Here is a 42,115-nt window from a genome sequence, read left to right as displayed (position 1 = left end):
AGGCAGAGAAAATCCAAGCAAAACAACACGTTAGACGGTATTATTAATTCGCTTGCCGCTTAAGGTTCTGTACATGAGTGCTGATTGGCATCATGAGCATGCTGCTGGGGCGCAGCATCGACCGCCCCATCTCGCGGGTGAACGACACCGTCAACCGCATCCGGCAGGACAACGACCTGCGCCTCAAGATAGAGCTGCAGGGGGCGGACGAGATGGCCCAGCTGGCAGGCAATCTGGACGTGATGCTGGGGGGCTTTCGCCACCTCATCGGCGACGTTAAGCAGAGCGTGCACACCCTGACCGAGGCGGCGGATCACCTCTCCGGCAACGTCCGCCGCACCAGCGAGGGGGCCGCTCGCCAGTTGCAGGAGACCGACATGGTGGCGACCGCCTCCACCGAGATGGGCTCCACCATAGAGGAGATCGCCCGCAACACCGAGCAGGCCGCCAACAATGCCCAGACCACCAACAACAAGGCGATGGAGGGACGCAGTGCTGTGGAGAACACCGTCAGCCAGATCCGCTCCCTGGCCGACAACCTGGAGAACTCCTCCCGCGAAGTGGCCCAGCTGCAGCAGGAGAGCGAAACCATCGGCTCTGTGCTGGACGTGATCCGCGGCATCGCCGAGCAGACCAACCTGCTGGCGCTCAACGCGGCCATCGAGGCGGCGCGGGCGGGGGATCAGGGGCGCGGTTTTGCGGTGGTGGCGGACGAGGTGCGCAGCCTCGCCATCCGCACCCAGAAGTCGACCCAGGAGATCGCCGGCATCATCAGTTCGCTGCAGAAGCAGACCGGCAACATAGTGGGCATGATGGCAACCTGCCGCGAGCAGGGCAACAGCAGCTCGGAGCAAGCCAGCATGGCGGGTGAACTGCTGGAGCAGATCACCCAGGACGTCACCCATATCATGGACATGAGCACCCAGATTGCGGCAGCGATCGAGCAGCAGAGCCTGGTGGCCAACGAGGTGAACCGCAACGTCAACAACATCCGCGACATCGCCCAGGAGTCGAGCCTGATGGCGGAGGAGAACGCCAAGTCGAGCCACGGCCTGACCGAGCAGGCCAAGCTGCTCAACCAGGCGGTGGCCAAATACCGGGTGTAGCGGCCGCGCCGAATGAAAAAGGGAGCCATCAAGGCTCCCTTTTTACTGCCAAGCGGATTAAAGCAGGAACAGGGTCGCCAGCCCCAGGAAGATGAAGAAGCCGCCGGTGTCGGTGATGGCGGTGATCATCACGCTGGCCCCTACCGCCGGGTCGCGCCCCAGCCGGCTCATGGTCATGGGGATGATGACCCCCATCAGGGCCGCCACCAGCAGGTTGAGGATCATGGCGAGCGTCATCACGCCTCCCAGCGCCGCATCCTGATAGAGCAGGAAGGTGGCGATGCCCATGATGCCGCCCCACACCAGGCCGTTGATCAGGGCCACCCCCAGCTCGCGCCACAGCAGGAAGGAGACGTTGCCGGTCTGGATATGCTGCAGCGCCAGCGCCCGCACTATCATGGTGATGGTCTGGTTGCCGGTGTTGCCGCCGATCCCCGCGACGATGGGCATCAGCGCCGCCAGCGCCACCAGCTGGGAGATGGTGTGCTCGAACAGGCCGATCACCCGCGATGCCACGAAGGCGGTGCAGAGATTGATGGCGAGCCAGGCCCAGCGGGTCTTGACCGCCTTGGAGACGGGGGCGAACACATCTTCTTCCTCGCTGATCCCCCCCATGCGGCGCAGGTCGGTGTCGCTCTCCTCATAGACCAGGTCCACCACCTCGGCGACGGTGAGCCGTCCCATCAGCTTGCCCCTGGCATCCACCACGGCGGCGGAGACCAGGTCGTCCCGCTCGAAGGTGCGGGCGGCGGCCTCGTCGTTGTCTTCCGGATCGAAGGTGACCGGATCCTTCTCCATCGCGTCGCTCACCAGGGTTTCGGGCTTGTGCAGCAGCACGGCGGTGAGGGGCAGCTCCCCCTGCAGCCGGTTGCGCCGATCGGTGACGAACAGCTTGTCGGTGTTCTCGGGGATCTGGCCGCGTAGGCGCAGATAGCGCTGGACGGTGGCCAGGGTCACGTCGGGCCGCACCGTGATGAGCTCGAAGTCCATCATGGCGCCGACCGTGTGCTTGCCGTAGCGGATCACCTCCCGCACCTTGTCCCTGTCCACCGGCGCCATGGAGGTGAGCAGCCGCCCCATCAGGTTGCGGGGCAGGTGCTGGCCCAGGTAGATCTGGTCGTCGATGTCGAGGGTGCTCAGGGCGTGCAGCAGCTCCTTGTCGCTCATGCCGCTGATGAGGCTGTCCCACACCGTCTCCGACGCTTCCACCAGGATCTGGCCGTGCTTGTCTGCATCCACCTGCTGCCACAACACGTGGCGCTCGTCCGGCGGCAGGGACTCCAGCGCATCGGCGATATCGGCGGCGGGCAGGCTGTTGACCAGCCGGGTCAGCTCGCTGGTCTGGTCCCGAAGCGCTGCGTCCTGCTCCCCTTGCGGGTCGAGCAGGCTCTCGGTGAGGGCGTCATCGGCCAGCAGCAGCGTGAGGATGCGGGCTCTGTCGTGTTCACGCTGTTTGGCGCTGTTCTTGGGGGGGAGGGACATGAAGCAGAATTCCTGAATTCGGTGATCCGGCGGACAGTCCTCATAGGATACCAGACTCAAAACAAGAGGTTATGACAGTAAATGCAGAAAAAGAAACGCCACCCGAGGGTGGCGTTGGAATGGATGCAGCGATCAGGCCGAGGCCAGGGCCGCGTCTGCGGCGCCTCCTTGCCCGAACCAGGCAAGCTGGTCTGCCAGCGTCACCACCGAGCCCACCATGATGAGGGCCGGACTCTCGACCCCCACCGCCAGCGCGGGCAGCTCATCGAGGGTGCCGCGAATGACCCGCTGGCAGGGCTGGGTGCCGCGCTCGATCAGCGCCACCGGGGTATCGACCCCCTTGCCGTGGGCCAGCAACTGCTCGCGGATGGTGGCACAGGAGGAGAGCCCCATATAGAACACCAGTGTCTGCTTGTCCTTGGCCAGCAGCGGCCAGTCGAGATCCCGGGCGCCCCCCTTGCCGTGGGCGGTGACGAAGCGAACGCTCTGGGCGTGATCGCGGTGGGTGAGCGGAATACCGGCGTAGGCGGCGCAGCCGCTGGCCGCAGTGATCCCCGGCACCACCTGAAAGCCGATGCCTGTGCCGACCAGCGTCTCCAGCTCCTCGCCGCCACGGCCGAAGATGAAGGGGTCGCCCCCCTTCAGCCGCACCACCCGCTGGCCCTTCTTCGCCTCCTCCAGCAAGAGCTGGTTGATCCCCTCCTGCGGTACGCAGTGGTTGCCCGCCTGCTTGCCGACGAAGATGCGCTTGGCGTCGCGGCGCACCAGTGCCATCACCTCGTCCGAGACCAGCCGGTCATAGACCACCACGTCCGCCTGCTGCATCTGGCGCAGGGCGTGCAGGGTGAGCAGACCCGGATCGCCGGGGCCTGCTCCCACCAGCACCACTTCGCCAGCGGTCTGGCTTTCGTCGGCAAACAGATTGTCGGCCAGCTGGTGGGCAGAGGCGCTATCCCCCCGCGCCAGCGCCTGACCTAGTCGGTCCGCCCCGAGCAGCCGTTCCCAGAAGCGGCGCCGCTCTCCCATGGTGGCGAAGCGCGCCTTGACCCGCTCCCGCAGGCTGCCGGCGAAGGCCGCGACGGCACCCAGATGCTGCGGCAGCAGGGCTTCGAGTTTTTCCCGCAGCAAGCGGGCCAGCACCGGGGCCTTGCCGCCGGAGGAGATGGCCACCATCAGCGGCGAGCGGTCGATGATCGACGGCATGATGAAGCTGGAGCGTTTCGGGTCATCCACCACGTTGGCAAAGATCCGCGCCTGATTGGCGCTCTGGTAGACCAGGGCATTCACCTCGCGCCGATCGGTGGCGGCCACCACCAGCCACTTGCCCGCCAGTTGCTGCGGCGCGAATTCACCGGCCAGCCACTCGATGCTCCCGTTGGCAGCCAGCTCCGCCAGCTCTGGGTCGAGATCGGGCGCGACCACGGTGAGCTGGGCACCGGCATCCAGCAGCAGGCGCGCCTTGCGCTCCGCCACCTCGCCGCCGCCGACCAGCAGCACGGGTTTGTTGTCGAGTCGGCAAAAGATGGGCAAGTAGTCCATGGGGCCTCCTGATCAGGCGGTTCGGGTCTGGCTGGCGGTGCTGGTGGTCTCGCTCACCGCGACCGGGCGCTCAGCCTTGGGAGTGGCATACCAGTAGCCGAGGCCCATGAAGAGGGCACCGGAGACGGTGTTGCCCAGGGTCACCCACAGCAGGTTGTGGCCGATGCCGCCCAGGGTGTAGGCCTCGGAATGGGCACCGAACCAGGAGAGGGCGAACAGGGTCATGTTGGCGATGGAGTGCTCGTAGCCGGAGGCGATAAAGGCCAGCAGACACCACCAGATGGCGATGAACTTGGCGGCCCCTTCGGTGCGCAGCGCCATCCAGATGGCGAGGCAGACCAGCCAGTTGCACAGCACGCCCTTCATGAACAGGGTCAAGGCAGGTGCCTGGGTCTTGGCCAGCGCCACCTTGTGGGCCAGACTGCCCGCATCCGGTAGCAGGCTGCCGCCGTAGGAGTAGATGAGCGCCACCACAATGGAGCCAATCAGGTTGCCGGCCCAGGTCTGCGGCAGGATACGCAGCAGGTCGGCCATGGTGATCTTGCCCGTCTTCACCCCGAAGGTGAGGAACATGGTGTGGCCGGTGAACAGCTCGGAGCCGGCGATGACAACTAAGGTCAGGGCGATGCCGAAGGTGGCCCCCATCACCAGCGGACGGATGGCGGGATCCACCAGGTTGCCCAGGGTGAAGATGAGGATGATGCCAAGGCCAACATAGGCCCCCGCCATGGCCGAGCTGAGCCAGAAGCCGAGCTTGTCGCTGCGCTCGAAGCGATTGATGCGGGCCGCGTTGGCGGCGCACTTGTTGATGGTTTCGGTATACATCTTTGTTTCCTTCAAGAGGGCCGCCCGCGGGCAGCCCTGACTGTTTTTTAACCCCCTCCCTGCCTCCCCCTTGTCAAGGGGGAGGGGCTTTTTGCTCCCTCCCCTGTGAAGGGGAGGGCCGGGGTGGGATCTGGTGTTAGACGGCGACCCAGACCTGCTGGTCGCGCACTTCAACGGGGTAGCTCTGCACCGACATGACGGGGTTGTCGAAACAGTGGCCGTCGCTCAGGCGAAAGCGCTGCTTCTTGAGCGGGCTGGCGACCCAGAGCTCGCCGTCGTGCTCGCAGATCAGGCCCCGCGACAGCACGTTGGCGGCGAAGAAGGGGTCCCGGTTGTCGATGGCGAACACCTCGGCCGCCGCGCTCGGGCGGAACAGGGCGATCTGGCGACCTTCGATCAGGGCGCAAACCCCGGTGCCTGGGAAAATGTCATTGAGTTGGCAGGCTAATTTCATCATTTGGTCTCCACCTCGATCTGGTAGACGGGGATGCGCTCGGCCGGGGTCGCCGGTCGGTGCTGGTCGCGTTCGCTGACGAACTGAACGTCCGGGTCGCGCTTGTCGCTGTTGATGAAGTGGCTGAAGCGCTTGAGTGCTTCCTCTTCGTTGAGGGTGCGCGACCATTCGCACTCGTAGCTGTCGATGAGGGTCTGGATATCGCGCTCCAGCGTCTCGGCCAGCCCCAGCTTGTCGTCGACGATCACCTCGCGCAGGTAGTCGACGCCCCCTTCCAGATTGCCGAGCCAGACCGAGGTGCGCTGCAGTTTGTCGGCGCTGGTGACGTAGAACATCATAAAGCGGTCGATCAGCTTGATGAGGGTCTCGCGGTCGAGGTCAGACGCCAGCAGGTCGGCGTGGCGCGGCTTCATGCCGCCGTTGCCGCCCACATAGAGGTTCCAGCCCGCGTCGGTGGCGATGATGCCGACATCCTTGCCCTGGGCTTCCGCACATTCGCGGGTACAGCCGGAGACACCGAACTTCATCTTGTGGGGGGTGCGAATGCCCTTGTAGCGGTTTTCGAGGAAGACCCCGAGGCCGACGCTGTCCTGCACGCCGAAGCGGCACCAGGTGCTGCCGACGCAGGTCTTGGCCATGCGCAGCGCCTTGGCGTAGGCCTGACCGGTCTCGAAGCCCGCCGCCAGCAGCTTGCGCCAGATGGCGGGCAGATCATCCTTCTGGGCCCCGAACAGGCCGATGCGCTGGGCGCCGGTGATCTTGGTGTAGAGCTTGTAGTCGCGAGCCACTTCGGCCACCGCCAGCAGCCCTTCCGGGGTCACCTCGCCACCGGCCATGCGCGGGATGACGGAGTAGGTACCGTCCTTTTGCATGTTGCCGAGGAAGATATCGTTGGTGTCCTGCAACGGGATGTTGCGCGGGCTCAGCACGTACTCGTTCCAGCAGGAGGCGAGGATGGAGCCGACGGTCGGTTTGCACACCTCGCAGCCATGACCCTGGCCATGCTTGGCCAGCAGCTCGTCGAAGCTCTTGATCCCCTCCACCTTGACCAGGTGGAACAGCTCCTGACGGGAGTGGGGGAAATGGGCGCAGAGGTGGTTGTTGACCTCGATGCCCTGCTTCACCAGCTCGGCGTTGAGCACCTGACTGATGAGCGGCACGCAGCCGCCGCAGCCGGTACCGGCCTTGGTGTGCTGCTTGATGGCGGCCAGGGTGGTGTGGCCCTCGGCCACCGCCTGGGCGATGTCGCCCTTGGAGACGTCGAAGCAGGAGCAGATCTGGGCACTCTCCGGCAGGGCATCCACCCCCAGGGTCGGCTTGGCACCGGCGTAGGCAGGCAGGATCAGGGTGTCCGGGTGGCTCGGTAGCGGCAGGGCATTGAGCATCATCTGCAGCAGGTTGCCGTAATCTTCCACGTCACCCACCAGCACGGCGCCGAGCAATCGGCTGTTGTCCTCGCTCACCACGATCTTCTTGTAGACGCCAGCCTGGTCGTCCTGAAACACATAGCTGTGGCTGCCCGGGGTGCGACCATGGGCATCACCGATGGAGCCGACGGAGACGCCGAGCAGCTTGAGTTTGGCGCTCATGTCTGCCCCTTCGAAACGGCTGTCGCCGCCCTGCAGATGGTCGACGGTGATCTGGGCCATCTTGTAGCCCGGCGCCACCAGCCCGAAGAAGCGGCCCTGCCAGGCGGCGCACTCGCCGATGGCATAGATGTCGGGGTCGGAGGTGAGGCAGTGATCATCGATGACGATGCCGCCGCGCTCGGCGATGGCGAGATCACCGTAACGGCCGAGGGTATCTTGCGGGCGAATGCCGGTGGAGAAGACCACCACGTCCACTTCCAGCTGGCTACCGTCGGCGAAGGCGAGGCGGTGTTTCGCCTGCTCGCCGCCATGCATCAGGATCTCGCTGGTGCTCTTGCTGGTGTGTACCTGAACGCCCATGGATTCAATCTTGCGGCGCAGCAGCTGGCCGCCCTGACCGTCGAGCTGCTCGGCCATCAGCACAGGAGCAAACTCTACCACGTGGGTCTCGAGACCCAGCGCCTTGAGGGCACCTGCCGCTTCAAGGCCAAGCAGACCGCCCCCGATCACTACCCCGCTCTTGCCGCTCTTGGCGGCGCTGCGGATGGCTTTCAGATCCTCGATGGTGCGATAGACGAAGCACTCGTGGTGCTGACTGCCCGCAATGGGCGGCACCCAGGGGTAGGAGCCGGTGGCCAGCACCAGCTTGTCGTACCCGACCACAGTGCCCTTGTTGGAGTGCACTTCGCGGTTGGCCCTGTCGATTTTTTTCACCGCTTCGCCGAGCAGCAGGCGGATGCCGTGCTTGTCGTAGAAGCCGGGTTTGACGAGGGAGAGATCTTCGCTGGTGTGATGGGAAAAATAGGAGGAGAGATGGACGCGATCGTAGGCGGGGCGGGGTTCTGCACCGAAGACGGTGATCTCGTAGCGGCCCGGATCGGCCCGCTCGATCAGCTCTTCAATGAAGCGGTGCCCCACCATGCCGTTGCCCACAACGACCAGTCTGACTTTGCTCATAGTTGCCTCAAGTTTGGAGTAATAAAACATCATTCTGGGGCTAGGCTACCCAGTCGGCAGGGGTGGGCGATTGATGCAAATCAAGTGTCTATTTATATATCTCCTCAGGGGTAATTCGAGAAAATTCAACACTATACAAAAATAGGTATACCAGTTAATTATTTCTGGGCTGGCTCGGGGTGAGGGATGGTGGAGGGAAAGCCCGGTTTACCCACGGCCGGGGAGTGAAAACTTCTGGCGGAAAAGGCTGGCCTCGCACTGGCGAGACCGGCATCAGCTGAACAAGGTGGCGCGTCAGGCGATATGGCGGCGGAACATGGCGAGCGCCAGCGACAGGGTGACCCCGGCGATGGCGAGCAGCGGCCAGAGCAGGGGCCAGGCGGCCGACCAGTCGAACCCCTTGAGGAAGACCCCCTTGAGCAGCACGATGAAGTGGGTGAGAGGGTCGATGGCCGCCAGCCACTGGAACACCTGCGGCATGTTCTCCACCGGTGAGATGTAGCCCGAGAGGATCACCGCCGGGACGGTGAAGGAGAAGACCCCGAGAAAGGCCTGTTGCTGGGTCGAGCAGAACGACGAGATGAAGAGCCCGATCCCGGCCAGTGCCAGCCCGTAGCAGACCATGCCCGCCATCAGCAGGCTGAGGCTGCCGGCAAAGGGGAGGTGAAAGACAAAACGGGCGGCCAGCGCGACTATGCACCCTTGTCCCACCGCCACCAGGATGCCGGGCACCGCCTTGCCCGCCATGATCCAGCCTGCGGTGAGGGGGGAAACCAGCAGCTGATCGAAGGTGCCCTCCTCCCGCTCCCGCGCGACCGAGAGGGCGGTGACAATCAGACAGCCGGTGGTGGTGATGATGGCCACCAGGGCCGGCAGGATATGCCAGTGGAACTCGATATTGGGGTTGTAGAGGTTGCGCACCGCGAGGATCGGCGGCGCCTTGCCTGCGTTCCCTTCTTCATTCTGCCAGCGGGCGATCACCTGGCTGATGTAGCCCGCCGCCACCTGACCGCCGTTGGAGCGGCGGCCGTCGATGATCAGCTGCACCTTGGCCGGTTCGCCCCGCGCCAGCCGGCGCGAGAAATCGCTCGGGATGACCAGACCGAGGAGCGCCTGCTGTCCGGTGATGGCCTCGGTCATGCCCGCCTCGCCTTGCACCGGGATGATGGTGGTGAAGGCGGGCATATGGGTGAGGCGCTCCAGCAGCTCGCGGCTCTGGGCACCTCCATCCTGGTTGTAGATGGCCAGCGTGTTGCCGGTCACCTCCAGAGTGGCGGCGAACGGGAAGAGGGCGGTTTGCAGCAACACCGGCATGATGAGCAGAAAGCGCCCCTGGGTGTTGCCCATCAGGGCCTGCAGCTCTTTTCGGATCAGCCACCAGAGTCGGATCAGCATGGGTTACTCCAGAGTGCGCCGCGTTTTGCGGGCGGTCAGGGCCAGCCAGAAACCGGCCAGCAGCAGCAGACAGAAACCGTTGACCAGCAGGATCGAGAAGACGCTGCCCGCCTGATAGAGGGTCTGCAGGGAGTTTGCGAAGTAACGGGCCGGAATGAGGTGGGTGATGGCCCGAAGCAGCGGTGGCATGCTGGCGATCTCGAACACGAAGCCCGACAGCATCACGGCGGGCAGAAAGGCGGCGATCAGCGCTGCCTGCGCGGCGTTGAACTGGCTGCGCATCACGGTGGAGAGGAACAGCCCGAGCCCGAGGGCGCTACCGAGGAAGACGCTGGTGACCAGAAAGAGCAGCAGCAGGGAGCCGCGCCACGGCACCGCCATCACCGCCACCGAGAAGAGCAGGCAGAGCAGCATGGCGATGATGCCGAGGCCATAGTAGGGCAGCAGCTTGGAGAGCAGCAGCTCCCCCTTGGTGACCGGGGTGGCGAGCAGTGCCTCCATGGTGCCGCGCTCCCACTCCCGCGCCACCACCAGCGAGGTGAGCAGGGCGCCTATGATGGTCATCACCACCGCAATGGAGCCCGGCACCAGAAAGTTGCGGCTCACCAGCGCCGGGTTGAACCAGGCGCGGCTCTCTATCGACACCGGCATGGCGACCCCCTCGCCAGCGAGCCACCCCTGCCAGATCCCCTGCACGTAGTTGGTGACGAAGTTGGCGGTGTTGGGCTCGGAGCCGTCGGTCAGCAGCAGCGCCTGTGGCGTGCCATTACCCTGACCGGCCAGCGCGCGGGAGAAGCCGTCGTCGATTACCAGCAGGCCGCGGATCTCGCCACGGGCCAGAGTGGCGAGCAGGGACTCCTTGCTCGGGCCGCTGTGGATCTCCAGTGCGGTAGAGCCGCGCAGGGCCTGCTCCAGCCGCACCGCCGGGGCGCCGCTGTCGGTGCGCCAGATGCCGAGGCGCAGATGGTCCACATCCAGATTGATGGCGTAACCCATTACCACCAGCAGTACCACCGGCATGATGAAGGCGATGAGGATGCTGCTCGGGTCACGGACGATTTGCAGCGTCTCCTTGCGGCAGAGGGCCAGCAGTCGCCGACGGTTGATGCTCATGCTTCCTCCTCGCTGGCCCGCTCGACCAGGGTGATAAAGGCCTCTTCCATTGTTGGCAAAGAACAGGTCGGCAAGGAGCCGGTTGGCAAAGAGGTCGCCGCCTCTTTGGCGGCCAGCCCCTTGAGATCGTCCGGGGTGCCGAGGGCCAGCAGCTTGCCGCGATAGATGAGGGCAATGCGGTCGCAATACTCCGCCTCATCCATAAAGTGGGTGGTGACCAGCACGGTGACGCCGTGGTCGGCCAGCGCGTTGATGTGCGACCAGAACTCGCGCCGGGTCACCGGATCGACCCCGGAGGTGGGCTCGTCGAGGAACAGCAGCGGCGGCTCGTGCAGCAGGGCGCAGGCCAGCGATAAGCGCTGGCGCAGGCCGAGCGGCAGGGATTCCGCCTTCTGATCGAGCCAGGGGGCGAGGGCAAAGGCAGTCACCATGGCATCGATCCGCGTCTGCTGGTGGCGGCCGAACAAGCCGTAGATACCGGCGAAGAAGGAGAGGTTCTGGGCCACGGTGAGCTGCTTGTAGAGGGAGAACTTCTGCGCCATGTAGCCGAGGCGCTGGCGCGCTGCCGAGGGGCTGTGGGCCAGATCGATGCCGGTCACCAGCGCCTGCCCCTCGCTCGGGCGCAGCAGGCCGCACTCCATCTTGAAGGTGGTGGACTTGCCCGCCCCGTTGGGGCCGAGCAGGCCGAAGATCTCGCCGCGGCGCACCGCAAAGCTGACATCATCGGTGGCGGCAAAATCGCCGAAGCGCTTGGTGAGGTGGCGCGCCTCGATCACCGCCTCGGGGGAGACCCCCTGCGGCAGTTCCGCTTCCCGCATCCCCGCCGCCAGACTCGACTCCCCGCCGGGGCCGCCGCCGAGCAGGTCGATAAAGGCATCCTCCAGCCGGGGCTGGGCCGGTTGAAAGGCGCCGTTGGCAAGATGCAGCTCCGCCAGCGGCGGGGGCGTCATGCCCGGGTGCAGCAGCAGGCGAACCCGCTCCCCCGCCACCGCGCCATCCATCACCGCCGGGTGAGCCAGTGCCCGGCGCAGCAGGGCGCGCCGCTCGCGGCCATCCAGTTGCCCCGCCTCCAGCAGCCAGCAGCGGCTGGCCATGGCTCCCATCAGATCGGCCGGGGTGCCGCTGGTGCGCACCTCGCCATCCGCCATCAGCAGCACGTGGTCGCACAGCTCCGCCTCATCGAGATAGGCGGTACTCCAGAGCACCGTCATCCCCCCTTTTGCCAGCTCGCGCACCATCTGCCAGAGGGCGCGGCGGGAGATGGGATCGACTCCGACCCCCGGTTCGTCGAGCAGCAGCACATCCGGGGTGCCGAGCAGGGCGCAGGCCAGCCCGAGTTTCTGCTTCATCCCGCCAGAGAGCTTGCCCGCCGGCCTTGCGGTGAAGCGGGCGAGATCGGTGAAAGCGAGCAGCCGCGCGAAGGTGGGCGTGCGTTCGGGCTCCAGTACGCCGCGCAAGTCAGCGTAGAGGGTGAGGTTCTCCAGCACGCTGAGATCCTCGTAGAGGCCGAACTGCTGGGGCATGTAGCCGAGGCGCTGGCGCAGCAGATCCCCCTCGCTCACCGGATCCAGCCCCAGCACCCGGATGGTGCCCGCTTCGGGGATCAGCAGACCGGCCAGCAGGCGCAGCAAAGTGCTCTTGCCCGCGCCATCGGGGCCAACCAGCCCGGTGATGCCACCGGTCGGAATGGTGGCCGAGATGGCGTTGAGGGCGACCCGCTCGCCAAAGCGTTTGGTGAGTCCCTCAAGGGAGATGGCGCAGCTCATGGCGCCAGCCTGACGGTGACCGGCATCCCCTGGCGCAGGGCCGGGTCGGGGTCCTGCACCACGATGCGCAGCCGGTAGACGAGGTGAGTGCGCAAGTCAGGCGTCTCCACCGATTTCGGGGTGAACTCGGCGGTGGGCGAGACAAATCCCACCACCCCGTGATAGGGCTTGTCCGGCCGCGAGTCGGTGGTGAGGGTGACTTTGGCGCCGCTCGGGAAGTGGCCGAGCCAGGGCTCCTCCACATAGGCGCGCACCCAGACCGGCGCGGTCAGGGAGAGGTTGAAGGCGGTCGCTCCACTCTGGACCATGCTGCCGTTCTCGATGGCGCGACTGATGATGATGCCATCGCTGGGGGCGGTCAGGCTGGCATCCGCCAGCGCCAGTTCGGCACTGGCGAGCGCCGCTTTGGCCCCTTCCAGCTGGGCATCGGACTGGGCGATTTCCTCCGGGCGGTAGCCGGTTTCGAGCTGGGCGAGCTGTTCGCGGGCCGAGCGCACCTGCGCTTGGGTCTGATCCCGCTGGGAGCGGGCAGTATCGAGCTGACCGCGGGAGATGGCGCCGGTGGCGGCCAATGCGCTCTGGCGGCGCCACTGCTGGTCGGCCTCCAGTGCAGCGGCTTCGGCGGCGGCCAGTGCGGCCCGGGCGCGGTCGGTCTCTTCGCTGCGATAGCCTTTGTGGATCAAGGCGTTGGCGGCGGTGAGTGCGGCCAGATTGGCGCGGGCGCTGTCGCGGCTGTGGGTGAGGGGAACCGGATCGAGGCGTGCCAGCAGTTGACCGGCTTTTACCCTATCCCCCTCATCGACCAGCACCTGATCGACGCGGCCGCCGACCCGAAAGGCCAGATTGACGTCGCGAATGTCGACATTGCCGTAGAGGATGGAGCCGTCGGCTGGGCGCCCCTGCCACCAGAGGTAGCCGCCGATAACGGTTAGCAGCAGGGCCACGATTGCAATGCGTTGTTTCATGCTGCTTCTCCTTGAGGATGGCTCTGCAGCCAGAGGTCACCACCGAGAACGGCCAGCAGCAGAGCTAGCATCGCGATGCGTTGTTTCATGCCGTTTCTCCTTCTTTCATGTCGGTGGGGCGCAGGCCGCGCAGTGCCCATACCAGCCGCTGTCTGGCGGCCTCGGGGTTGTCTATCTGGCTGAGAAAGGGGGCGGCCTCTTCGGGCAGCCAGCCGAGCTGACGACCGCTGCCTGCGATCACCAGCGGCAGGCCGACCGACCCCATGATGAAGATCATCAGCTGGAGCGGGTGACCCGCGACCAGCGACCCTTCCGCCTGTGCCATCCGTACCTGTTCGATCAGCAGCAGGGGGTGACGGCGCGGCAGGCTGAGCAGAAAGCGCTGGGCCGCCCCTTCCCCCGCCAGCGCATCGCCAAACAGGTGGTTGATGAAGCCGCGCTGGCGCGCCACCAGACCGATCAGCGCCTCCATGGTGGCCTCGAACATGGCGATGGCAGAGGGGTAGGAGCCTTTGGCTGCCACCGCCTTGAGCTCGTCATAGAGGGGGGCGTACCAGAGCTCCACCAGCTCGTCGATAAAGGCGTCGCGGTTGCCGAAGTGGTAGACGAAGGAGCCGAGGTTCACCTCTGCCGCTGCCGCCAGCTCGCGCACCGTCAGGCCGCGCAGCCCCTTGTCGGTGGCGATGGCGAGGCCGGTATCGAGCAGTTTCTGACGGGTGGGGTGCATCTGGCTGGTGCTCCTGGTGTATGCATTTTGTACGCAATTATACGACCGTATAAAAAATTCGGAAGCGGGCGGCAGGATCTTTTTGCCCGCAATGTGATCCGCCCCGCTCTGAGGGGCCGTGATCCCCGTCCGGCAGGGGGAAGGATCCACCACTTGTGCCCAAGCCACAGGCATGTCGGTGTGACGGGGTGGTGACAGGCGCTTCAGGTCCCGGGTGCGGGCGCCCGGGCCACAAGGGGCCTGTGATGGAGCCGGGAGCTGCCTGACCCGGATCAGGGGGTGTCGGTGGCCCCGGCGTGATAGGGGGGCCGGGCGCAGGTGTCCCGTATCAGGGCGCGCAGCCAGCGGTGGCCCGGATCGGCATCCTGACTGGGGTGCCAGAGCAGGGCGACCCGGATCCCTGGCAGAGCGAAGGGCAGGGGCAGGGTGACCAGATCGCCGAGCAGGCTGGCGCAGTGCAGGTGCGGCACCGTCGCCACCAGATTGCTCTCCCTGACCAGGGCCAGCGCCGTCGCAAACCCGGGGATCAGGGTGGTGATGGTGCGTCTCTTCCCCTGGCCTGCGAGGATCTCGTCGATGGGGCTGTGAGGCTGGCTCCGGCGGGAGACCAGTACGTGGCGCGCGGCGGCATAGCGCGCCACGGTCAGGGTGCCGTCGCAGAGGGGGTGGTCCGGGTGCACCACGGCGACGAAGTGGTCCTGGAACAGGGCCTGGGTGCGCAGCTCAGGGGCCGTGGTGGTGCCGATGACTCCGGTCTCGAAGTCCAGCTCGCCACGGCGCAGGGGGCCGCTCTCCTTGTCGGGTTTGGCCAGAAAGTGGAGCCGCACCCCGGGGGCCTCGACGGCGAGGCGCGCCAGCAGGGCGGGGCCCACCGCCTCCACGAAGCCGTCACTGGATCGCAGGCGGAAGGTGCGCTCCAGGCTCGCCGGGTCTACTTCCTGCTGGGGGCGCAGCACGGCCCGGGTCTCCTGAACCAGGCGGGCAACCTCATCCCGCAGGATCTGCGCCCGGGGGGTGGGGATCAGGCCGCGTCCCGCCCGCACCAGCAGCGGATCCCCCGTGGTTTCACGCAGCCTTGCCAGGGCCCGGCTCATGGCGGAAGCACTCAGGCCTAGCCGTCTGGCGGCGCCCGCCACACTGCCCTCTTCCAGCAGGGCATCCAGGGTGATCAGCAGGTTGAAATCCGGGGTCATGGTCGTCTCCTCGCAGGCGGCGCCTGACGGGCCGACCCCTTCATGATACGCGATCTGCCGTCTCTTCATATGGCGTCTGATGCAACTATAAGCTGCAATCCGTGCGTCTTCCGCCTTGTCATCCCCCCCCCCGCTAGCCTGGGTGCATCATCACTTGCCGGAGAGACTGCCATGTCCACACCACTTCTTGTTTCCCCTCCCGTGACGCGCCGTCTTGGTCTCGCGGGGCTCGGGCTCGCCACCCTGCTGCCCATGCTGGCGGGCAGCATGGCCAACCTGGTGCTGCCTGCCCTGGGGCAGGACTACGGCGTGCCCTTCGCCAGCCTGCAATGGGTGCTGGTGGCCTACCTGCTTGGGATCACCAGTCTGACGGTGGTGGCGGGCCGGCTTGGCGATCGTCTGGGGCGGCGTCGCCTGCTGCTCTGGGGGACCGGGGTCTTTGCGCTGGCTTCCCTGCTGTGCGCCCTGGCCCCTTCCATTGGCTGGCTCATTGCCGCTCGCAGCGGGTGCGGCCTGCATGCTGGTGCTCTCGCTGGCCATGGCAGGAGAGCTGGTGCCGCCAGCCCGACGGGGCTGGAGCATGGGATTGCTCGGCACCCTGTCGGCCTGCGGCACGGCGCTCGGCCCCTCCTTTGGCGGCCTGTTGATCGGCGGATTTGGCTGGCAGGCTCCCTTCCTGCTGCTGCTCCCCCTGGCGTTGCTGGCGCTGGGGTGTGCCTGGCGGGATCTGCCCCGGGATGAGGCGGGCTCTGCCGAGGGAGGCCTCCCGCTCACCAGTCTGTTGCTGCTGGTGACGGCGCTGCTCTGCTACGGGCTGGCACTGACCCGGGGCAGCCCGCTCGGGGCCTGGCCGGGGATAGGGGCGCTCGTCGCCATGGCGCTCTTCGTACGTGCCGACTCGGGCGCCCGTCGCCCCCTGCTGCCCCTGGCGTTGCTGGGGGCGCCCAGGCAAAGAGGCGGGATCATCGCCAGTGCGCTGGTGGCCAGCGTCATGGTGGCGACGCTGCTGATCGGTCCTTTCTACCTGCACGGCGCCTTTGCCCTCGACATGGGGACGGTGGGGCTGATGATCTCCATGGGCCCGCTGCTGGCGGCGCTGTCCGGCATGCCCGCCGGCTGGCTGGTGGACAGGGTGGGGGCGACTCCTGTGGTGCGCCTCGGCCTGGGACTCATGGTGGTGGCCGCCGTCTTGCTGGCCCTGCTGGACAGGACGCTCGGGCCCCTCGGCTACCTGCTGCCCATCCTGCTGCTCACCGCCGGTTATGCCCTGTTCCAGACCGCCAACAACAGCGCCGTGGTGGGGGAGGCGGAGGGGGCGAGCCGTGGCGCCGTGGCCGGGCTGCTGACCCTGTCGCGCAACCTGGGCCAGCTGACGGGGGCGGCGGGGCTGGGGGGCCTGTTCGCCGCCCTGGCGGGGCGGCCCGATCTCGCCCTCGCGACGGCGGACGAGCTGGCGTTTGCCACCCGGGTCACCTTCGCCCTGACGGCCTTGCTGCTGATGAGTGCGCTCTGGCTGGCGGGAAGGGAGGAGCGTGCCGTGCAGGGTGATGTGGCCCGGGACGGCTGCGAGTCGGGAGAACGCTGAAAACGAAGACGCCTCCACAGGGGAGGCGTCTTGCTATGGGGTTGAGCAGGATAGTAAACCGCTCAGCTCCTCGTTATCGATCAACCTGTTACAGAATGAAGCGGCTCAGATCCTCGTCTTCAATCAGCTTGCCGAGGTGGGCGTTGACGTAGTCGGTGTTGATGACGAAGGTCTCGCCTGACTTCTCGGAGGCGTCGTAGGAGATGTCTTCCATCAGCCGCTCCATCACGGTGTGCAGACGACGGGCACCGATGTTCTCGGTGCGCTCGTTGACCTGCCAGGCCGCTTCGGCCAGACGGCGGATGCCATCCTGGGTGAACTCGATGTTGACCCCTTCGGTGGCCATCAGCGCCTTGTACTGATCGGTCAGGGAGGCGTTCGGCTCGGTCAGGATGCGCTCGAAGTCTTCGGTGGTCAGGGCGGTCAGCTCGACCCGGATCGGCAGACGGCCCTGCAGCTCGGGGATGAGGTCGGACGGCTTGGCGATCTGGAAGGCGCCGGAGGCGACAAACAGGATGTGATCGGTCTTGACCATGCCGTGCTTGGTGTTGACGGTGCAGCCCTCGACCAGCGGCAGCAGGTCGCGCTGAACCCCTTCACGGGAAACGTCCGGGCCCGAGCTCTCGCCGCGCTTGCAGATCTTGTCGATCTCATCGAGGAAGACGATGCCATTGTTCTCGACGGAGGCGATGGCCTTCTGCTTCAGCTCTTCCGGGTTGACCAGGCGGGCCGCTTCCTCTTCGATCAGCGCCTTCATGGCCTCCTTGACCTTGATCTTGCGCTTCTTCTTCTGGTTCTGGCCCAGGTTCTGGAACAGCCCCTGCAGCTGGTTGGCCATCTCTTCCATGCCCGGGGGGGTCATGATTTCGACACCCATGGGGGAGGCGGCCAGATCCAGCTCGATCTCCTTGTCATCCAGCTGACCTTCCCGCAGTTTCTTGCGGAAAATCTGGCGGGTGTTGGAGTTGTCGGCTTTCTCTTCCTCACCCCAGCTGTTGCGCGGGTTGGGCAGCAGGGCGTCGAGGATGCGCTCTTCGGCGGCTTCCTCGGCGCGGTATTTCATCTTCTCCATCTCGGTCTCGCGCACCAGCTTGATGGCGACATCGGTCAGATCGCGGATGATGCTGTCCACTTCCTTGCCCACATAGCCCACTTCGGTGAACTTGGTCGCTTCCACCTTGATGAAGGGGGCGTTGGCCAGCTTGGCCAGGCGACGGGCGATCTCGGTCTTGCCGACGCCGGTCGGGCCGATCATCAGGATGTTCTTCGGGGTCACCTCGTGGCGCATCTCCTCGGAGAGCTGCATCCGGCGCCAGCGGTTGCGCAGGGCGACGGCGACCGCGCGCTTGGCATCGGCCTGACCAATGATGTGTCTGTCCAGCTCGTGGACGATTTCTCTCGGGGTCATCTCGGACATGGTGGCGTTCCTGTATCCGGGGCGGGCAGGGCCCACCCCTTGGAAAATGGGGCGTCTGGCAAGGCGGCCTTATTTGGCGGCCCTATTTCGCCGACTTATTTAGCTGAATAATCCAGCACTTCGATGGTGTGGTTGCCGTTGGTGAAGACGCAGATGTCGCCCGCAATCTTGAGGGACTTCTCGACAATGCTCTTGGCGTCGAGCTCGGTGTTCTCCAGCAGGGCGATGGCGGCGGACTGGGCAAAGTTGCCGCCGCTGCCGATGGCGATGAGATCGTGCTCCGGCTGCACCACGTCACCGTTGCCGGTGATGATGAAGGATTTGTGCTCGTCGGCGACGGCCAGCAGGGCTTCGAGGCGGCGCAGGGCGCGATCGGTGCGCCAGTCCTTGGCCAGCGCCACGGCGGCGCGCTCCAGGTTGCCCTGATGGGCCTGCAGTTTGGCTTCGAAGCGCTCGAGCAGGGTGAAGGCGTCGGCGGTGCCGCCGGCGAAACCAGCCAGTACCTTGCCGTTGTAGAGGCGATGAACCTTGCGGGCGTTGCCCTTCATGACGGTGTTGCCAAGAGAAACCTGGCCATCGCCACCGATGACGACCTGACCGTTGCGGCGAACTGAAACTATGGTAGTCACTTTACTTACCTCGCTTGAGCCGAATGACGGCCTGACTGTGCATGGAGGAAAAGATGGGGATGGCAAAACGGCTTTTCAAGCCTGTGCCGAGCACGGATCGCGGGGGAGGGATCGGGTGGGCGCGGGATGGCGCCAAAAGAAACAGGGCCGGGTGTTGCCACCCGGCCCTGTGCATGGACGCGGCGATCACCCCTTCTTGGGGATGCAGCCGCTGATGCCCGAGCCCTGCAGCTTGCGGTTGGCCGCATCGGCCGCCGCCTTGCCGTTGAAGGGGCCCACCATCACCTTGTAGACGGCGCCACCGGCTCCGTTCACCACCTGCAGACTGGAGGAGAGCCCGGCGGTGAAGGCGATGCGCGCCTTGAGGGATTCCGCGGAATCCTGGGAGCGCAGGGCGGCACACTGCATCATGTAGCGACCGCCGTCGGCGGCTGCGGTCTGTGCAGTCTGGGTCGCCGCCTTGGCCCTGGCGGCCTCGGCACGCTCCCGCTCCAGTTCGGCGCGGATCTCCCGCTCCATCCGCTCACGCTCGGCCTTCTGGTCGATCACCTGCTCCCGGGCGCTGGCGACCGGGGCGCCGGTGGTAGGCTTGGCCGGTTGCACCGGTTGCACCGGTTGCACCGGTTGCGGCTGATAGGGCTTCACCTGACCGATGGGGGTTCCCGGCTGGGGAATGTCGGTCGCGACCGGCTTGGGCAGCTTCTCCGGTTGCAGGGTCATGGTCTCGGCAGGCGGGGGCGGCAGCACGCCCGGCTGGGGCGGCGGCTCTATGATGTCCACCTGCTTGTTCTCCAGCCGCTCGATGTAGCTCCACTTCTCCTGGGGCAGGGTATTGCCCTGTGCCTTGGGTTTGTTGGCCTTCACCTGCTCTTCGATGGTGGGGGCATCGGCGCCCTTGCCGTTGATGAGGTAGAGGAAGGCGCCGAAACCGACGACCAGGGCCCCGGCCAGCAGTGCCGGGATAACAGGAAAGCGGCGAGGGGCCGCTTTCTTGATGTTACGGCCACCCGCCCGTCGTCTCGGGCTGTTGCCGACGTAATCCCGGGTCGCCATCTATTACATGCGCTCCAGGGTGTGGATACCCAGCACGCCCAGGCCCAGCTTGAGCACCTTGGCGGTGGCGGCGCACAGCAGCAGACGGCTCTGGCGGGTCGCCTCGTCCACGCCGTCCTTGTTGATCGGGCAGGCTTCGTAGAAGGTCATGAAGTTGCCGGAGAGCTCATACAGATAGGTACAGAGCAGGTGCGGCATCCCCTTGTCCGCCACGCCGTTGACCGCGTCGGAGAACTGGATCAGCTTCTGGGCCAGGGTCTCTTCGGCGTCTTCGCTCAGGACCACCTTGCCGCTCAGGGTATCGGCATCGACGCCGGCCTTGCGGAAGATGGACTGGATACGGGTGTAGGCGTATTGCAGGTAGGGGGCGGTATTGCCTTCAAACGACAGCATCAGATCCCAGTCGAAGATGTAGTCGGTGGTGCGGTTCTTGGAGAGATCCGCATACTTGACCGCGCCCATGGCGATGGCGTGCACCACCTGGGCCTTCTCTTCGGCAGAGAGGTCGCTGTTGCGGCTCTCCAGCAGGGCGCTGGCGCGCTCTTCCGCTTCGTTCAGCAGGTCAACCAGCTTGACGGTGCCGCCGGAGCGGGTCTTGTAGGGACGGCCGTCCTTGCCCAGCATCATGCCGAAGGCGTGGTGCTCGAGGGGCACGGATTCCGGCACATAGCCCGCCTTGCGGGTGATGGTCCAGGCCTGCATCAGGTGCTGGTGCTGACGGGAGTCGATGAAGTACATGACCCGGTCGGCGCCCAGGTTCTCGTAACGGTATTTGGCGCAGGCGATGTCGGTGGTGGTGTAGAGGAAACCGCCGTCGCTCTTCTGGATGATGACGCCCATGGGCTCGCCATCCTTGTTCTTGAACTCGTCCAGGAAGACCACGGTGGCCCCTTCGCTCTCGACTGCCAGCCCCTTGGCTTTCAGGTCGGCAACGATCTGCGGCAGCATGTCGTTGTACATGGACTCGCCCATGATGTCCTTGTTGGACAGGGAGATGTTCAGGCGATCGTAGTTGCGCTGGTTCTGCTCCATGGTCATGTCGACCAGCTTCTTCCACATGGTGCGGCAGTACTCATCGCCACCCTGCAGTTTCACCACGTAGTTGCGGGCGCGCTCGGCGAAGGCTTCGTCTTCGTCATAGTGACGCTTGGCCTGGGTGTAGAAGGCTTCCAGGTCCTTGAGCTCCATGTCGGAGGCGTGCTCGTTGGCCATCTTCTCCAGATAGGCGATCAGCATGCCGAACTGGGTGCCCCAGTCGCCGATGTGGTTGGCACGCACCACCTTGTGGCCCAGGAATTCGAGGGCGCGGGCGGCCACGTCACCGAGCACGGTGGAGCGGATGTGGTGCACCGCCATCTCCTTGGCCACGTTGGGGGCGGAGTAGTCCACCACCACGGTCTGCGGCGCCGGCAGCTTCACGTTGGCGTTGTCGGAGGTCACCATGGCTTCCACCTGACCGGCCAGCCAGCGCGGGTCGAAGAAGAAGTTGATGAAGCCGGGGCCGGCGATCTCGACCTTGGCGATCAGATCGGAGGCGGGCAGGTGCTCGATGATGGCAGCGGCCAGCTCGCGGGGATTCTTGCGGGCCGGTTTGGCCAGCAGCATGGCCAGGTTGGTGGCCAGGTCGCCGTGAGCCTTCTCCTTGCATCGGTCTACTTGCACCCGGGCTTCCAGGTCGGCGGGCAGGACGCCTGCGGACTTGAGATTGGCTACCGTTTGTTCAAGTAGATGATGAATATGCTCTTTCATAACTGACCACCGAGGTTGCGCGTCGAAAAGTGACTGACTGGATAAGGGCGTGAATTTTACCCGCATCGGGCCGAGAAAACTATAGGAACGGCCCGCACCCGTGGGCGTGGCGGATATTTCACTGCGTTTTCCACCACATTGCAGGATATTGATTTGGGTAAGTGGTGGTTATCCATTTCTACTGCATAACGAAACGGCTTGTCCAGGCTATTTTCCCCTGATTATGACAGGGTTATTTATACCGATTCGATCTGAATGATCCCGCTTCCCGTGGCGGTCGTATCCTTTGAGGACGCCGTTGGAGGATGATTCCCATGACACTGGTACTGTTTCCACTCTCCGCTCACCTGCTGCCGGGCGGCATCATGCCGCTGCGCATCTTCGAGCCCAGATACCAGCGCATGATCGCCGAGTCCCGGGAGCGGGAGTTCGCGCTCTGCATGCTGGACCCCCGCCAGCCCGACGCGCTGCGCAACATGTACCCCATCGCCACCCGGGTGCGCATCATCGATTTCGATCTGCTGCCCGATGGTTTGCTCGGCATCACGGTACTCGGGGTGGAGCGGGTGCGCATCACGGATCTCTGGCAGGAAGAGGACGGTCTGCGGGTCGGCGAGGTGGAGCCCCTGCCCCCCTGGCAGAGCGGCAGGCTCCAGGCGGATCAGCACTCCCTGGCCAAGGCGTTGCAGGACGTGTTCAACGACTATCCGGAGTACGCGGCCCTCTATCCGGAGCCGGACTGGGAGGATGCGAGCTGGGTCGCCCAGCGCTGGCTGGAGGTGCTGCCCATCCCGGTGGAACAAAAGCAGTGGCTGGTGGCGGCCAAGGACAACCAGCCCACCCTCTCCCTGCTGAGCGGTCTGCTGGTCGCGAGCCATTGAATTCCCCTTCCCGGTGATCCTTTTTCCTCGCTCACCGTATTGGGGGTGAACACCACACGCGAGGGATGGCGCAATGGCATATACTGGCCAACCACAATCGGCTCCACGCAGGACATCGCCCCCCATGGACAACCCAGACGGCGACCTCACATCTTTGCTGGTCCGGGTGGCCGAGCGTGCCGACAAGGCTGCCTTCGCCACCCTGTTCCACCACTTCGCGCCGCGCATCCGCAGCTACGGGCTGCGCCACCTCGGCAGCGAGGCCAACGCCATGGAACTGGTGCAGGAGACCATGCTGCTGGTCTGGCAGAAGGCACGGCTCTATCACCCCGACAAGGGCGCCGCCACCACCTGGATCTACACAGTGATGCGCAACCAGAGCTTTGACATGCTGCGCCGCCGCCGCGCCAGCAAGGAGGAGCTCTGCGCCGAGGAGATCTGGCCGCTGCTGGAATTCCGGGCCGAAGAGGAGCACCTGAGCGGCGGTGAAGACGCGGTGCTGACCCGCCAGATGGCCCACTATGTCGCCACGCTGCCGGAGCCGCAGCAGCAGGTGGTGCGCGGCATCTACCTGCAGGAGCTCTCCCAGCAGGAGCTGGCCGACCGGCTCGGCGTGCCCCTTGGCACCATCAAGTCCCGGCTGCGGCTGGCACTACAGAAACTGAAGGAACAAGTGGAGCAAGGCCATGATTAAGACCCATCCGACTGAACCCATGCTGCGCGCCTTCGCTGCCGACGAGCTGCCTCTGCCGCTGGCCGTCGGTGTCTCCGCCCATTGCGAGTTCTGCCCCGAGTGCGCCGCCCGGGTGAAGCAATTTGAAGAGGCGCTGGCGTGCCAGCATCTCGCCCCTGACGCGCCGGACGAGGCGCTGCCCGCCGGATTCGATGCCATGCTGGCGGGCATACTGCAACAGCCGGTGGCGACGGAGGCGGCGCTCGCCCTTCCCGAGAGCCCGAGGCCAGAGCTCAGGGTGGCGGGTCACAGTTACCGGCTGCCGCGGGCATTGGCACGGCATCATGCCCCCAGGTGGCGTCATCTCGGGGCCATCCGCCAGGTCAGCCTGCCCCTGGACGAGATGGGGGCGCGGGCCAACCTGCTCCATATCGAAGCGGGGGGGCGGATCCCCGAGCACACCCACAAGGGATATGAGCTGACCCTGCTGCTGGCGGGCACCATCGAGGATGGCGACACCCGCTATCAGGCGGGGGATTTCATCTGGCGCGACGCCAGCCACGCCCACAGCCCCCGAACCCCGGACGGCTGCCTCTGCTACACGGTGCAAGATGCCCCCGTGCAGTTCACCAAGGGGCTGTCACGGCTGCTCAACGGCATCAGCCAGCACCTCTATTGAGTTGGGATCACGGCTGCTCGGCGATAGCGGGCTGCCGCGCGACTGAGGCGGTATCATGGCATGAAAAAAGGGACCCTCGGGTCCCTTTTGTGTTGCTTGGGGGCGCAGCCCATCAGGCCACGAAGACCAGGTAGACGACGAAGGCCAGCAGGAAGCGGTAGATGGCGAACGGGATGAAGTCGAGACGACGGATCAGCGCCAGGAAGGTCTTGATGGCGACCATGGCCACCACGAAGGCGGTGACGAAGCCCACCGCAAACATGGGGAAGTCCGCCATGGAGAGGAAGTCGCGGCTCTTGTAGAGATCCAGGCCGCTGGCCGCGATCATCATGGGTACCGCCATGATGAAGGAGAATTCCGCTGCCGCGTGGCGGCTGATGCCCATCAGCATGCCGCCGCTGATGGTGGCGCCGGAGCGGGAGAAACCGGGCCAGAGTGCCAGGCACTGGAACAGGCCGATGCCGAAGGCCTGCTTGTAGCTGATGTCGTCCAGGGTCTCCGCGGTCACGGCGGGGCGGAACTTTTCGGCGATGATGAGCAGGATGCCACCGGCCACCAGGGCATACATCACGGTTTCCGGCCCGAACAGATTGGCCTTGATCCAGCTGTGGATAGCCAGCCCGACGGCCACGGCGGGCAGCATGCCGAGGATGACGTGCACCAGGGAGAGGGTCGCGTGGCCCGGGGTCGGTTTCTGACCGAAGTGAATGCCGATGAGTCCGAACAGGCGGCGCCAGAACATGACGACCACTGCCAGGATGGAGCCGAGCTGGATCACCACCTCGAAGGTGGCGGCCTTGGGTCCTTCAAACCCGAGGAGGTGGCCGACGATGATCATGTGGCCGGTGGAGGAGACGGGGAGGAACTCGGTCAGGCCTTCCACTATGCCCAGCACAAAGGCGACGAACAGGGCGTAGGATTCGGTCATGGTGCAGATCTCTTGGTTATGGGGTCTGGATAAAATCAACCCCGAACGGGTCGGGGCGGCCAATGATGGCGGAAAATCGCGCGGGCAACCAGTGAATATTGGGGATTTCAGCGCCCTGTTCCGGCCGGGAAAGGGCGCTGGCGGACCATGCAGGGCGCGGCTTGCCGCATGCTGTCAGAAGCCATGACTGCCCCGTCACGTTCTGACAGGGCAGTCACGCCAGATGTCCTCTGTTTTATGATCTCTTTGTGCTGTCAGGCCAGTATGGACAGGATTTTCTGTTGAAGATCATCGTCCAGGGGGGGCTGCCCCAGGGCCTCGACGGCGCTCGTTATCTGTTGGGGATGGCTGGCGCCGATCAGGGCGCAGCTCACCACGGGGTCGCGCAGCACCCATTGCAGTGCGAGTTGCGACAGGGACTGACCCCGTTGCAGGGCCAGTGCATGCAGGGCGCGGACGGTGGCGAGCTTCTCCTCGGTGATCTGGTCCGCCGTGAGGAAGGGGCTGGCACTGGCGGCGCGGGAATCCGCGGGAATGCCCGCCAGGTAGCGATCGCTCAGCAGCCCCCCGGCCAGGGGCGAGAAGGCGACCACCCCCATGCCGTGCTCCCGGCAGGTCGGCAGGGTGTCGGGCTCAACATCGCGCTGGAACAGGGAGTATTTGAGCTGGTTGACCAGGCAGGGGGTGCCGAGCTCCGCCAGCCGGGCGGCAGCCTTGGCCGCGAGCGGGGCCGGGTAGTTGGAGAGGCCGATGTAGAGCGCCTTGCCCTGGCGCACCATCAGGGCCAGGGCCTGGCAGGTCTCCTCGAGCGGGGTGCGGGGATCCGGCCTGTGGTGATAGAAGATGTCCACGTAGTCGAGGCCCAGACGGCGCAGGCTCTGGTGCAGGCTGGCGAAGAGGTACTTGGCGCTGCCGCCATCGCCGTAGGGGCCGTCCCACATCACGTAGCCCGCCTTGCTGGCGATGATGAGCTCGTCCCGATAGGGAGCCAGGCTCCTCTTGAGCAGCGTGCCGAAGGTCAGTTCGGCAGATCCCGGCGGCGGCCCGTAGTTGTTGGCGAGATCGAAGTGGGTGATCCCCAGATCGAACGCCTGGTGCACCATGGCCTTCGCGGTGGCGGGATCGCTCCCGGCGCCGAAGTTGTGCCAAAGGCCCAGACCGATGCCGGGCAGGCGCAGGCCGTGGCGGCCCGCCGGTCGGTAGGGCTGGCGCTGGTAGCGGTCGGGGGCGGCGAGGTAGTTGTCATCCATCACGGTGCGGTTCCTTGGCTGGTGTGCAATGAGGAGCGACGTGCCCTGCGGCGGGCCTCACCCCGGCTGATTCGGCGGTGCCATCGGGGCCGGGGCTGCCATGACGTGGCGGCGCGCCCGGGCCCCTTCGTCTGCCCGAGCGGGGCTGTCAGGGGGCAGGAATAAAGCGATAACGGGTCTGGTGGCGATAACGCTGCCCCGGCAGCAACCAGGGATCGCCGAGGGCGGGCCGGTTCGGGCTGTCGGGCAATTGCTGGGCCTCCAGGCAGAAGCCGTCGTAATCCCGGTAGGGTCGGCCCTGACGATCCGGTGTGCCGGTCAGCCAGTTGCCGCTGTAGAACTGCAGGGAGGGCTGGTTGGTGTAGACCGCCATGGTCAGCTTGCCATCCCCCGAGATCACCCGGGCGGCCCATGGCTGGTTGGACCCACCAAACGGCTCATCAACAGGCTCGAAATCGCTGTTGTTGAGCAGAAATGCGTGATCGTACCCCTTGGCCAACTGCTGCTGGGGGTGGTCCAGCCACGCCTGGCCGATGGGGCGGGGGGCGCGCAGATCGAAGGGGCCTTCCACCGGGGCGATGGCCAGCGGCAGGCTCTGGTCATCCGTGGGCAGGTAGCGGTCGGCGTCTAGGCTGATGGTGTGGTGGCGGATGTCGCCACCGCCATCCAGGTTGAAGTAGGCGTGGCTGGTGAGGCTGACCGGGCTGGGGGCGTCCGTGCTGGCGCAGAAATCGACCACCAGATCGCACTGCTCCAGCCGATACTCCAGGCTCACCCTCAGATTGCCGGGAAAGCCCTGATCCCCCGCCCGGGAGAGGAGCGCCAGCTTGACCCTGTCCGCCTCCTGCTCCTTGATCTGCCAGGTGCGGCGATGGAACCCGTCGCGCCCGCCGTGCAGGCAGTTGGCCCCCTGGTTGGCGTCCAGCGTCCAGCACTGGCCTTCCCGCTCAAGACGGGCGCCGCCGATGCGGTTGGCAAAGCGCCCCGCCACGGCACCCAGCCATACCTGCTGGGTGAGGTAGGCCTCGTCGGCGCAGCCCAGCAGCACCTCCCGCCGCTCTCCCGCCACCGGCAGGGTGAGGGAGGTGAGGGTGGCCCCGTATGCGAGACCGCGCAGCCGCAGTCCCTCCTCGTTTTCCAGCTCGAATCTCATCATGGTTTGCGGTTCCCCGTCGTGATCCCGTCGCCCCCTGCCGGCGTCGCGAGTGCCGGGCAGGGGGCGTCACCCGTTGTCAGGCGTGCGTTACAGTCTGCCGGCCCCTGCGCTGGCACGGCAGACGTAGCAGTCCGCCTTGAGGCCGAAACGGGCCGGGTATTCCGCCTCCACCACGGCGATCACCTCGGCCACCTTCTCGGGGCGCAGCAGGGCGACCACGCAGCCGCCAAAACCGCCGCCGGTCATGCGCACACCGCCTTCGCTGCCGATCCGGGCCTTGATGATCTCCACCAGGCCGTCGATGGGGGGCACGGTGATCTCGAAGTCATCCCGCATGGCGGCGTGGGACTGGCCCATCAGCTCGCCGAGGCGCACCAGATCGCCCTGTGCCAGCGCATCGGCCGCCGCCAGAGTGCGGGCGTTCTCGCCGACCACGTGGCGGGCACGGCGATAGCAGGCCTCGTCCAGACCGGCCTTGCCCGCTTCCAGGGTCGCCAGATCCAGGTCGCGCAGGGCCTTGACCCCGTAGTGACGGGCGGCGGTTTCGCACTGCTGGCGACGGGTGTTGTATTCGCTGTCCACCAGGCCGCGGCGCACGTTGGAGTTGACGATGAGCACCGCCAGATCGGTGGGCATGGGGATGAGCCGGGTCTCCAGGGAGCGGCAATCGAGCAGCAGGGCGTGATCCTGCTTGCCGCTCGCGGAGATCATCTGATCCATGATGCCGCAGTTGCAGCCGACGAACTGGTTCTCCGCCTGCTGGCCGTTGAGGGCGATTTCCGCCTGGCTGATGGCCAGCCCCTGGGCCTCCTTGAAGGCCTGGCCGATGGCCACCTCCAGGGAAGCGGAGGAGGAGAGACCCGTCCCCTGGGGCACGTTGCCGGAGACCACCAGATTAAGGCCGCGCAGGGCGTGGCCCCGTGCCTGCAGGTGTTTCACCACGCCGCGGATGTAGTCGCTCCAGCGCTGGCTGGGGTGGTGCTCGATGGGTTGATCGAGACTGAACCGGTCGCGCTGGTTGTCGTAGTCGGCGGCGATCACTTCGACCAGGTTGTCGCCGCGCAAGCCGATGGCGACGCAGGTCTCGTAGTCGATGGCGCAGGGCAGCACGAAGCCGTCGTTGTAGTCGGTGTGCTCGCCGATGAGGTTGACGCGGCCTGGAGCCCGTACCAGCAGGTCGGGTTGTTGCTCAAACTGCTCGGCAAACACGGCGCTGACGCGCTGGCTCGGGGTCATAGGGCCTCCTCGTTGGCCTGATTCTGGTCGTTGTAGTGGATGGGACTGAGGGCGTGCAGCCGTTCCGCCGCCTGTTCCGGGGTGAGATCGCGCTGGGTTTCGGCCAGCATCTCGAAGCCCACCATGAATTTGCGCACCGTGGCGGAGCGCAGCAGGGGCGGATAGAAGTGGGCGTGCAGTTGCCACGCCTCGGGGCAGTCGGAACGGGGCGGGGCGAAGTGCCAGCCCATGGAGTAGGGGAAGCTGCACTGGAACAGGTTGTCGTAGCGGCTGGTGAGCTCCTTGAGCGCGATGGCCAGATCCTGTTGCTGTTCCCGGGTGAGATCCAGCATGGAGGGGACATGGGCCTTGGGCAGCAGCAGGGTCTCGAACGGCCAGGCTGCCCAGAAGGGCACCACCGCCAGCCAGTGGGCCGTCTCCACCACGATGCGGGAGCGATCCGCCAGCTCCCGCTCCACATAATCCAGCAGCAGGGGGCGGCCGTGTTCGGCCAGCCAGGCGCGCTGGTGCGCCTCTTCTCGGGCAATCTCGTTGGGCAGGAAGTCGCTGCCCCAGAGCTGGCCGTGAGGGTGCGGGTTGGAGCAGCCCATGACGGCGCCCTTGTTTTCAAAGACTTGCACCCATTCCCACTGGTCAGAGAGCTCGGCCACCTGGTCCATCCAGGTGGTGATCACCCCTTCGATGGCGGGCAGGGGCAGCTCGGGCAGGGTCTTGCCGTGATCCGGCGAGAAGCAGATGACCCGGCTGGTGCCCCGGGCGGCTTCCAGCTTCAGCAGGGGATCCGGCGCCGCGTCAGCGGCCGGGGTGTCCTGCATCAGGGCGGCGAAGTCGTTGGTAAAGACGAAGGTGCCCTGATAGTCGGGGTTGATATCGCCGGTCACCCGGGTGTTGCCCGCACAGAGGAAGCAGTCGGGATCATGGGCCTGGCTCGGCGCCAGGCTCACCTTCTCGACCTGGCCTTGCCAGGGGCGCTTGGCCCTGTGAGGGGAGACCAGCACGTACTGGCCGGTGAGCGGGTTGAAGCGGCGGTGGGGGTGATCAACGGGGTTGAACATCATCACTCCAGTGTGTGAGTTGAATACATCCGAAGGCGCAGGCCAGGGCCTACGCCTCGTAACCATTGGGGTTGGCGGACTGCCAGCGCCAGCTGTCGGCGCACATGGCGGCGAGATCCCGGCTGGCGTGCCAGTCCAGTTCCCGAGCGGCCTTGGCGGGATCGGCCCAGCACTCGGCGATGTCGCCGGGGCGCCGTGGCTCGATCCGGTAGGGAAGGGGCCGACCGCAGGCGGCCTCGAACGCCGCGACCATCTGCAACACGCTCTGGCCCTGGCCCGTGCCCAGGTTGTAGGCGTGGACACCGCCCCGTCCGGCGCAGTGTTCCAGAGCCTTGACGTGCCCTTCGGCGAGATCCATCACATGGATGTAGTCGCGCACCCCGGTGCCGTCGATGGTTGGGTAATCGTTACCAAAGACCGAGAGGCAGTCGCGTCGGCCGATGGCGACCTGGGTCAAAAACGGCATCAGATTGTTGGGGATGCCCTGGGGATCCTCCCCCAGGGTGCCGGACTCGTGGGCGCCGACGGGATTGAAATAGCGCAGCAGGGTCATGCTCCAGTGGGGCTCGGCCCGCTGCAGATCCTCGAGGATCTCCTCGATGATCAGCTTGGATCGGCCGTAGGGGTTGGTGGCGCTGCGGGGGAAATCCTCCCGGATCGGGGTGCTGGCAGGATCGCCGTAGACGGTGGCCGACGAGCTGAACACCAGATTGCGTACCCCGGCCCGTTTCATCGCCTGCAGCAATACCAGGGTGCCGCTCAGGTTGTTCTCGTAGTAGTCCAGCGGGATGCGGGTCGACTCGCCGACCGCCTTGAGGGCGGCGAAGTGGATCACGGCGTCGATGTGCTGCTCGCTGAAGATGCGATCCAGCAGGGCCGGGTCACGGATGTCCCCCTCGTAGAAGCGGGGCTCGTGCCCGCTGATGGCGGCGACACGGGTCAGGACGCCCGCCTTGCTGTTGCAGAGGTTGTCCACCACCACGGGCTCCATGCCTGCGGCCTGCAAGGCCAGACAGGTGTGGCTGCCGATGTAGCCGCAACCGCCGGTGACCAGTACTTTCATCCGTTGTTCCACCCTCAACTCCTCGCATCAGGAAAGCCTGAGCAGGAGTCTAGCCGAGGGGCTGACGGGCAAACTGTGAGCTGCTTAACAAATACGTGTAAACGATTACACTTGTTTTCATCGACCAATGTGGCAAGTTCTGATTTTTCCCCCTGTTATCAGTGACATTGAACGGTATAATGCGGCCAGTTGCAGCGTGAAATAAGTGAAAACAGCATGAGCACCATCAAGGATGTCGCCCGTTTGGCCAATGTGTCAGTGGCAACGGTTTCACGGGTGATGAACAACTCACCCAAGGCCAGTGCCGCCTCCCGCGAGGTGGTGCTGAAGGCCATGGCCGAGCTGGGCTATACCCCCAACGCCAACGCGCGGGCCCTGGTCAGCCAGACCTGTGACACCATGGGAGTGGTGGTGGGGGACGTGGCGGATCCCTTCTTCGGCGCCCTGGTCAAAGGGGTCGCGGCGGTGGCGGTGGAGCAGGGCTTGCACCTGTTGATGGGTAATGGTTTTCACCGCGCCCAGCAGGAGCGGGAGGCCATCGAGCTGCTCATCGGCAAACGCTGCGAGGCACTGGTGGTGCACAGCAAGGCGCTCGGCGACGAGGAGCTGGTCGACTACGCCCTGCGTGCCCCCGGCATGGTGCTGATCAACCGCGACATTCCGAGTCTGAGGGGGCGCTGCATCGCTCTCAACAACCGCCAGGGTGCGGCGACCGCCACCCGTCATCTGCTGGATCTCGGCCACCGCCATATCGCCTTCCTGAGCTCGGATCACGCCATCGAGGATGCGCTGTTGCGCCATCAGGGCTATCAGGATGCCCTGGCGGAGGCGGAGGTCTTCGCCGATCCCGAGCTGGTGGAGAGCGGCATGCCCAATGAAGAGGGGGGTGAGCGCGCCATGCTCAACCTGCTGGCCAAGGGGTTGCCCATCACGGCGGTGGTGGCCTACAACGACGCCATGGCGGCAGGGGCCATCTCCGTGCTGGCGGACAACGGCCTCAAGGTGCCGGAAGAGGTCTCTGTGGTGGGCTTCGATGACATCATCTACGCCAGATACCTGAGACCCAAGCTCTCCACCATGCGCTATCCCATCGAGCTGATGGCGGCCCAGGCTGCCAAGCTGGCGCTACAACTCGCCGCAGGGGAGAGTGAATCGGTGCAGAGCCGCATCTATACCCCCACCCTGATCAACCGCCATTCGGTCGCTCCCGTCAGGTCCTGATCGCAGCGCTTGCGCCCTGTCGGCGCAAGCGCTGCACCTGGCGAACCCGTACTGCAGCCCATAAAGCGCCCCCATAGCTCAGACTATGGGTAGCTCAGACGGATAGCTCAGAGCATGGCTAGCGCAGACCATAAAGGACTGTCTGAGGAGTGACAACCGTCCCCTCACACTCCCTGCCTACTGAACTCGGCTGCTCTTCCCGCTCGTCTGTCACGAGCTCCTCTCCCCCGGCCTGCCGAGCCTCACTTCCGGCCAGATCCTGCCAGACACCCGCCATGGCTTTTCTCTGCGCCGGGCAGGGGCTCTCGTGGCCTCTGCACACTCCTTCGAGAGACCGGGCTGCGTGCCCGGAACCGGGTTGAGGCGCTCCAGCACCTGATGAGACGAGGGGGGCGCGATGTCGGGTCTTTGCCATGGCTTGCTCCGCTTGTTCGGTCATTGCCTCCCGGTTTCACACTCCCGGGCATCTTTTGCCCTTCCGAAGGTCCGCTTTTTCCCCCGTGGGGGTCATTTACCCGGATTTATCCGATTTTTACTCCGTTTTACTTAACAAAATGAGTGTAATCGTTTACATCTGTGTGAGCGGGATCGCCGATCACCGGGCAAAACTCTCCTACACTGCAGTGGTTTTCAGCGTGAATGCAGGGAGAAGTGAAGCATGCTCAAGGAGATAGTGGCCCGTCAGGATTGGCAGACCCAGGGGATCACCGCCGTGAACCGGTTGCCAGCCCATACCCCCTTGTCCAGTTGGCGCAGTGAAGGGGAAGCCAGGATAGGGGGGTTGTCACCTTCCCGCCTGCTGCTGGACGGCGAGTGGCAGTTCTCCTGGTTCGAGGCCCCGGAGCGGGTGCCGGAGCAGTGGCTGGTGGAGGATCTGCCGGATGCCTGCCCCATCAAGGTGCCGGGCAACTGGCAACTGGCTGCGGCCTATCCGGGGGCGCGACCCGTCACGGATGTGCCCATCTACACCAACATCAAGTACCCCTTTCCCTGCGACCCGCCGCGGGTGCCTGCCGAGAACCCCACCGGTTGCTACTCCCGCGAGTTCACCGTTGCTGCGGACTGGCTGGCCGAGGGGTAGACCCGGATCATCTTCGACGGGGTGGACAGCGCGTTTCACCTCTTCTGCAACGGCCGCTGGGTCGGTTACTCCCAGGACAGCCGGCTGCCGGCGGAATTCGATCTGACCCCCTTCCTTCAGGTCGGGGCCAACCGCCTCGCCGTCCTGGTGCTGCGCTGGTCTGACGGCTCCTATCTGGAAGATCAGGACATGTGGCGCATGAGCGGCATCTTCCGCTCAGTCAGCCTGCTGCACAAACCGGCCCGTCATTTGATGGATATCCGGGTGACGCCCGAGCTCGACGCCTGCTACCGGGATGCCCGCCTCAAGGTTGAACTGCAGGCGGCCAACGGAGCCGGTCTGTCGGTGGAGGCCAACCTCTATGATGGCGACGAGCGGGTCGCGACCCTGCGCCAGCGGATCGGCACCCAGGCCATCGACGAGAAAGGGGTGTATGACGATCGCGCCGAGTTGTGGCTGACGGTAACGGCGCCACACAAGTGGAGCGCCGAGACCCCGCACCTCTATCGCCTGACCCTGACCCTGCTGGACGAGCAGGGAAGCACTCTCGAGAGCGAGGCCCATGACGTGGGCTTTCGGGCGGTGGAGATCCGTGGCGGCCTGCTGCGGGTCAACGGGCAACCCCTGCTGATTCGTGGTGCCAATCGCCATGAACACCATCCCGCCAGGGGTCACGTGGTGACCCCGGCCGACATGGAGCAGGATCTGCTGCTGATGAAGCGGCACAACTTCAACGCGGTGCGCTGCTCCCACTATCCCAATCACCCCGAGCTCTATCGCCTGTGCGACCGGCTCGGCCTCTATGTGGTGGACGAGGCGAACCTGGAGACCCACGGCATGACCCCCATGGGGCGGCTGGCGCGGGATCCCGCCTGGAGCAACGCCTTCCTGGAGCGGGTTACCCGCATGGTGGCCCGGGACTTCAACCACCCCTGCATCATCATCTGGTCCCTGGGGAACGAATCCGGTTATGGCCCGGCCCACGACGCCATGTATCGCTGGGTGAAGGGGGCGGATCCCAGCCGCCCGGTGCAGTACGAAGGGGGCGGGGCCGACACCCCGGCCACCGACATCATCTGCCCCATGTATGCCCGTACCCACCAGGATCAACTCTTCCCGGCGGTGCCCAAGTGGGCGCTGGCCAAGTGGATCGGCCTGCCGGAAGAGACCCGGCCGCTGATCCTGTGCGAATACGCCCACGCCATGGGCAACAGCCTGGGGGGCTATGCCCATTACTGGCAGGCATTTCGCGATCATCCGCGGCTGCAGGGTGGGTTTGTCTGGGACTGGGTCGATCAGGGGCTGGACAAGCAGACCGACGATGGCCGCCATTTCTGGGCCTATGGTGGCGATTTCGGCGACACTCCCAACGATCGCCAGTTCTGCTGCAACGGCCTGCTGTTCCCCGATCGCACCCCCCATCCTTCCCTGTTTGAAGCCCGGCGTGCCCAGCAGCCCTTTGTTCTGACCCTGCAGGGTCGCCAGCCGCTGACGGTGGAGATCCGCAGCGAATACCTGTTCCGCGAGACGGACAACGAACGCCTGCTGTGGCGTCTGTGTGAAGACGGCGTGGTGGTGAGCCAGGGTGAATGCCCGCTCGCGCTGGCCCCCCGGGGGAGCATGACGCTGACCCTGCTGGAGCAACTGCCGGCCTTTGCGCCGGGGGCGCTCGCCTGGCTGGATCTCGCCATCGTGCAGCCCACCGCCACGGCCTGGGCCGGAGCGGGTCACGAGGTGGCTCGCCAGCAATGCCTGTTGCCCGCGCCCCTGGCGCTGCCGTCGGCCTGCCCGGCGGTCAGCCTGACCGAGCAGCGCGATCACTGGGTGCTTGGCGCCGCAGATTCCCTGTGGCAGCTCGACAAGGCCAGTGGTCGCATCGTCAGCTGGCAGAAACAGGGCCGCGAACGGCTGCGCGACGCCATCGCCGATCACTTCTATCGGGCGCCGCTCGACAACGATATCGGCACCAGTGAGGCGGATCACGCCGATCCCAACGCCTGGATTGCCCGCTGGCAGGAGGCCGGACTCAATGATCTGCAGCACCGCTGTCTCGGCCTGGAGGCGAGTCCGGAGCTGGGTCTCATCACGGCGCACCACGGCTACTTCGTGGGTGACGAGCCGAAGATCCTGACCCGCTGGCATCACAGGGTGGACGGGGAGGGCGCCATGCACCTCGCCATCGAGGTGGAGGTGGCCGCCGACATGCCCTCCTTGCCGCGCATCGGTGCCCGGCTCTGGCTGGCCGATGAACCGGCCGAAGGTGCCCCGGTGAGCTGGCTGGGGCTTGGCCCCCACGAGAATTACCCGGATCGCCGGCTCGCCGCCGATCTCGGTCGCTGGCAATTGCCCATCGAGGCGTTGCACACCCCTTATGTCTTCCCGACCGACAACGGGCTGCGCTGCGATACCCGCGCACTGCAACTGGGGGATCTGGTGGTGGAGGGGCGCTTCCACTTCAGTGTCAGCCGCTACAGTCAGCAGCAGCTGACCGAAGCACGTCACCAGACCGATCTGGTGGCTCTGGGGGGCACGCACCTGTGCCTCGATGGCTTCCACATGGGGGTGGGAGGCGACGACTCCTGGAGCCAGAGCGTGCGGCCCGAGTTCTGGCTGTTGCCGGGTCGTTATCAGTGGCACTGCCGTCTGAGCTAGCCGGACCCGCCGTCGCGAGATGGCGAGACCCAAAGGCAGTTTCTCACGTAACTATTTAATTTTTAACAATATTACGGCTATGTAACAGAGTGTAAACGTTTTCATTTTGTTGCCAGGATCACAGACCGCCTCACAACAAACTGATTACATTAGGCTGGCGCCAGCTCAAACGGTGTACAGCATTCCCTACAAAAAACAGATAGAGATCGGAGCATAACAATGAAAAAACTCACGACAGTTGCCACCTTGCTGATGGGACTGATGGCGGGAGCCCAAGCCCAGGCCGATACCCGTATCGGGGTCACCGTCTACAAGTACGACGACAACTTCATGGCCGTGGTGCGCAAGGCCATCGAGAAAGAAGCGGCGGCCACCCCGGGTGTGGAACTGCTGATGAACGACTCCCAGAACGACCAGTCCAAGCAGAACGACCAGATCGATGTACTGCTGGCCAAGGGCGTGAAGGCCCTGGCCATCAACCTGGTTGACCCGGCGGCGGCCCCTGTCGTGATTGAGAAAGCCCGTGCGGACGAGATCCCCGTGGTCTTCTACAACAAGGAACCGAGCGCGGCCGACCTGGCCAGCTATGACAAGGCCTACTACGTGGGCACCGACTCCAAGGAGTCCGGCATCATCCAGGGCCAGCTGATCGCCAAGCACTGGAAAGCGCACCCCGAGTGGGATCTGAACAAGGATGGCGTCATCCAGTTCGTGCTGCTCAAGGGTGAGCCTGGCCACCCGGATGCGGAAGCACGCACCACCTACGTCGTCAAGACCCTGAACGATGGCGGCATCAAGACCGAGCAACTGCACATGGATACCGGTATGTGGGATACCGCCATGGCCAAGGACAAGATGGACGCCTGGATCTCCGGTCCGAACGCCAACAAGATCGAAGTAGTCATCGCGAACAACGACGGCATGGCGATGGGCGCTGTGGAATCCCTGAAGGCCCAGGGCAAGACCGCCATCCCGGTGTTCGGTGTTGACGCCCTGCCGGAAGCCCTGGCCATGGTCAAGAGCGGTGCCATGGCTGGTACCGTGCTGAACGATGCGGCCAACCAGGCCAAGGCCACCTTCGAGCTGACCAAGAACCTGGCCGAAGGCAAGCCGGCCGGTGAAGGCACCAACTGGAAGATCGACAACAAGGTCGTCCGCGTTGCCTACGTGGGCGTAGACAAAGACAACCTGTCCCAATTCGAGTAATTCCTCCCCTCAGGGCAAGGGAGATCCCCTTGCCCTCTTTTCAACCAGATGTGATGGCTGATATGACAACACGGCAACAATCAGAATGGCTGTTGGAGATGATTGACGTCAGTAAGAGCTTTCCTGGCGTCAAGGCACTCGATAATGTCAATTTACGGGTCCGTCCTCATTCTGTGCATGCGTTGATGGGCGAGAATGGCGCAGGGAAGTCCACGCTGCTCAAGTGCCTGTTCGGCATCTACGAGAAGGATCAGGGCAAGATCTTCTTCAAGGGACAGGAGATCAACTTCACCTCGTCCAAAGAGGCGCTGGAGAATGGCGTTTCCATGGTGCACCAGGAGCTGAACCTGGTACTGCAACGCACCGTGATGGACAACATGTGGCTCGGCCGCTATCCCACCAAGGGACTGTTTGTCGACCACGGCAAGATGTATCAGGACACCAAGCATATCTTCGAGGAGCTGGACATCGACATCGACCCCAGGGTCAAGGTCGGCACCCTGTCGGTTTCCCAGATGCAGATGATCGAGATTGCCAAGGCATTCTCCTATGACGCCAAGATCGTCATCATGGACGAACCCACCTCCTCCCTGACCGAGAAAGAGGTCAACCACCTCTTCAAGATCATCAACAAGCTCAAGGAGAAGGGGTGCGGCATCGTCTACATCTCCCACAAGATGGAAGAGATCTTCCAGCTCTGTGACGAGATCACCATATTGCGGGATGGCCAGTGGGTGGCGACCCAGCCCCTCCAGGGCATGACCATGGATCAGATCATCGGCATGATGGTCGGCCGCGAGCTCACCCAGCGCTTCCCGGAAAAAACCAACCAGCCCAAAGAGGTGATCCTCGAGGTCGAGCACCTGACGGCCAAGAACCAGCCTTCCATCAAGGACGTGACCTTCAACCTGCACAAGGGGGAGATCCTCGGCATCGCCGGTCTGGTGGGGGCCAAGCGCACCGACATCGTGGAGACCCTGTTCGGCATCCGCGATCGCAGCGAAGGGACCATCAAGCTGCACGGCAAAGAGGTGGCGAACCACAACGCCCACGAGGCGATCCAGAACGGCTTCGCCCTGGTGACCGAGGAGCGCCGCTCCACCGGGATCTATTCACGCCTCGACATCGCCTTCAACTCCCTGATCGCCAACATGGACAACTACAAGGGATCCATGGGGCTGCTCAGCGACAACAAGATGAAGAGCGATACCCAGTGGGTCATCGACTCCATGCGGGTCAAGACACCGACCCAGCAGACCCAGATCGGCTCCCTCTCCGGTGGCAACCAGCAGAAGGTGATCATCGGTCGCTGGCTGCTGACCCAGCCCGAGATCCTGATGCTGGATGAACCGACCCGGGGTATCGACGTCGGCGCCAAGTTCGAGATCTACCAGCTCATCCTGGAGCTGGCGAAGAAGGACAAGGGCATCGTCATCATCTCCTCCGAAATGCCGGAACTGCTCGGCATCACGGACCGCATCATGGTCATGAGCAATGGCCGGGTCGCGGGGATCGTCAACACCAAAGAAACTGACCAGAGCGAGATCCTGCGCCTGGCATCTCTGTACCTATAAAGACAGGAAGACATTATGGAGTCGGCTAAAAATTTCAATCTGATGCAGGCGCTCAAAGAGAACGGCATCTATGTGGTGTTGCTGGTGTTGCTCATGATCATCGTGATCAAGGAGCCTTCCTTCCTCAGCCTCACCAACCTCAGCAACATCCTGACCCAGTCCTCGGTACGGGTCATCATTGCCCTCGGGGTGGCGGGCATCATCATCACCCAGGGTACTGACCTGTCGGCCGGTCGCCAGGTCGGCCTGGCGGCGCTGATCGCGGCCACCATGCTGCAGGCCCTGACCAACGTCAACAAGGTCTTCCCCACCCTGGGGGAGGTGCCCATTCCGGCGGTGATCCTGCTGGTGTGCGTGGTGGGGGCCCTGATTGGTCTGGTCAACGGCCTGATCGTCGCCTACCTGAACGTGACGCCCTTCATCACCACCCTGGGCACCATGATCATCGTCTACGGCATCAACTCCCTCTATTTCGACTCCGTGGGGGCTTCTCCGGTGGCCGGGTTTGATCCTCGCTTCTCCAACTTTGCGCAGGGCTTCATCCGGATTGGCGGGTTCAAGCTCTCGTACCTGACCTTCTATGCGGCCATCGCCAGCGTCTTCGTCTGGGTGCTGTGGAACAAGACCCGCTTTGGCAAGAACATCTTCGCCATCGGTGGCAACCCGGAAGCGGCCAAGGTGTCCGGTGTCAACGTCGCCGTCAACCTGGTGGTCATCTATGCCCTGGCCGGTGTCTTCTACGCCTTCGGCGGCATGCTGGAAGCGGGGCGGATCGGCAGTGCCACCAACAACCTCGGCTTCATGTATGAGCTGGATGCCATCGCGGCCTGCGTGGTGGGGGGCGTTTCGTTTGCCGGCGGTGTGGGAACTGTCGCGGGTGTGATCACCGGCGTACTTATCTTCACGCTGATCAACTATGGTTTGACCTACATCGGTGTCAGCCCTTACTGGCAGTTCATCATCAAGGGCGGCATCATCATCCTGGCGGTAGCCCTGGACTCCATGAAGTACGCCAAGAAGAAGTAAGCATTGGCAGGGAGGGCCGGGTCATCCCGGCCCTTTCTCTTTGGAGGGACCCATACCATGGCATTCAAAGTCAAAATCAACGTGCTGTTGCTGCTCGCCATTCTGGTCACCATCGGTACCGCCTGGTTCAGCGTCAACCATTTCATCAGCGGCTACATCCGCACCCAGGCTACCCAGAACATCAACGAGCAGATCACCCTGGTCAGGGAGAAGCTAGCGGGTGACATCAACCAGAAGGTGCTGCTGGCCGCCAACCTCAACCTCGGGGTGACCAGCGTCAAGAAGGCGCTGCAGGAGACCGGCTTTCACAACATCGTCAAGCTCATTGGCGACATGGCATTCGACGCGAACGGGGTCATCGACGACAAGGCCAGGGTTGACGCACTGCGCAAGCTGATCCCCGCCGCCAACAACCAGATCACCGTCAGCCCGCTGGAGCAGCTGGACGGCAAACCCGTCATCTCCATCCTGGTGCCGCGCGGTGCCGACTCCGCCTACCTCTACTACCTCGACATGAGCGAGTTCAAGACGCTGCTGACCAAGGTAAGCGGGGAAGGGCGTTACTTCTCCCTCACCGACAGCCAGGGACAGGTGCTCTACAGCAGCAAGCCCCAGGGAGAGAGCGAGAGCCGCCCCAACAAGCTGGATATTCGCGGCAGCGAGTGGACCCTGACCGGTTATGTGGATCTCGACTATATCCGGGCCATGACCCAGGCGCTCAACGGCAAGATCACCCTGGCCCTGCTCGGGGTGGCGGCGCTGGTACTGGCCCTCTCCATGGTGGCCCTCAACCTGGCCTATAGACCCATCCTCTCCTTGCGCGACCTGGTGCAGGAGCTCTCCCAGGGCAATGGGGATCTGACCCGCCGGCTCACGGTGACCAGCAAGGATGATCTCGGCCAGATCTCGGCGGGCATCAACCGTTTCATCGAGCAGTTGCAGGGCATGATGGGGGAGGTGAGACAAGCGAGCGGCCAGCTCAATGAAGGGATATCGGCATTGGCGAGGCAGACGGGGTCGGCCCAGGGCCTGCTGGCGGAGCATGTGCGGGAGACCGAACAGGTGGTCACCGCCATCAACGAGATGAGCCGTACTGCCGTCTCGGTATCGGAGAGCGCGGCCAATACTGCCCAGCTGACCGGCCAGAGCCAGCAACTGGCCAACCAGTCGCGTCAGGTGGTGGATCAGGCCATGGCCAGCGTCACTGCGCTGGTGACGGAGGTGGAGGCCACGGCACACTCCATCGAAGCCATGCAGCAGGATGTGCAGCAGATAGGCTCGATTCTCGGGGTCATCGGTGGCATCGCAGAGCAGACCAACTTGCTGGCCCTCAACGCTGCCATCGAGGCAGCCCGGGCTGGTGAGCAGGGGCGGGGGTTTGCGGTGGTGGCGGACGAAGTGCGCTCTCTGGCGGGACGCACCCAGAAGAGCACTGCCGAGATCCAGACCATGCTGACCCGGCTGCAACGGGGTACCCAGACCGTGGTGGCCGCCATGGGCAACACCCGACAGAGCTGCCAGGATGCGGCGGAAAACACCAGCAAGGTGAATGCGTCACTGGATCTGATGGCGGGAGAAGTGGTGGAGATCAACGATCTCATCAGCCATATCGCCACGGCCGCGGAGGAGCAAAGTGCCGTCGCCGAGGAGATCAATCGCAACATGAGTGCCATCGCCGAGGTGATCACCCAGCTCAAGGGGAATGGCGAGCGCACCGTGGACAGCTCGAATGCCATGCAGCGCACCTATGACAGGCTGCGGGAGATAGTGGGGCACTTCCGGCTGGAATAGCGCCGGCTGGGCGAGTCCCGGGTACCCTGGCCAGCAATATCGTGGCCGGGGTGACCCATCAGCGGGCAGACGTGAAAAATACCCAAAAAAGATGGGGGCGACTTGCGTCGCCCCCGATAGTCTTATCGCTCATATCCTTGAACGAAGTTGCTCCCTGCAATCCCTGACTATACCTCTTCCTTTAGGTTTCCCCTTCCCAATCCTTTGGGGTGTCCTTTAGCCATCATGGCCTGACGAGTCATCCTTTCCCGTCGCACTTTCTCCGTCCTGGGAGGTGTCCTTTACCACATCCTGTGGTGAGTCCATTTGCCCAACCCTGGCAGCCAGTCTTCCTGACCGACTTCATTGCGTCCGTGCAGGAGTAACTATAAGGATTTCACGCAGGGCGACAACGGCATGTTGAAAAACGTTTTTTCTCAACTCGTTTCTCGCGAAATGATATAGACATTATTTTGTTATTAATCATTGTGTTGTCAGTGTTGCTTGTGGTTTTTTCACGCTTATCTTCCGACTATGGCGAGAATTTTTATGGCGTTTTACTCACTCATGTAATGGCGAATGTCTCACAGGCCGTTTACCTGGGGTTCAGAAAAGTCGGCGCTACCGGTGTCGATCGCAGATGGGCGCATGCGGGAGCCGACATCCAGGGGCGTGGTGTCGGCCCAATGGCAATCCCGGGGGAGTGAAGCGACGGGTCTGGATGGGGGCGAGGGCGAACGAGGGAATGGCATCACCCAAGAGGAGTGCATCCCCCCTTGGGTGAGAGGACGTGGGTGGGAGGATCAGTGGTGCTGGCTGCCGCCATACCATTGGCAAAGGTAGGCGGGCACCAGCATCTGGGGTGCCTGGTCGACATGGCATACCACCAGCGGCATGGCGGGGGCGCCCTGGGCGTGGACCAGGGCCGGGGCCATGGGCAGGACCAGGGCGACGAGCAGAAACAGCGACTTGATCTTCATGGTTATCTCCTTGATGACAGAAAAGCGTGTGATCCCGATCACTTTCTGAGTTAAGGCGAACCACATGTACAGGATCTTTAGCAGCAACCAATTGAAATAGATATAAAAATGGCTTCGATTGTGATCTGATTTTATCGCCA

At 64.5% G+C, this 42,115-nt stretch carries 30 protein-coding genes and 3 pseudogenes; 11 read left to right on the top strand and 22 right to left on the bottom strand.

Translation table 11 applies throughout. The features are described 5' to 3' along the window. Positions 1–77 precede the first annotated feature (77 nt). Positions 78–1,106: pseudogene (locus tag PG896_RS11995) on the top strand (methyl-accepting chemotaxis protein); the annotation flags it as partial. Positions 1,107–1,163: 57 nt separating this feature from the next. Here PG896_RS11995 and mgtE read toward each other — a convergent pair. The 11 genes from mgtE to PG896_RS11940 all read right to left on the bottom strand — a co-directional run bounded on the left by mgtE (position 1,164) and on the right by PG896_RS11940 (position 15,111). Next, positions 1,164–2,588, bottom strand: coding sequence for a magnesium transporter (gene mgtE, locus PG896_RS11990; protein ID WP_010676044.1), 1,425 nt, complete (start codon positions 2,586–2,588; stop codon positions 1,164–1,166). Between the two features lie 132 nt (positions 2,589–2,720). Beyond that, positions 2,721–4,127: a siroheme synthase CysG gene (cysG, locus tag PG896_RS11985; protein ID WP_270835748.1), complete on the bottom strand. Its 1,407-nt coding sequence runs from the start codon at positions 4,125–4,127 to the stop codon at positions 2,721–2,723. Positions 4,128–4,139: 12 nt separating this feature from the next. Continuing rightward, positions 4,140–4,952: a nitrite transporter NirC gene (gene nirC, locus PG896_RS11980; RefSeq protein ID WP_043153457.1), complete on the bottom strand. Its 813-nt coding sequence runs from the start codon at positions 4,950–4,952 to the stop codon at positions 4,140–4,142. Between the two features lie 136 nt (positions 4,953–5,088). Beyond that, positions 5,089–5,406 (bottom strand): nitrite reductase small subunit NirD, encoded by a 318-nt coding sequence (gene nirD, locus PG896_RS11975; protein WP_043153488.1) that lies wholly within the window; start codon positions 5,404–5,406, stop codon positions 5,089–5,091. Further along, complete coding sequence (nirB, locus tag PG896_RS11970; RefSeq protein WP_270835747.1) at positions 5,406–7,952, bottom strand: nitrite reductase large subunit NirB; 2,547 nt, start codon at positions 7,950–7,952, stop codon at positions 5,406–5,408. The genes nirD and nirB overlap by 1 nt, the downstream gene beginning before the upstream one ends. Before the next feature lie 294 nt (positions 7,953–8,246). Further along, positions 8,247–9,347: an ABC transporter permease gene (locus PG896_RS11965; RefSeq protein ID WP_200164607.1), complete on the bottom strand. Its 1,101-nt coding sequence runs from the start codon at positions 9,345–9,347 to the stop codon at positions 8,247–8,249. Positions 9,348–9,350: 3 nt separating this feature from the next. Beyond that, entirely contained in the window at positions 9,351–10,460 is a 1,110-nt protein-coding gene (locus tag PG896_RS11960; protein WP_270835746.1) for an ABC transporter permease, read from the bottom strand. After that, positions 10,457–12,226: an ATP-binding cassette domain-containing protein gene (locus PG896_RS11955; RefSeq protein ID WP_043153468.1), complete on the bottom strand. Its 1,770-nt coding sequence runs from the start codon at positions 12,224–12,226 to the stop codon at positions 10,457–10,459. The genes PG896_RS11960 and PG896_RS11955 overlap by 4 nt, the downstream gene beginning before the upstream one ends. Then, the gene (hlyD, locus tag PG896_RS11950) at positions 12,223–13,191 is read right to left on the bottom strand and encodes a secretion protein HlyD (protein WP_213320501.1); all 969 of its coding nucleotides are present in this window, start codon (positions 13,189–13,191) and stop codon (positions 12,223–12,225) included. The genes PG896_RS11955 and hlyD overlap by 4 nt, the downstream gene beginning before the upstream one ends. A gap of 85 nt (positions 13,192–13,276) precedes the next feature. Beyond that, positions 13,277–13,918, bottom strand: a complete 642-nt coding sequence (locus PG896_RS11945; protein WP_043153473.1) for a TetR/AcrR family transcriptional regulator — start codon at positions 13,916–13,918, stop codon at positions 13,277–13,279. A gap of 272 nt (positions 13,919–14,190) precedes the next feature. Then, positions 14,191–15,111, bottom strand: a complete 921-nt coding sequence (locus tag PG896_RS11940; RefSeq protein ID WP_043153476.1) for a LysR family transcriptional regulator — start codon at positions 15,109–15,111, stop codon at positions 14,191–14,193. Positions 15,112–15,153: 42 nt separating this feature from the next. Here PG896_RS11940 and PG896_RS11930 point away from each other — a divergent pair. Further along, a pseudogene (locus tag PG896_RS11930) lies at positions 15,154–16,696 on the top strand (MFS transporter). 88 nt (positions 16,697–16,784) lie between these two features. On the opposite strand, the gene hslU reads toward PG896_RS11930, so the two are convergent. From hslU to argS, 4 genes are all read right to left on the bottom strand, one after another. Continuing rightward, positions 16,785–18,113 carry an HslU--HslV peptidase ATPase subunit gene (hslU, locus tag PG896_RS11925; protein WP_010676031.1) on the bottom strand — a complete coding sequence of 443 codons (1,329 nt, stop codon included), beginning with the start codon at positions 18,111–18,113 and terminating at the stop codon, positions 16,785–16,787. Between the two features lie 95 nt (positions 18,114–18,208). Next, positions 18,209–18,742, bottom strand: coding sequence for an ATP-dependent protease subunit HslV (gene hslV, locus PG896_RS11920; RefSeq protein ID WP_005306539.1), 534 nt, complete (start codon positions 18,740–18,742; stop codon positions 18,209–18,211). Positions 18,743–18,928: 186 nt separating this feature from the next. Then, positions 18,929–19,795, bottom strand: a complete 867-nt coding sequence (locus PG896_RS11915; protein ID WP_270835745.1) for an SPOR domain-containing protein — start codon at positions 19,793–19,795, stop codon at positions 18,929–18,931. Positions 19,796–19,798: 3 nt separating this feature from the next. After that, positions 19,799–21,544, bottom strand: coding sequence for an arginine--tRNA ligase (gene argS, locus PG896_RS11910; protein ID WP_053288018.1), 1,746 nt, complete (start codon positions 21,542–21,544; stop codon positions 19,799–19,801). A 314-nt stretch (positions 21,545–21,858) separates the two neighbouring features. Between argS and PG896_RS11905 the strand changes: the two genes are divergently transcribed. The 3 genes from PG896_RS11905 to PG896_RS11895 all read left to right on the top strand — a co-directional run bounded on the left by PG896_RS11905 (position 21,859) and on the right by PG896_RS11895 (position 23,777). Continuing rightward, positions 21,859–22,425, top strand: a complete 567-nt coding sequence (locus PG896_RS11905; RefSeq protein ID WP_010676027.1) for an LON peptidase substrate-binding domain-containing protein — start codon at positions 21,859–21,861, stop codon at positions 22,423–22,425. A 124-nt stretch (positions 22,426–22,549) separates the two neighbouring features. Next, complete coding sequence (locus PG896_RS11900) at positions 22,550–23,119, top strand: sigma-70 family RNA polymerase sigma factor (RefSeq protein ID WP_010676026.1); 570 nt, start codon at positions 22,550–22,552, stop codon at positions 23,117–23,119. Further along, positions 23,112–23,777, top strand: coding sequence for a ChrR family anti-sigma-E factor (locus PG896_RS11895; protein ID WP_043153968.1), 666 nt, complete (start codon positions 23,112–23,114; stop codon positions 23,775–23,777). Before PG896_RS11900 ends, PG896_RS11895 begins: the two co-directional genes overlap by 8 nt. A gap of 112 nt (positions 23,778–23,889) precedes the next feature. On the opposite strand, the gene bacA is transcribed toward PG896_RS11895, so the two are convergent. The 6 genes from bacA to galE all read right to left on the bottom strand — a co-directional run bounded on the left by bacA (position 23,890) and on the right by galE (position 30,465). Next, positions 23,890–24,705 carry an undecaprenyl-diphosphate phosphatase gene (gene bacA / locus PG896_RS11890; RefSeq protein WP_102948943.1) on the bottom strand — a complete coding sequence of 272 codons (816 nt, stop codon included), beginning with the start codon at positions 24,703–24,705 and terminating at the stop codon, positions 23,890–23,892. 254 nt (positions 24,706–24,959) lie between these two features. Next, on the bottom strand, positions 24,960–25,955 hold the full coding sequence (locus tag PG896_RS11885; protein WP_270835744.1) for an aldo/keto reductase: 996 nt from the start codon (positions 25,953–25,955) through the stop codon (positions 24,960–24,962). Positions 25,956–26,103: 148 nt separating this feature from the next. Next, positions 26,104–27,171: a galactose-1-epimerase gene (locus PG896_RS11880; protein ID WP_270835749.1), complete on the bottom strand. Its 1,068-nt coding sequence runs from the start codon at positions 27,169–27,171 to the stop codon at positions 26,104–26,106. A 27-nt stretch (positions 27,172–27,198) separates the two neighbouring features. After that, positions 27,199–28,347, bottom strand: a complete 1,149-nt coding sequence (gene galK / locus PG896_RS11875; RefSeq protein WP_042882341.1) for a galactokinase — start codon at positions 28,345–28,347, stop codon at positions 27,199–27,201. Continuing rightward, on the bottom strand, positions 28,344–29,402 hold the full coding sequence (locus tag PG896_RS11870; RefSeq protein ID WP_201872550.1) for a UDP-glucose--hexose-1-phosphate uridylyltransferase: 1,059 nt from the start codon (positions 29,400–29,402) through the stop codon (positions 28,344–28,346). The genes galK and PG896_RS11870 overlap by 4 nt, the downstream gene beginning before the upstream one ends. A 49-nt stretch (positions 29,403–29,451) precedes the next feature. Then, positions 29,452–30,465 (bottom strand): UDP-glucose 4-epimerase GalE, encoded by a 1,014-nt coding sequence (galE, locus tag PG896_RS11865; protein WP_045522836.1) that lies wholly within the window; start codon positions 30,463–30,465, stop codon positions 29,452–29,454. 216 nt (positions 30,466–30,681) lie between these two features. On the opposite strand from galE, the gene PG896_RS11860 reads away from it, so the two are divergent. The 6 genes and pseudogenes from PG896_RS11860 to PG896_RS11835 all read left to right on the top strand — a co-directional run bounded on the left by PG896_RS11860 (position 30,682) and on the right by PG896_RS11835 (position 41,016). Further along, positions 30,682–31,686 (top strand): substrate-binding domain-containing protein, encoded by a 1,005-nt coding sequence (locus tag PG896_RS11860; protein ID WP_010676018.1) that lies wholly within the window; start codon positions 30,682–30,684, stop codon positions 31,684–31,686. Between the two features lie 658 nt (positions 31,687–32,344). Next, positions 32,345–35,419 (top strand): annotated as a pseudogene (locus PG896_RS11855) (beta-galactosidase). A gap of 219 nt (positions 35,420–35,638) precedes the next feature. Continuing rightward, positions 35,639–36,625 (top strand): galactose/glucose ABC transporter substrate-binding protein MglB, encoded by a 987-nt coding sequence (mglB, locus tag PG896_RS11850; protein ID WP_010676016.1) that lies wholly within the window; start codon positions 35,639–35,641, stop codon positions 36,623–36,625. 53 nt (positions 36,626–36,678) lie between these two features. Next, positions 36,679–38,199 carry a galactose/methyl galactoside ABC transporter ATP-binding protein MglA gene (gene mglA, locus PG896_RS11845; RefSeq protein ID WP_043153953.1) on the top strand — a complete coding sequence of 507 codons (1,521 nt, stop codon included), beginning with the start codon at positions 36,679–36,681 and terminating at the stop codon, positions 38,197–38,199. 15 nt (positions 38,200–38,214) lie between these two features. Further along, a complete protein-coding gene (gene mglC, locus PG896_RS11840; RefSeq protein WP_010676014.1) occupies positions 38,215–39,225 on the top strand; it encodes a galactose/methyl galactoside ABC transporter permease MglC in 1,011 nt (336 codons plus the stop codon). Positions 39,226–39,282: 57 nt separating this feature from the next. Further along, complete coding sequence (locus tag PG896_RS11835; protein ID WP_039039635.1) at positions 39,283–41,016, top strand: methyl-accepting chemotaxis protein; 1,734 nt, start codon at positions 39,283–39,285, stop codon at positions 41,014–41,016. 782 nt (positions 41,017–41,798) lie between these two features. Here PG896_RS11835 and PG896_RS11830 read toward each other — a convergent pair. Further along, positions 41,799–41,975, bottom strand: a complete 177-nt coding sequence (locus tag PG896_RS11830) for a hypothetical protein (RefSeq protein WP_152551730.1) — start codon at positions 41,973–41,975, stop codon at positions 41,799–41,801. Between the last annotated feature and the right edge of the window lie 140 nt (positions 41,976–42,115).

Origin of the sequence: Aeromonas sp. QDB30 (assembly GCF_027707645.1) — a bacterium.
Taxonomy (GTDB): domain Bacteria; phylum Pseudomonadota; class Gammaproteobacteria; order Enterobacterales; family Aeromonadaceae; genus Aeromonas; species Aeromonas caviae.
The sequence above is the reverse complement of the archived record's forward strand: the minus strand, read 5'-3'. Positions and strand labels throughout refer to the sequence as shown.

Coding starts and splice junctions, on each gene's coding strand:
- mgtE (WP_010676044.1), bottom strand. CDS start 2,588: ATGTCCCTCCCCCCCAAGAACAGCGCCAAACAGCGTGAACACGACAGA.
- cysG (WP_270835748.1), bottom strand. CDS start 4,127: ATGGACTACTTGCCCATCTTTTGCCGACTCGACAACAAACCCGTGCTG.
- nirC (WP_043153457.1), bottom strand. CDS start 4,952: ATGTATACCGAAACCATCAACAAGTGCGCCGCCAACGCGGCCCGCATC.
- nirD (WP_043153488.1), bottom strand. CDS start 5,406: ATGAAATTAGCCTGCCAACTCAATGACATTTTCCCAGGCACCGGGGTT.
- nirB (WP_270835747.1), bottom strand. CDS start 7,952: ATGAGCAAAGTCAGACTGGTCGTTGTGGGCAACGGCATGGTGGGGCAC.
- PG896_RS11965 (WP_200164607.1), bottom strand. CDS start 9,347: ATGCTGATCCGACTCTGGTGGCTGATCCGAAAAGAGCTGCAGGCCCTG.
- PG896_RS11960 (WP_270835746.1), bottom strand. CDS start 10,460: ATGAGCATCAACCGTCGGCGACTGCTGGCCCTCTGCCGCAAGGAGACG.
- PG896_RS11955 (WP_043153468.1), bottom strand. CDS start 12,226: ATGAGCTGCGCCATCTCCCTTGAGGGACTCACCAAACGCTTTGGCGAG.
- hlyD (WP_213320501.1), bottom strand. CDS start 13,191: ATGAAACAACGCATTGCAATCGTGGCCCTGCTGCTAACCGTTATCGGC.
- PG896_RS11945 (WP_043153473.1), bottom strand. CDS start 13,918: ATGCACCCCACCCGTCAGAAACTGCTCGATACCGGCCTCGCCATCGCC.
- PG896_RS11940 (WP_043153476.1), bottom strand. CDS start 15,111: ATGACCCCGGATTTCAACCTGCTGATCACCCTGGATGCCCTGCTGGAA.
- hslU (WP_010676031.1), bottom strand. CDS start 18,113: ATGTCCGAGATGACCCCGAGAGAAATCGTCCACGAGCTGGACAGACAC.
- PG896_RS11915 (WP_270835745.1), bottom strand. CDS start 19,795: ATGGCGACCCGGGATTACGTCGGCAACAGCCCGAGACGACGGGCGGGT.
- argS (WP_053288018.1), bottom strand. CDS start 21,544: ATGAAAGAGCATATTCATCATCTACTTGAACAAACGGTAGCCAATCTC.
- PG896_RS11905 (WP_010676027.1), top strand. CDS start 21,859: ATGACACTGGTACTGTTTCCACTCTCCGCTCACCTGCTGCCGGGCGGC.
- PG896_RS11900 (WP_010676026.1), top strand. CDS start 22,550: ATGGACAACCCAGACGGCGACCTCACATCTTTGCTGGTCCGGGTGGCC.
- PG896_RS11895 (WP_043153968.1), top strand. CDS start 23,112: ATGATTAAGACCCATCCGACTGAACCCATGCTGCGCGCCTTCGCTGCC.
- bacA (WP_102948943.1), bottom strand. CDS start 24,705: ATGACCGAATCCTACGCCCTGTTCGTCGCCTTTGTGCTGGGCATAGTG.
- PG896_RS11885 (WP_270835744.1), bottom strand. CDS start 25,955: ATGGATGACAACTACCTCGCCGCCCCCGACCGCTACCAGCGCCAGCCC.
- galK (WP_042882341.1), bottom strand. CDS start 28,347: ATGACCCCGAGCCAGCGCGTCAGCGCCGTGTTTGCCGAGCAGTTTGAG.
- PG896_RS11870 (WP_201872550.1), bottom strand. CDS start 29,402: ATGTTCAACCCCGTTGATCACCCCCACCGCCGCTTCAACCCGCTCACC.
- galE (WP_045522836.1), bottom strand. CDS start 30,465: ATGAAAGTACTGGTCACCGGCGGTTGCGGCTACATCGGCAGCCACACC.
- PG896_RS11860 (WP_010676018.1), top strand. CDS start 30,682: ATGAGCACCATCAAGGATGTCGCCCGTTTGGCCAATGTGTCAGTGGCA.
- mglB (WP_010676016.1), top strand. CDS start 35,639: ATGAAAAAACTCACGACAGTTGCCACCTTGCTGATGGGACTGATGGCG.
- mglA (WP_043153953.1), top strand. CDS start 36,679: ATGGCTGATATGACAACACGGCAACAATCAGAATGGCTGTTGGAGATG.
- mglC (WP_010676014.1), top strand. CDS start 38,215: ATGGAGTCGGCTAAAAATTTCAATCTGATGCAGGCGCTCAAAGAGAAC.
- PG896_RS11835 (WP_039039635.1), top strand. CDS start 39,283: ATGGCATTCAAAGTCAAAATCAACGTGCTGTTGCTGCTCGCCATTCTG.
- PG896_RS11830 (WP_152551730.1), bottom strand. CDS start 41,975: ATGAAGATCAAGTCGCTGTTTCTGCTCGTCGCCCTGGTCCTGCCCATG.